60 protein-coding genes and 3 pseudogenes (1 of these 63 cut by a window edge) are annotated in these 56,354 nt (G+C 54.9%); 40 read left to right on the top strand and 23 right to left on the bottom strand.

From position 1 onward, the window contains the following. The 13 genes from tar to GNG27_RS14295 form a co-directional block, all read left to right on the top strand. On the top strand, positions 1-285 hold the 3' end of the coding sequence (gene tar / locus GNG27_RS14350) for a methyl-accepting chemotaxis protein II (protein WP_156264088.1). The gene continues 1,371 nt to the left of window position 1, outside the view; only the last 285 of its 1,656 coding nucleotides appear in the window; the start codon falls outside the window, past its left edge; the stop codon is at positions 283-285. Positions 286-329: 44 nt separating this feature from the next. Continuing rightward, on the top strand, positions 330-1,931 hold the full coding sequence (gene tap, locus GNG27_RS14345; RefSeq protein ID WP_156264087.1) for a methyl-accepting chemotaxis protein IV: 1,602 nt from the start codon (positions 330-332) through the stop codon (positions 1,929-1,931). 19 nt (positions 1,932-1,950) lie between these two features. Further along, positions 1,951-2,820, top strand: coding sequence for a protein-glutamate O-methyltransferase CheR (gene cheR, locus GNG27_RS14340; protein WP_142486244.1), 870 nt, complete (start codon positions 1,951-1,953; stop codon positions 2,818-2,820). After that, complete coding sequence (locus GNG27_RS14335; protein WP_142486243.1) at positions 2,817-3,866, top strand: chemotaxis response regulator protein-glutamate methylesterase; 1,050 nt, start codon at positions 2,817-2,819, stop codon at positions 3,864-3,866. Before cheR ends, GNG27_RS14335 begins: the two co-directional genes overlap by 4 nt. Positions 3,867-3,882: 16 nt before the next feature. Continuing rightward, positions 3,883-4,272 (top strand): chemotaxis response regulator CheY, encoded by a 390-nt coding sequence (cheY, locus tag GNG27_RS14330; protein WP_039030844.1) that lies wholly within the window; start codon positions 3,883-3,885, stop codon positions 4,270-4,272. A gap of 10 nt (positions 4,273-4,282) precedes the next feature. Next, positions 4,283-4,927 (top strand): protein phosphatase CheZ, encoded by a 645-nt coding sequence (gene cheZ / locus GNG27_RS14325; RefSeq protein WP_142486242.1) that lies wholly within the window; start codon positions 4,283-4,285, stop codon positions 4,925-4,927. A gap of 345 nt (positions 4,928-5,272) precedes the next feature. Further along, entirely contained in the window at positions 5,273-5,497 is a 225-nt protein-coding gene (locus GNG27_RS23730) for a hypothetical protein (protein WP_231600400.1), read from the top strand. A 78-nt stretch (positions 5,498-5,575) separates the two neighbouring features. Further along, positions 5,576-6,139 (top strand): AlpA family transcriptional regulator, encoded by a 564-nt coding sequence (locus GNG27_RS14320; protein ID WP_142486240.1) that lies wholly within the window; start codon positions 5,576-5,578, stop codon positions 6,137-6,139. 121 nt (positions 6,140-6,260) lie between these two features. Next, positions 6,261-7,409, top strand: coding sequence for a flagellar biosynthesis protein FlhB (gene flhB / locus GNG27_RS14315; protein WP_142486239.1), 1,149 nt, complete (start codon positions 6,261-6,263; stop codon positions 7,407-7,409). After that, on the top strand, positions 7,402-9,480 hold the full coding sequence (flhA, locus tag GNG27_RS14310; RefSeq protein WP_156264086.1) for a flagellar biosynthesis protein FlhA: 2,079 nt from the start codon (positions 7,402-7,404) through the stop codon (positions 9,478-9,480). The genes flhB and flhA overlap by 8 nt, the downstream gene beginning before the upstream one ends. 2 nt (positions 9,481-9,482) lie before the next feature. Beyond that, positions 9,483-9,875, top strand: coding sequence for a flagellar protein FlhE (locus GNG27_RS14305; RefSeq protein WP_142486237.1), 393 nt, complete (start codon positions 9,483-9,485; stop codon positions 9,873-9,875). Positions 9,876-10,135: 260 nt separating this feature from the next. Next, complete coding sequence (locus GNG27_RS14300) at positions 10,136-11,719, top strand: MFS transporter (RefSeq protein WP_142486234.1); 1,584 nt, start codon at positions 10,136-10,138, stop codon at positions 11,717-11,719. Between the two features lie 4 nt (positions 11,720-11,723). Further along, positions 11,724-12,863: a glycoside hydrolase family 105 protein gene (locus GNG27_RS14295; RefSeq protein ID WP_156264085.1), complete on the top strand. Its 1,140-nt coding sequence runs from the start codon at positions 11,724-11,726 to the stop codon at positions 12,861-12,863. Between the two features lie 145 nt (positions 12,864-13,008). Here the strand turns inward: GNG27_RS14295 and argS are convergent, their stop codons facing one another. Next, a complete protein-coding gene (argS, locus tag GNG27_RS14290; protein ID WP_156264084.1) occupies positions 13,009-14,742 on the bottom strand; it encodes an arginine--tRNA ligase in 1,734 nt (577 codons plus the stop codon). Between the two features lie 174 nt (positions 14,743-14,916). Here argS and GNG27_RS14285 point away from each other — a divergent pair, with 174 nt between their 5' ends. Beyond that, a complete protein-coding gene (locus tag GNG27_RS14285; protein WP_142486231.1) occupies positions 14,917-15,477 on the top strand; it encodes a VOC family protein in 561 nt (186 codons plus the stop codon). Positions 15,478-15,561: 84 nt separating this feature from the next. Beyond that, entirely contained in the window at positions 15,562-16,305 is a 744-nt protein-coding gene (cutC, locus tag GNG27_RS14280) for a copper homeostasis protein CutC (RefSeq protein WP_156264083.1), read from the top strand. Positions 16,306-16,411: 106 nt separating this feature from the next. Here cutC and cmoB read toward each other — a convergent pair whose 3' ends face one another. The 14 genes from cmoB to GNG27_RS14215 form a co-directional block, all read right to left on the bottom strand. Further along, positions 16,412-17,383, bottom strand: a complete 972-nt coding sequence (cmoB, locus tag GNG27_RS14275) for a tRNA 5-methoxyuridine(34)/uridine 5-oxyacetic acid(34) synthase CmoB (protein ID WP_156264082.1) — start codon at positions 17,381-17,383, stop codon at positions 16,412-16,414. After that, a complete protein-coding gene (gene cmoA / locus GNG27_RS14270; RefSeq protein ID WP_142486228.1) occupies positions 17,380-18,120 on the bottom strand; it encodes a carboxy-S-adenosyl-L-methionine synthase CmoA in 741 nt (246 codons plus the stop codon). The genes cmoB and cmoA overlap by 4 nt, the downstream gene beginning before the upstream one ends. Positions 18,121-18,160: 40 nt before the next feature. Beyond that, a complete protein-coding gene (locus tag GNG27_RS14265) occupies positions 18,161-18,556 on the bottom strand; it encodes an MAPEG family protein (RefSeq protein ID WP_138369354.1) in 396 nt (131 codons plus the stop codon). Positions 18,557-18,606: 50 nt separating this feature from the next. Then, positions 18,607-19,380 (bottom strand): DUF72 domain-containing protein, encoded by a 774-nt coding sequence (locus tag GNG27_RS14260; RefSeq protein WP_156264081.1) that lies wholly within the window; start codon positions 19,378-19,380, stop codon positions 18,607-18,609. Further along, positions 19,359-20,672, bottom strand: coding sequence for a site-specific integrase (locus GNG27_RS14255; protein WP_156264080.1), 1,314 nt, complete (start codon positions 20,670-20,672; stop codon positions 19,359-19,361). The genes GNG27_RS14260 and GNG27_RS14255 overlap by 22 nt, the downstream gene beginning before the upstream one ends. Positions 20,673-20,727: 55 nt before the next feature. Then, on the bottom strand, positions 20,728-20,973 hold the full coding sequence (locus tag GNG27_RS14250) for an excisionase family protein (RefSeq protein WP_156264079.1): 246 nt from the start codon (positions 20,971-20,973) through the stop codon (positions 20,728-20,730). Next, positions 20,966-21,328, bottom strand: coding sequence for a hypothetical protein (locus GNG27_RS14245; protein ID WP_156264078.1), 363 nt, complete (start codon positions 21,326-21,328; stop codon positions 20,966-20,968). The genes GNG27_RS14250 and GNG27_RS14245 overlap by 8 nt, the downstream gene beginning before the upstream one ends. A 68-nt stretch (positions 21,329-21,396) precedes the next feature. Beyond that, positions 21,397-21,618 carry a hypothetical protein gene (locus GNG27_RS23725; RefSeq protein ID WP_231600399.1) on the bottom strand — a complete coding sequence of 74 codons (222 nt, stop codon included), beginning with the start codon at positions 21,616-21,618 and terminating at the stop codon, positions 21,397-21,399. Next, on the bottom strand, positions 21,590-21,802 hold the full coding sequence (locus GNG27_RS14240; protein WP_156264077.1) for a hypothetical protein: 213 nt from the start codon (positions 21,800-21,802) through the stop codon (positions 21,590-21,592). Before GNG27_RS14240 ends, GNG27_RS23725 begins: the two co-directional genes overlap by 29 nt. Continuing rightward, positions 21,795-22,016 (bottom strand): hypothetical protein, encoded by a 222-nt coding sequence (locus GNG27_RS14235; RefSeq protein WP_156264076.1) that lies wholly within the window; start codon positions 22,014-22,016, stop codon positions 21,795-21,797. The genes GNG27_RS14240 and GNG27_RS14235 overlap by 8 nt, the downstream gene beginning before the upstream one ends. Then, on the bottom strand, positions 21,994-22,374 hold the full coding sequence (locus GNG27_RS14230) for a hypothetical protein (protein WP_156264075.1): 381 nt from the start codon (positions 22,372-22,374) through the stop codon (positions 21,994-21,996). Before GNG27_RS14230 ends, GNG27_RS14235 begins: the two co-directional genes overlap by 23 nt. Further along, on the bottom strand, positions 22,375-22,593 hold the full coding sequence (locus tag GNG27_RS14225) for a hypothetical protein (protein ID WP_231600458.1): 219 nt from the start codon (positions 22,591-22,593) through the stop codon (positions 22,375-22,377). It abuts the gene before it with no gap. A 185-nt stretch (positions 22,594-22,778) separates the two neighbouring features. Continuing rightward, on the bottom strand, positions 22,779-22,976 hold the full coding sequence (locus tag GNG27_RS14220; protein ID WP_156264073.1) for a hypothetical protein: 198 nt from the start codon (positions 22,974-22,976) through the stop codon (positions 22,779-22,781). Positions 22,977-23,144: 168 nt separating this feature from the next. Continuing rightward, a complete protein-coding gene (locus GNG27_RS14215; RefSeq protein ID WP_156264072.1) occupies positions 23,145-23,918 on the bottom strand; it encodes a S24 family peptidase in 774 nt (257 codons plus the stop codon). Between the two features lie 104 nt (positions 23,919-24,022). On the opposite strand from GNG27_RS14215, the gene GNG27_RS14210 reads away from it, so the two are divergent. The 15 genes and pseudogenes from GNG27_RS14210 to GNG27_RS14145 all read left to right on the top strand — a co-directional run bounded on the left by GNG27_RS14210 (position 24,023) and on the right by GNG27_RS14145 (position 38,895). Next, entirely contained in the window at positions 24,023-24,250 is a 228-nt protein-coding gene (locus tag GNG27_RS14210; protein ID WP_156264071.1) for a transcriptional regulator, read from the top strand. A 28-nt stretch (positions 24,251-24,278) separates the two neighbouring features. Next, positions 24,279-24,545, top strand: a complete 267-nt coding sequence (locus GNG27_RS14205; protein WP_156265150.1) for a hypothetical protein — start codon at positions 24,279-24,281, stop codon at positions 24,543-24,545. 426 nt (positions 24,546-24,971) lie between these two features. Beyond that, a complete protein-coding gene (locus GNG27_RS14200) occupies positions 24,972-26,591 on the top strand; it encodes a DEAD/DEAH box helicase (RefSeq protein WP_156264070.1) in 1,620 nt (539 codons plus the stop codon). Beyond that, positions 26,588-27,463 (top strand): annotated as a pseudogene (locus tag GNG27_RS14195) (toprim domain-containing protein); the annotation flags it as partial. The gene GNG27_RS14200 and the pseudogene GNG27_RS14195, both read left to right, overlap by 4 nt. A 102-nt stretch (positions 27,464-27,565) precedes the next feature. Next, on the top strand, positions 27,566-27,904 hold the full coding sequence (locus GNG27_RS14190) for a phage tail protein (RefSeq protein WP_156264068.1): 339 nt from the start codon (positions 27,566-27,568) through the stop codon (positions 27,902-27,904). After that, entirely contained in the window at positions 27,901-28,659 is a 759-nt protein-coding gene (locus tag GNG27_RS14185; RefSeq protein ID WP_156264067.1) for a phage minor tail protein L, read from the top strand. The genes GNG27_RS14190 and GNG27_RS14185 overlap by 4 nt, the downstream gene beginning before the upstream one ends. Before the next feature lies 1 nt (position 28,660). Next, positions 28,661-29,371, top strand: a complete 711-nt coding sequence (locus GNG27_RS14180) for a C40 family peptidase (RefSeq protein WP_156264066.1) — start codon at positions 28,661-28,663, stop codon at positions 29,369-29,371. Positions 29,372-29,404: 33 nt separating this feature from the next. Continuing rightward, entirely contained in the window at positions 29,405-29,740 is a 336-nt protein-coding gene (locus GNG27_RS14175; RefSeq protein WP_156264065.1) for a hypothetical protein, read from the top strand. 47 nt (positions 29,741-29,787) lie between these two features. Next, positions 29,788-30,390: a tail assembly protein gene (locus tag GNG27_RS14170; protein ID WP_156264064.1), complete on the top strand. Its 603-nt coding sequence runs from the start codon at positions 29,788-29,790 to the stop codon at positions 30,388-30,390. Positions 30,391-30,460: 70 nt separating this feature from the next. Continuing rightward, on the top strand, positions 30,461-30,994 hold the full coding sequence (locus GNG27_RS14165; protein ID WP_156264063.1) for a hypothetical protein: 534 nt from the start codon (positions 30,461-30,463) through the stop codon (positions 30,992-30,994). Between the two features lie 50 nt (positions 30,995-31,044). Further along, a pseudogene (locus GNG27_RS23890) lies at positions 31,045-33,454 on the top strand (host specificity protein J); the annotation flags it as partial. A gap of 815 nt (positions 33,455-34,269) precedes the next feature. Then, positions 34,270-36,018, top strand: a complete 1,749-nt coding sequence (locus GNG27_RS23885; RefSeq protein WP_370462898.1) for a DUF1983 domain-containing protein — start codon at positions 34,270-34,272, stop codon at positions 36,016-36,018. A 157-nt stretch (positions 36,019-36,175) separates the two neighbouring features. Further along, positions 36,176-37,834 carry a LamG-like jellyroll fold domain-containing protein gene (locus tag GNG27_RS14155; protein ID WP_156264061.1) on the top strand — a complete coding sequence of 553 codons (1,659 nt, stop codon included), beginning with the start codon at positions 36,176-36,178 and terminating at the stop codon, positions 37,832-37,834. Further along, positions 37,834-38,136: a hypothetical protein gene (locus GNG27_RS14150; protein ID WP_156264060.1), complete on the top strand. Its 303-nt coding sequence runs from the start codon at positions 37,834-37,836 to the stop codon at positions 38,134-38,136. Before GNG27_RS14155 ends, GNG27_RS14150 begins: the two co-directional genes overlap by 1 nt. Positions 38,137-38,145: 9 nt before the next feature. Then, the gene (locus GNG27_RS14145) at positions 38,146-38,895 is read left to right on the top strand and encodes a tail fiber domain-containing protein (RefSeq protein ID WP_156264059.1); all 750 of its coding nucleotides are present in this window, start codon (positions 38,146-38,148) and stop codon (positions 38,893-38,895) included. A 220-nt stretch (positions 38,896-39,115) separates the two neighbouring features. Here GNG27_RS14145 and GNG27_RS14140 read toward each other — a convergent pair whose 3' ends face one another. The 4 genes and pseudogenes from GNG27_RS14140 to GNG27_RS14130 all read right to left on the bottom strand — a co-directional run bounded on the left by GNG27_RS14140 (position 39,116) and on the right by GNG27_RS14130 (position 41,050). Further along, positions 39,116-39,673, bottom strand: coding sequence for a hypothetical protein (locus GNG27_RS14140; protein ID WP_156264058.1), 558 nt, complete (start codon positions 39,671-39,673; stop codon positions 39,116-39,118). 217 nt (positions 39,674-39,890) lie between these two features. After that, positions 39,891-40,130 (bottom strand): DinI family protein, encoded by a 240-nt coding sequence (locus tag GNG27_RS14135; protein WP_156264057.1) that lies wholly within the window; start codon positions 40,128-40,130, stop codon positions 39,891-39,893. Positions 40,131-40,391: 261 nt separating this feature from the next. Continuing rightward, positions 40,392-40,487: pseudogene (locus GNG27_RS23720) on the bottom strand (hypothetical protein); the annotation flags it as partial. Further along, the gene (locus GNG27_RS14130) at positions 40,484-41,050 is read right to left on the bottom strand and encodes a hydrolase (RefSeq protein ID WP_142489977.1); all 567 of its coding nucleotides are present in this window, start codon (positions 41,048-41,050) and stop codon (positions 40,484-40,486) included. The pseudogene GNG27_RS23720 and the gene GNG27_RS14130, both read right to left, overlap by 4 nt. 239 nt (positions 41,051-41,289) lie before the next feature. On the opposite strand from GNG27_RS14130, the gene aspS reads away from it, so the two are divergent. From aspS to ruvB, 6 genes are all read left to right on the top strand, one after another. Beyond that, complete coding sequence (gene aspS, locus GNG27_RS14125; protein WP_156264056.1) at positions 41,290-43,062, top strand: aspartate--tRNA ligase; 1,773 nt, start codon at positions 41,290-41,292, stop codon at positions 43,060-43,062. 1 nt (position 43,063) lies between these two features. Beyond that, positions 43,064-43,507, top strand: coding sequence for a dihydroneopterin triphosphate diphosphatase (nudB, locus tag GNG27_RS14120; protein ID WP_156264055.1), 444 nt, complete (start codon positions 43,064-43,066; stop codon positions 43,505-43,507). Between the two features lie 139 nt (positions 43,508-43,646). Further along, positions 43,647-44,387, top strand: a complete 741-nt coding sequence (locus GNG27_RS14115; protein ID WP_032611949.1) for a YebC/PmpR family DNA-binding transcriptional regulator — start codon at positions 43,647-43,649, stop codon at positions 44,385-44,387. A 34-nt stretch (positions 44,388-44,421) separates the two neighbouring features. Next, complete coding sequence (ruvC, locus tag GNG27_RS14110; protein ID WP_039030827.1) at positions 44,422-44,943, top strand: crossover junction endodeoxyribonuclease RuvC; 522 nt, start codon at positions 44,422-44,424, stop codon at positions 44,941-44,943. A gap of 82 nt (positions 44,944-45,025) precedes the next feature. Continuing rightward, positions 45,026-45,637, top strand: coding sequence for a Holliday junction branch migration protein RuvA (ruvA, locus tag GNG27_RS14105; RefSeq protein ID WP_142489973.1), 612 nt, complete (start codon positions 45,026-45,028; stop codon positions 45,635-45,637). 8 nt (positions 45,638-45,645) lie between these two features. Beyond that, complete coding sequence (ruvB, locus tag GNG27_RS14100) at positions 45,646-46,656, top strand: Holliday junction branch migration DNA helicase RuvB (RefSeq protein WP_142489972.1); 1,011 nt, start codon at positions 45,646-45,648, stop codon at positions 46,654-46,656. A gap of 101 nt (positions 46,657-46,757) precedes the next feature. Here the strand turns inward: ruvB and znuB are convergent, their stop codons facing one another. Further along, entirely contained in the window at positions 46,758-47,543 is a 786-nt protein-coding gene (znuB, locus tag GNG27_RS14095; protein ID WP_142489971.1) for a zinc ABC transporter permease subunit ZnuB, read from the bottom strand. Next, positions 47,540-48,295 carry a zinc ABC transporter ATP-binding protein ZnuC gene (znuC, locus tag GNG27_RS14090; protein ID WP_142489970.1) on the bottom strand — a complete coding sequence of 252 codons (756 nt, stop codon included), beginning with the start codon at positions 48,293-48,295 and terminating at the stop codon, positions 47,540-47,542. The genes znuB and znuC overlap by 4 nt, the downstream gene beginning before the upstream one ends. Before the next feature lie 78 nt (positions 48,296-48,373). Here znuC and znuA point away from each other — a divergent pair, with 78 nt between their 5' ends. From znuA to lpxM, 3 genes are all read left to right on the top strand, one after another. Further along, a complete protein-coding gene (gene znuA, locus GNG27_RS14085; protein ID WP_142490116.1) occupies positions 48,374-49,318 on the top strand; it encodes a zinc ABC transporter substrate-binding protein ZnuA in 945 nt (314 codons plus the stop codon). Between the two features lie 15 nt (positions 49,319-49,333). Beyond that, entirely contained in the window at positions 49,334-50,656 is a 1,323-nt protein-coding gene (gene mepM / locus GNG27_RS14080) for a murein DD-endopeptidase MepM (RefSeq protein WP_142489969.1), read from the top strand. Positions 50,657-50,772: 116 nt separating this feature from the next. Next, positions 50,773-51,744: a lauroyl-Kdo(2)-lipid IV(A) myristoyltransferase gene (gene lpxM / locus GNG27_RS14075; protein ID WP_156264054.1), complete on the top strand. Its 972-nt coding sequence runs from the start codon at positions 50,773-50,775 to the stop codon at positions 51,742-51,744. A 108-nt stretch (positions 51,745-51,852) separates the two neighbouring features. Here the strand turns inward: lpxM and pyk are convergent, their stop codons facing one another. Further along, the gene (pyk, locus tag GNG27_RS14070; protein WP_106993322.1) at positions 51,853-53,295 is read right to left on the bottom strand and encodes a pyruvate kinase; all 1,443 of its coding nucleotides are present in this window, start codon (positions 53,293-53,295) and stop codon (positions 51,853-51,855) included. Between the two features lie 123 nt (positions 53,296-53,418). After that, the gene (locus GNG27_RS14065; RefSeq protein WP_142489967.1) at positions 53,419-54,324 is read right to left on the bottom strand and encodes a MurR/RpiR family transcriptional regulator; all 906 of its coding nucleotides are present in this window, start codon (positions 54,322-54,324) and stop codon (positions 53,419-53,421) included. Between the two features lie 322 nt (positions 54,325-54,646). Between GNG27_RS14065 and zwf the strand changes: the two genes are divergently transcribed. Further along, positions 54,647-56,122, top strand: coding sequence for a glucose-6-phosphate dehydrogenase (gene zwf, locus GNG27_RS14060; RefSeq protein ID WP_142489966.1), 1,476 nt, complete (start codon positions 54,647-54,649; stop codon positions 56,120-56,122). The last annotated feature ends 232 nt before the right edge of the window (positions 56,123-56,354 follow it).

Here is a 56,354-nt window from a genome sequence, read left to right as displayed (position 1 = left end):
GATGAGCAGAGTCGTGGTATTGACCAGGTCGCCCTGGCGGTATCGGAAATGGATCGTGTCACACAACAAAACGCCGCGCTGGTTCAGGAGTCCGCTACCGCTGCGGCGCAACTGGAAGAGCAGGCGAGCCGTCTGAAGATGGCCGTTTCGGCGTTTCGTCTTACTTCTGCACCTGGAAAAACGGTGTTATCGCGTGCCAGCCAGCAACCGGCAGCGCCGGTCAATGCACCGGCCCACGTACGCGCGCTGACCACCGGGAAAGATGATAACTGGGAAACATTTTGATCGATCGTTAAATCGCGGCTGCTGGCCGCTAAATGGGAGCGTGGATGTTAAATCGTATTCGTATCTCGACCACCCTGTTTTTGATTTTGATTGTCTGTGGGGTGTTGCAGGTTGGCAGTAACGGCTTGTCGTTTTGGGCTTTTCGCGATGGTTATCAGAACTTGCAGGAGATGCAGAGCAGCAACCAACAGCGCGCGCTACTGACGCAGAGCCGCGCCGTTCTGCTGCAGGCCAGCACGGCGCTGAATAAAGCGGGCACCCTGACCGCGCTGAGTTATCCGCCTGATGACATCAAGGCGCTGATGACCACCGCGCGCAGCAGCCTGAAGCAGGCTGACGGCATGTTCAAATCCTTTAACGAACAGCCAGCGATCGGCGCGAAAGACAGCGAGCTGAAAAAAGCGATGCAGGGTGCGTTCAGTCAGTGGTACAGCGATCTGGAACATCAGGCGACCTGGCTGGAAAACAACCAGTTGTCGGATTTTCTCACCGCACCGGTACAGGAGTCGCAGGCGGCGTTTGACGCCAGCACCGAGGCCTGGCAGCAGGAGATAAATCAGTTTGTGCAGGCCGCGGGTAACGACAGCCGCACCAGCTACCACATGTCCGGCGTGATTTTCGCCACCATGATTGTGCTGACCGCGATACTGACCAGCGCCGCGCTGTGGTGGTCACGCAGGATGATCGTTCAGCCGCTGGCGATCATCAGCAGCCATTTCGACAGCATTGCGAAGGGCGATCTGGCGCGGCCGGTGGCGGTGTACGGCAAAAACGAAATTTCGGCTATTTTCGCCAGCCTGAAAGCGATGCAGGGCTCGCTGCGCGAAACGGTAACCGAGGTGCGTCAGGGCAGCTATGCCATGCACACCGGGATCTCGGAGATTGCCGAAGGCAATAACGATCTCTCGTCGCGCACCGAACAGCAGGCCGCGTCGCTGGCACAAACGGCCGCCAGCATGGAGCAGTTGACCGCCACCGTCGGGCAGAACGCCGATAACGCCCGTCAGGCTTCCGGTCTGGCGAAGAGCGCGGCCCAGACGGCGAAGAAGGGGGGCGAACAGGCTTCCCGCGTGGCGAACACCATGAATCAGATCGCCACCAGTTCACAGAAGATTGGCGACATCATCAGCGTCATCGACGGCATTGCGTTCCAGACCAACATTCTGGCGCTGAACGCCGCGGTGGAAGCCGCCCGTGCGGGCGAGCAGGGGCGTGGTTTTGCGGTGGTGGCGGGCGAAGTGCGCAACCTGGCGAGCCGCAGCGCCAATGCGGCAAAAGAGATCAAGGTGCTGATTGAAGAGTCGGTGTCGCGGGTGCAGCAGGGGTCGGAGCTGGTGGATACCGCAGCGAAAACCATGACTGAAATCGTCAGTTCGGTCACCCAGGTGAACGACATCATGGGCGAAATCGCCTCGGCATCCGATGAACAGCGTCGCGGGATCGAGCAGGTAGCGCTGGCCGTCAGCCAGATGGATCAGGTGACGCAGCAGAACGCCGCGCTGGTAGAAGAAGCCGCGGCCGCCACCGACCAGTTAGCCGGACAGGCGGATCATCTGACCTCGCTGGTCGCGGTATTTAATGTGAATGAACGTGTTGAAGCAGTTACAGAAGTCGGGCGGTCGCAGGCCGTTCCAGTCGGAACCTGAACGTGATTAAGAAGGCGCTATGACATCACCACTGCCCTCAGGGCAATCGTCATTATTGTTACAGATGACACAGCGCCTCGCGCTGTCCGATGCGCATTTCCGTCGGATATGTCAGTTAATCTACCAGCGCGCGGGGATTGTGCTTGCCGATCACAAGCGGGACATGGTCTACAACCGTCTTGTGCGTCGCTTGCGCACGCTCGAGCTGGATGATTTTGGTCGCTACCTCGGCATGCTGGAAGCGAACCCGAACAGCGCGGAGTGGCAGGCGTTTATCAACTCGCTGACCACCAACCTGACCGCCTTTTTCCGGGAAGCTCACCACTTCCCGGTGCTGGCGGAGCATGCCCGCCGCCGCAGCGGCGGCGAGTATCGCGTCTGGAGTGCGGCGGCCTCGACCGGTGAAGAGCCTTACTCGCTCGCCATCACCCTGGCCGATACCCTGGGTACCGCGCCGGGCCGCTGGAAGGTGGTCGCCAGCGACATCGATACCGAAGTGCTGCAAAAAGCGCAGAGCGGTATCTATCGCCAGGACGAGCTGAAAACCTTGTCGCCACAGCAGCTTCAGCGCTACTTCATGCGCGGCACCGGCCCGCACGATGGGCTGGTGCGGGTGCGCAGCGAACTGGCGAATGCGGTGGAGTTCTCCATGGTCAATCTGCTGGAGAAACAGTACAACGTGGCGGGGCCGTTTGACGCCATTTTCTGCCGTAATGTGATGATCTATTTCGACAAAACGACGCAGCAGGAGATCCTGCGCCGCTTTGTACCGTTGCTCAAGCCGGACGGATTACTGTTTGCCGGGCACTCGGAGAATTTCAGCAATCTCGTGCGCGAGTTTAGCCTGCGTGGGCAGACGGTATATGCGCTGAGTAAGGATAAAGCATGAGTAAAATCAGGGTCTTGTCAGTTGATGATTCGGCGTTGATGCGCCAGATCATGACGGAGATTATCAACAGCCACAGCGACATGGAGATGGTGGCGACGGCCCCCGATCCGCTGGTAGCCCGGGATTTAATCAAAAAATATAACCCCGACGTGCTGACTCTCGATGTCGAAATGCCGCGTATGGACGGCATCGACTTCCTTGAGAAGTTAATGCGTCTGCGGCCGATGCCGGTGGTGATGGTCTCTTCGCTGACCGGCAAAGGCTCCGAGATCACCCTGCGGGCGCTGGAGCTGGGGGCGGTGGATTTCGTCACCAAACCGCAGCTCGGCATTCGTGAAGGGATGCTGGCGTACAGCGAGATGATCGCGGAAAAAATTCGTACCGCCGCACGGGCGCAGGTGGCCATGCACAAGCCGATGGCCGCGCCGGTGACCCTGAAGGCGGGCCCGCTGTTAAGCTCGGAAAAACTGCTGGTGATTGGGGCATCCACCGGGGGAACAGAGGCAATTCGCCATGTACTCCAGCCATTGCCGCTCTCAAGCCCCGGTATTCTGATTACCCAGCATATGCCGCCAGGCTTTACCCGTTCGTTCGCCGAGCGTCTGAACAAATTGTGTCAGATCAGCGTGAAAGAGGCGGAAGACGGCGAGCGCGTTCTGCCAGGGCATGCCTATATCGCCCCGGGGGACAAGCATATGGAGCTGGCGCGCAGCGGTGCAAACTATCAAATCAAAATTCATGACGGGCCGCCGGTTAACCGGCACCGTCCGTCGGTGGATGTGCTGTTTCATTCGGTGGCGAAACACGCGGGGCGCAACGCCGTTGGGGTGATCCTGACGGGGATGGGCAACGACGGCGCCGCCGGAATGCTTGCGATGCACCAGGCTGGCGCCTGGACCATCGCGCAGAATGAAGCAAGTTGTGTAGTGTTCGGCATGCCGCGCGAGGCCATCAATATGGGTGGCGTCAGCGAAGTGGTCGATCTCAGTCAGGTTAGTCAGCAGATGCTGGCAAAAATCAGTGCCGGACAGGCAATACGTATTTAACGAGGAGTGTAGTTTTATGGCGGACAAAGAGCTCAAGTTTTTGGTTGTGGATGACTTTTCCACCATGCGTCGCATCGTGCGCAACCTGCTGAAAGAGCTGGGTTTTAATAATGTTGAAGAAGCGGAAGACGGTGTCGATGCGCTGAACAAACTGAATGCCGGCGGCTTTGGTTTTGTCATTTCCGACTGGAACATGCCGAACATGGATGGTCTGGAACTGCTGAAAACCATTCGTGCAAATGGCGCGATGGCCTCTCTGCCTGTGCTGATGGTGACGGCCGAAGCCAAGAAAGAGAACATTATTGCTGCGGCACAGGCTGGCGCAAGCGGGTATGTGGTGAAGCCATTCACCGCTGCAACTTTGGAAGAAAAACTCGGTAAGATCTTCGAGAAACTCGGCATGTGAGGTACGGGAGATGATGCAGCCTTCGATTAAACCCACGGATGAGCATTCACCCGGCGACATAATTGCCCGGATCGGCAGCCTGACGCGCATGCTGCGCGACAGCCTGCGTGAGCTGGGACTGGATCAGGCGATTGCAGAAGCGGCGGAAGCGATTCCCGATGCCCGCGATCGTCTTGATTATGTTGTGCAAATGACTGCCCAGGCGGCAGAGCGTGCGCTGAACAGTGTTGAAGCGTCGCAGCCGCATCAGGATGAGATGGAAAAAGGCGCGAAAGCGCTGACCAAACGCTGGGATGAGTGGTTCGAAAATCCAATCGAACTCTCCGACGCCCGCGAACTGGTCACCGATACTCGTCAGTACCTTGGCGATGTGCCGGGCCATACCAGCTTCACCAACGCGCAGCTGCTGGAGATCATGATGGCGCAGGATTTCCAGGACCTTACCGGTCAGGTGATCAAGCGCATGATGGATGTGATCCAGGAGATTGAACGTCAGCTGTTGATGGTGCTGCTGGAGAACATGCCGGAACCTTCCGCGCGTCCACAACGCGAAAACGAAAGCCTGTTGAATGGCCCGCAGCTCGATACCACCAAAGCCGGTGTCGTGGCAAGCCAGGATCAGGTCGACGACCTGCTGGACAGCTTAGGGTTCTGATAGCCTGAGCCCGGCTGGAATCGCCTGGCGGCGCTTCGCTTGCACAGGCCTACAAAGACCGCACATATTTCGATATTACAGGGTGTTGTAGGCCGGGTAAGCGCAGCGCCACCCGGCAGAAATGCCACCTGCAAAGGTGGCATTTTTCTTTGTGCATCTGTTTCATCCTTTATTACGACAATCCTTCCAGAATCAGTAACCTGCTGCGACTTACGTTATTTCAAATTCAGCCATTCTGATAGTCTCACCAGGGTCATTGCTGACCGTAAGCAACAAACGGTCGAGTGATAAAATCATCGTTGACAGATGTCAACAGTCATAATAGCATCTTAATAACGGAGGCTAATGAAGAAACATCCGAACAAGCATATTCAGGAGGCAATTGAATATGCCCTCCGGAGAGGCTGGATTTGGGTTCCTCCCGGTCATTCAGCGCACTGTTTCTGCATGTTACGCTGTGGTAATCCTGAAGGTGAACATCGCGATTGCCAAATGAGCGTATGGTCGACGCCGAAAAACGCAGAAAGCCATGCGATGCAAATCATCCGCAACGTAAAACGCTGTCCTTGATTTTGCCCGGTAAAGGGCAGCAACAGCTGCTCTTTACCGAATACGAGACAATATCTGACGATAAAACAAAGAGGTATTATGGCGCTTTATAACTTCATTCTGACCCTATCAGGCGTAACTTACGAGACTGAAGGACTGGAAGATGCGCTGTACGCAAGCGGCTGCGACGATGCACTGATTTGCGCATATGGCCGCTCCGTCTACGTTGAGTTTGACCGTGAAGCTGAATCCCTGGATGCAGCCATCTCCTCAGCGGTCGACAATATCGAATCAGCGGGCATCGGCGCTATCGTAGGATCTGTCGACTCCGCCCTTGTCGGTTTGAGCGACATAGCCGAAATGACCAACATGTCGCGCCAGGCAATCGCCATGCTAAAAGACGGCACCCGCGGAAGCGGCGATTTTCCTTGCCCTATCCAGCGCATTAAAGGTCAGTCTCCGCTGTGGGACTGGGGCGACGTGGCGCACTGGCTTTCATCGAACGGCCGCTTAAAACAGGACAGCGAGCTGGTCGTTAACGCACACGTCCTCAGTAAGTGGAACCTGGTGCTCAGAAATAGCGCCTCAAAAGACTCTGAAAAAATTGCGTCTCTTGCCGCATCCCTGGTGGCACGCCGTTGTAAACAGGCTGTACAGGCATAAATTAACGCGCTGACCCAACCGAAAGCCCTAAATCAGCCCTTTTATCGCCGCTAATTAGCCCATTGTTCAGCCCCCGCTTTGGCATCATAGCGTCCGGACCTCTACCTGCGAGATGCTTGCCGTGGCAGAAGATAGCGACGACAAAACAGAAGCCCCCACACCCCACCGACTTGAAAAAGCGCGTGAGGACGGGCAAATACCCCGATCCCGAGAACTCACCTCGCTGCTGATTTTACTGGTTGGCGTGTGCATTATCTGGATCGGCGGGGAATCCCTTGCCCGCAGACTGGCCGGCATGCTCTCGGCCGGGTTGCGCTTCGATCACAGCATGGTCAACGACCCTAACCTGATCCTCAGCCAGATTATCCTGCTGATCAAAAGCGCGATGGTCGCGCTGCTGCCGCTGATTACCGGCGTCGTACTGGTGGCGCTCGTATCGCCGATCATGCTGGGCGGGCTGGTGTTTAGCGGAAAGTCGTTGCAGTTTAAATTCTCAAAACTGAATCCGCTGCCCGGGATCGCGAAGATGTTCTCGGCGCAAACCGCCGCTGAGCTGGTGAAAGCGTTGATGAAAGCCACGCTGATGGGTAGCGTGGCCGGATTTTTTATCTGGCACAACTGGCCGGAGATGATGCGCCTGATCAGCGAGTCTCCGCTGACCGCGATGAGCAACGCGCTCGATCTGGTGGGGCTCTGTTCGCTGCTGGTGGTGCTGAGCATTATCCCGATGGTGGGATTTGACGTTTTCTTCCAGATCTACAGCCATATCAAAAAACTGCGGATGTCCAAACAGGACCTTCGCGATGAACATAAGCAGATGGAAGGCGACCCGCACGTTAAAGGGCGTATCCGCCAGATGCAGCGTGCCGCCGCGCGACGCCGGATGATGGAGGATGTGCCGAAAGCGGACGTCATCGTCACCAACCCGACCCACTACTCCGTTGCGCTGCAGTATGACGAAGACAAAATGAGCGCGCCGAAGGTGGTGGCGAAAGGGGCAGGGCTGATTGCCCTGCGGATCCGCGAAATTGGTAACGAAAATCGCATTCCGATGCTGGAGGCCCCGCCGCTGGCGCGTGCGCTTTACCGCCATGCGGAAATTGGACAACAGATCCCAGGCCAGCTGTATGCCGCTGTGGCGGAAGTGCTGGCATGGGTATGGCAGTTGAAACGCTGGCGTCTGGCCGGTGGTCAACGGCCTGTGAAACCTGAGAATCTCCCGGTGCCTGCTGCGCTGGATTTTATGAACGAGAAGGACACTGATGGCTAATCTGGTGGCAATGTTGCGCCTCCCCGGCAACCTGAAATCGACTCAATGGCAGATTATGGCCGGGCCGATCCTCATCCTGCTAATTCTGTCGATGATGGTGTTGCCGCTTCCGGCATTCATCCTCGACCTGCTTTTTACCTTCAACATTGCGCTCTCGATCATGGTGCTGCTGGTGGCGATGTTCACCCAGCGCACGCTGGAGTTCGCCGCATTCCCGACCATTCTGCTGTTTACCACGCTGCTACGTCTGGCGCTGAACGTGGCCTCCACCCGTATCATTCTGATGGATGGCCATACCGGCGGCGCGGCGGCAGGTAAGGTGGTTGAGGCCTTCGGCCACTTCCTGGTGGGCGGCAACTTCGCCATCGGTATTGTGGTGTTTATCATCCTCGTGATCATCAACTTTATGGTTATCACCAAAGGTGCGGGACGTATCGCGGAAGTGGGCGCGCGTTTCGTACTGGACGGGATGCCGGGCAAACAGATGGCGATTGACGCCGATCTCAACGCCGGGCTGATTGGCGAAGATGAAGCGAAAAAACGCCGTGCAGAAGTGACCCAGGAAGCCGACTTCTACGGCTCGATGGACGGTGCGAGTAAGTTCGTTCGCGGCGATGCCATCGCCGGTATTCTGATCATGGTGATCAACGTCGTGGGTGGCCTGCTGGTGGGGGTTCTGCAGCACGGGATGAGCATGGGCCACGCGGCGGAAAGCTATACCCTGCTGACCATCGGTGACGGTCTGGTGGCCCAGATCCCGGCGCTGGTGATCTCCACCGCGGCCGGTGTGATCGTGACCCGCGTCGCCACCGATCAGGACGTTGGCGAGCAAATGGTAACTCAGCTGTTCAGTAACCCGAACGTGCTGATGCTGTCGGCGGCGGTACTGGGGCTGCTGGGCCTGGTGCCGGGGATGCCGAACTTCGTCTTCCTGCTGTTCACCGCCGCGCTGCTGGGGCTGGCCTGGTGGCTGCGCGGGCGTGAAGCCAAACCGAAGGCCGAGCCTGCGCCGATTAAGATGCCGGAAAACACCCAGGCGGTGGAAGCCACCTGGAATGACGTCCAGCTGGAAGATTCCCTGGGGATGGAGGTGGGCTATCGCCTGATCCCGATGGTTGATGCCCAACAGGACGGTGAACTGCTGGGGCGTATCCGCAGTATCCGTAAAAAATTCGCGCAGGACATGGGCTTCCTGCCGCCGGTGGTGCATATCCGCGACAATATGGATCTGCCCCCTGCACGCTACCGCATCCTGATGAAAGGGGCGGAGATCGGCAGCGGGGACGCCTATCCGGGGCGCTGGCTGGCGATCAACCCGGGTACGGCGGCGGGAACGCTGCCGGGGGAACAAACTATCGACCCGGCCTTTGGGCTGGCGGCCATCTGGATCGAAAGCGCCCTGAAAGAGCAGGCGCAAATCCAGGGCTATACCGTGGTGGAGGCCAGTACCGTGGTAGCCACCCACCTGAACCACCTGATCGGTCAGTTCTCGGCGGAGCTGTTTGGTCGTCAGGAGGCGCAGCAGCTGCTGGACCGCGTGACCCAGGAGATGCCGAAGCTGACCGAAGATCTGGTCCCGGGCGTATTGACCCTGACCACGCTGCACAAAGTGCTGCAAAATCTGCTCGACGAGAAAGTGCCGATCCGCGATATGCGTACCATTCTGGAAACTCTGGCCGAACATGCGCCGCTGCAAAACGATCCGCACGAGCTGACGGCGGTGGTGCGCGTGGCGCTGGGCCGCGCCATTACCCAGCAGTGGTTCCCGGGTACCGGCGAGGTGCAGGTGATTGGGCTCGATACGCCGCTTGAGCGTCTGTTGCTGCAGGCGTTGCAGGGCGGCGGCGGGCTGGAGCCGGGGCTGGCGGATCGTCTGCTGGCGCAAACCCAGGAGGCGTTGCAGCGTCAGGAGATGCTCGGCGCGCCGCCGGTACTGCTGGTGAACCACGCGCTGCGTCCGCTGCTGTCGCGGTTCCTGCGCCGCAGCCTGACGCAGCTGGTGGTCCTGTCGAATATGGAGCTGTCGGACAATCGCCACATCCGCATGACTGCCAGCATTGGAGGGCAATAATAATGCGTAAACTACTCTGGTTACTGGCGCTGCCGATGATGGCGCAGGCCGCAGGCGAGGGGGCCTGGCAGGACAGCAGTATCGGCCTGACCCTTAACAACCGGGGCGTAGCGGCCTCGTCCCGTCCGCTGTCGGCGAAGCAACCGGTATCCGGTCTGATGACCCTGGTGGTCTGGCGCTACGAGCTGAATGGCCCAATCCCCGCCGGGCTGCGGGTGCGGTTATGCTCCCAGGCGCGCTGCACCGAACTGGACGGCGCCAGCGGCAGCACCAATGCCTTCAACAATGTGCCCGCCGCCGAACCGCTGCGCTTTATCTGGGAAGTACCCGGCGGGGGCCGTCTGATCCCTGCCCTGAAGGTGCAGCGTAACGAGGTGATCGTTAACTACCGCTAACTGCCCGCTTTTTCGCCAGTTATCAGTCCATTCTGATGACTGGCTCGCATAATTGACCCCGTCTTTTGAAGCAAAAGAAACGCTGTTTTATAAAAGAGTGACGCGCGTAGTAAATCTCTTTGCATTTTTGCCAGTTGCCGCCGGGCGGTGGCAGAAACAGAAAGGTATCCGCGTAGGGATACTCTTACTGTAACCCTGTAGTCACTCCCGTTCCCTCCGGGCTAACCGGGAGTCATCTAAAACTTACAGGGTCGACGGTAATGAAAACACGTAAAATTGGACTCGCAAACTATCTGGCCTACGGATCGGGCGATTTTCTCGGGGCGGGAACCACAGCGCTAACCGCTGCCTGGCTGTTATATTTTTATACTACCTTCTGCGGTCTCTCTCCGATTGAGGCCACTTTCATCTTTGCTGCGGCAAGGGTGCTGGATGCCGTCGTCAGTCCGCTGATGGGCTTCCTGACCGATAACTTTGGTACCACCTGGCTTGGCAAACGCTTTGGCCGTCGTAAGTTCTTTATTCTGCTCGGCATCCCGTGCGTCTTCAGCTACTCGCTGATGTGGGTCGGGGATATGGGCTTCTGGTACTACCTGCTGACCTATCTGATCTTTGATATCGTCTACACCATGATCCTGGTACCGTACGAAACCCTGGTACCGGAGATGACCGACGATTTTAAACAGAAAACCAAATTCTCCGGCGCACGTATCTCCATGGCGCAGATGTCGGCGATTCTGGCCTCCTTCCTGCCGGGTATTCTGTTGACCCACTTCGGGAAAGACAACGCCATCTCCTTCTTCTATGCCAGCCTGGTGTTCTCAGTGCTCTGCGCCCTGATGCTGACCTTCGTCTGGTTCTTTACCTGGGAGCGTCCGCGTGAAGAGTGGACCGAAGCCGCGCTGCGTGCCGAAGAAGAGAAGAAAAAACTGACGCTCGGGCAGAGCCTGAACCGTCTGTTCGTTGAGCTGAGCTCTACCCTGCGAATCAAAATTTTCCGTCAGCATCTGGGGATGTACCTCGGAGGCTACATCGCGCAGGACGTGTTTAACGCCGTCTTCACCTACTACGTGGTCTTTGTCCTGATGCAGGAAGCCTCCATGGCCTCTAACCTGCTCGGCACCATGGCTATCTTCCAGTTCCTTGCCGTTATCGCCATGATCCCGCTGTGCATCCGTTTTGGACCGGCGCCGTCGTATCGCATGGTGGTGGTGCTGTTTGGTCTGGCATCCATCTCCTATGCCGCGCTCTATTACGCCGGCATGAGCGATATCTACGCGCTGCTGCTGCTGGTTTCTGCTCTGGCGGGGCTGGGTCGCGGCGGGATCAACTACGTGCCGTGGAACACCTACACCTATATCGCTGACGTCGATGAAGTCATCACCGGTCAACGCCGCGAGGGCATCTTCGCCGGCATCATGACCCTGACCCGTAAAGCGTCGCAGGCGGGAGCCATCATGCTGGTGGGTATCGTCATGCAGATGTCCGGTTTTGTCAGCGGGCAGAAAGTGCAGCCGGAAGGGGTAAGCCACACCATTCTGATGATCCTGAGCGTGGGGACGATTCTGGTCCTGTGCTGCGGCTTCCTCGTCTCACTGCGCTTTAAGCTGAACTTACAAACGCACAGCACGCTGCGCGAAGAGACGGCCAAAATGCGTGAGTCCGGCCGTGCGATACCGGAGGCCGCTACGCCGCAGGCCCGCGCCACGGTCGAAATGCTGGCCGGTATGCCGTACGACTGCCTGTGGGGCAACAACAACATCGGCTATCTGAATCGCAATAAACCCGCTGCACCGTCCGTGAAAGAACGTGCTTTACTGAATTCGACATACAACAGAGGTTAAGATTATGAAGGTTTGGCCTGTCAAACATAGCCCGTTACTGCGTCAGCCAGAGCGTTTTATCGCCAGAGATGAGCTGAAAGCGCTGATCCAGAAAGTGACGCATAACCTGGTGAACATTCACGATAAAACCGGCGAGTTTTTACTGCGGCTGGACGACGGGCGCGTGATCGACACCAAAGGCTGGGCGGGCTGGGAGTGGACGCACGGGGTCGGTCTCTACGGCATCTGGCAGTATTACTGCCAGACCGGGGATGAAGGGATGCGCGATATCATCGACAGCTGGTTTGCCGAGCGTTTTGCCGAAGGGGCCACCACCAAGAACGTCAACACCATGTCGCCGTTTTTGACCCTTGCGTATCGTTATGAAGAGACGCGTAACCCGGCCTGGCTGCCGTGGCTGGAGAGCTGGGCCGAGTGGGCAATGGTTGAGATGCCGCGCACCGATCACGGCGGCATGCAGCACATCACCCTGGCGGAAGAGAACCACCAGCAGATGTGGGACGACACCCTGATGATGACCGTTCTGCCGCTGGCGAAGATTGGCAAACTGCTTAATAAACCTGAATACGTGGAAGAGGCGGTCTATCAGTTCCTGCTGCACGTGCAGAACCTGATGGATCGGGAGACCGGGCTGTGGTTCCACGGCTGGAACTACGACGGTCAGCACAACTTTGCCAACGCCCGCTGGGCGCGCGGCAACAGCTGGCTGACAATCGTTATTCCTGATTTCCTTGAGCTGGTGGACCTGCCGGAAAACAATGCCGTGCGCCGTTATCTGGTGCAGGTGCTGAATGCGCAGATTGCTGCCCTGGCGAAGTGTCAGGACGAGAGCGGTCTGTGGCATACGCTGCTCGACGATCCGAACTCTTATCTGGAGGCCTCCGCCACCGCCGGATTCAGCTACGGGATCCTGAAAGCGGTGCGCAAACGCTACGTGGCGGCGGAGTATGCGGAGGTGGCCGAGAAAGCCATCCGCGGGATCGTGAAGAATATCTCGCCGGAAGGTGAACTGCTGCAAACGTCATTTGGTACCGGGATGGGCAGCGATCTGGAGTTCTATCGCCAGATCCCGTTGACCTCGATGCCGTACGGTCAGGCGATGGCGATATTGTGTCTGACGGAATATCTGCGGAAATATTTCTGATAGCGGCAGGTATCCCCCGGTGGCGCTGCGCTTACCGGGGCTACAAAACAACAAACCCGGCTTGCGCCGGGTTTTTGTTATTTCGATACCCGGTTTTGTAGGCCTGATAAGCGAAGCGCCATCAGGCATTAACCGGACACCGATGTTACATGCGTTCGACGGTTTCAATACCCAGGGTATCCAGACCCAGCTTCAGGGTCTTCGCCGTCAGCTGCGCCAGCTTCAGGCGGCTGTTGCGTACCGCTTCACTCTCGGCGGAGAGAATAGGGCAGTGCTCGTAGAAGCCGGAGAACAGGCCAGCCAGATCGTACAGGTAGGCGCACATCACTTGCGGCGTACCGTCGCGGGCCACCACAGACAGCGTCTCTTCGAACTGCAGCAGACGGGCCGCCAGCTGCGCTTCGCGATCTTCGCTGATGGTTACCTGCGCCTGTGCCAGCACGGCTTCGTCAATCTCTGCCTTGCGGAATACAGACAGCACGCGGGTGTAGGCATACTGCATGTACGGCGCGGTGTTGCCTTCGAAGGCCAGCATGTTATCCCAGTCGAATACGTAGTCGGTGGTACGGTTCTTGGAGAGATCCGCATATTTCACCGCACCGATACCGACGGCGTTCGCCAGTTTTTCCAGCTCGTCTGCAGGCATGTCCGGGTTTTTCTCTGCCACCAGACGGCGGGCACGCTCCAGCGCCTCGTCCAGCAGATCCGCCAGCTTCACGGTACCGCCCGCACGGGTTTTAAACGGTTTGCCGTCTTTACCCAGCATCATGCCGAACATGTGGTGTTCCAGCGGCACGGAGTCCGGTACATAGCCCGCTTTACGCACGATGGTCCACGCCTGCATCAGGTGCTGGTGCTGACGGGAGTCGATGTAATAGAGGACGCGATCCGCATGCAGCGTTTCGTAGCGATATTTGGCGCAGGCGATATCGGTGGTGGTGTAGAGGTAGCCGCCATCCTTTTTCTGGATGATGACGCCCATCGGTTCGCCTTCCTTGTTTTTGTACTCATCAAGGAAGACCACCGTTGCGCCTTCGCTTTCGACCGCCAGCCCTTTGGCTTTCAGGTCGGCCACGATCCCGGCCAGCATCGGGTTGTACAGGCTCTCGCCCATCACGTCTTTACGGGTCAGGGTCACGTTCAGACGATCGTAGGTGAGCTGGTTCTGGGACATGGTGATGTCCACCAGCTGGCGCCACATCTGACGGAAGTACTCGTCGCCGCCCTGCAGTTTCACCACGTAGCTACGCGCGCGCTCGGCAAAGGCTTCGTCTTCGTCGTAGTGCTTTTTCGCATCGCGGTAGAAGCCTTCCAGGTCCGCCAGCGCCATCTCACCAGCGTTATCCTGCTGCTGTTTTTCCAGCCAGGCGATCAGCATGCCGAACTGGGTGCCCCAGTCGCCGACGTGGTTCGCACGGATCACGTTGTGGCCGAGGAACTCAAGGGTGCGCACGGAGGCATCACCGATGATGGTGGATCGCAGGTGGCCGACGTGCATCTCTTTCGCCACGTTCGGGGCGGAGTAGTCGACGACGATGGTTTGCGCTTGCGGCTGCGCCACGCCCAGACGGTCGGATTTCAGGGCCGCATCTACGTTTTGCGCCAGGAAGGCAGGGGCGAGGAAGATATTGATAAAGCCCGGCCCGGCGATTTCGGTTTTGCTGGCGATACCCTGCAGATCCAGGTGCGTCAGGACCTGCTCTGCGAGTTGTCGCGGCGCCATGCCCAGTTTTTTAGCCACTGCCATCACGCCATTGGCCTGATAGTCGCCAAACTGTACTTTCGCTGACTGACGAACCTGCGGTTCACAGTCTGCAGGTGCGCCTGCAGCAATCAGTGCCTGACTGACTTTTTCTGAGAGAAGAGCCTGAATATTCACCGGGATACCTTACATTTTTGACGCGACCATCATGCTGCCGCGTCAGTTAAAGAAATTAGGCCGGGAGTATACTGCAATTGCCCGTTGCCGTCAGCACTGGCTCAAATCAGCGGTTGGTCGCAGGCGGGCAACAGAGTAAATTAACGCTTTTGCATGACGATAAGAGTATCAATGATGGCGAACTGGCAATCTGTTGACGAGCTGCAGGACATTGCAGCTGATTTACCGCGTTTCACCGCGGCCTTTACGGCGCTTGCCGAACGTCTGGGTCTGGAGATCGCTCCGCTCGCGGCGGACCATATCTCCCTGCGCTGCCATCAGAACGCCACCGCCGATCGCTGGCGGCGCGGGTTTGAGCAGTGCGGCGAGCTGCTCTCTGAAAACATCATCAATGGCCGTCCTATCTGCCTGTTCAAGCTGCACGAGCCGGTCTGCGTCGGACACTGGCGCTTTGAGGTAGTTGAACTGCCGTGGCCGGGTGAGAAACGCTATCCCCACGAAGGCTGGGAGCACATCGAAATCGTGCTGCCTGGTGACCCCGACACCCTCAATGCCCGCGCGCTGGCGCTGCTGTCCGACGAGGGCTTAAGCCAGCCCGGGATCTTTGTTAAAACCAGCTCGCCAAAAGGGGATCGCGAACGTCTGCCGAATCCGACCCTGGCAGTTACCGACGGCAGCGTGACCGTCAAGTTTCACCCCTGGACCATCGAACAGATTGTCGCCAGCGAAGAATAAACCCGACACTTTGTGAGCTGACGCCGTGTCGCGGGTATGGCGGCATGGCATGATGCAAAACCCAACTGAAGATAAGGAGGTTTCGTGGCATTGCTGGAGATCTGTTGTTACAGCATGGCGTGTGCCGTGACCGCGCAGGAACGCGGCGCCGATCGCATTGAACTCTGTGCGGCCCCGAAAGAGGGCGGGCTGACCCCGTCTTATGGCGTGCTGAAATCGGTGCGTCAGGCGGTGACCATCCCTGTTCACCCGATTATCCGCCCGCGCGGCGGGGATTTTTGCTACAGCACGGGCGAATTTGACGCCATGCTGGAGGATATCGCCCTTGTGAACCAGCTGGGTTTCCCGGGGCTGGTGACCGGCCTGCTGAATGAGGACGGCCACATCGATATGCCGCGCATGCGCCAGATTATGACCGCCGCGCAGGGGATGGCGGTAACTTTTCATCGCGCCTTTGATATGTGCGTAAATCCACAGCAAGCCTTTGAAAATCTGGCGGAACTGGGGGTTGCACGCGTGCTCACTTCCGGCCAGCAGTCCTCCGCCGAAAAAGGTATTTCATTAATTAAGGAACTAAAAGCGCAATCAGGTGTTCCAATAATAATGGCTGGTGCTGGCGTTCGCGCCGCCAACCTGGAAACGTTTTTACAGGCAGGGGTATTCGAGCTTCACAGCTCGGCAGGCAAATGGTTGCCGTCACCCATGCGCTATCGCAACACAGGCTTGTCGATGTCGACGGATGCTGAGGCGGACGAATATTCCCGTTATGGCGTGGACGGCGAGTCGGTTGCAGAGATGAAGGCGATAATCGAAAGGTATCATCGCTAATACAGTTTTTACCGCGCATCATGTCGCCCAATATGATGCTTGTTTGTACCAGGCCCCTGCAATTTCAACAGGGGCCTTTTTTTATCTGCCGTTCGGTGGCAAAAAACTACGGTTTGGTGGCAATCAATACCGCGCGTACTGGTGCCGGATAACCTTCAATCGTTTTGCTGCTGTCATTCGGGTCGAGGAATTCGGCCAGCGACTCGGTGGTCATCCACTCGGTGCGGCGCTGCTCTTCGGTAGTGGTAACGCAGACGTCCGCGATACGGATATCAACAAACCCACACTTCGCCAGCCAGTTTTTCAGCGCCAGCGCCGACGGGATAAAGTAGACGTTACGCATCTGGGCGTAACGATCGCCCGGCACCAGCACCGCATTTTCATCGCCCTCAATCACCAGCGTCTCCAGCACCAGCTCACCGCCGCTGACCAGCTGATCTTTCAGCTGCCAGAGGTGTTCCAGCGGTGAACGGCGGTGATAAAGCACGCCCATCGAGAAGACGGTATCAAACGCCGCCAGCGCGGGAAGTTGCTCAATGCCCAGCGGCAGCAGGTGCGCGCGCTGGTCGTTGCCCAACAGTTTGCGTACCGCTTCGAACTGGCAGAGGAACAGCTGCATCGGATCAATCCCGACCGCCAGATGGGCGCCTGTGCCGATCATGCGCCACAGGTGATAGCCGCTACCGCAGCCGACATCCAGAATGGTGCGTCCGGTTAAATCGGACAGGTGCGGTAACACGCGATCCCATTTCCAGTCCGAATGCCATTCGGTATCGATATTCATGCCGTACAGGGAGAACGGCCCTTTACGCCACGGCATCAGATTGCGCATCAGCTTGTCGAGACGCAGCATCTGGCCTTCGCTCAGGGGCGTTTCGCTTTCGGCGGTGACGCTGTGCAGGAGATCCAGTTTGTACGGGGTCATCTCCGGCAGAAACTCGACCGCGTTGCTCCACTGCTTAAACTGGCCGTGCAAAGACTCGCGCTGCCAGGCGGCGATCTGCCCCGGCAGAGTTTCCAGCCAGTGGGAGAGGTGATTTTTAGCAATCAGCTGATAAAAGTTACCGAAATCGATCATGCGTTACCGCCTTTCAGCGCCACCAGAGAGCCAAAGTTAAAGCACTGGAACCACAGCTCACTGTGCTCGAACCCGGCCTTGTGCAGGCGGGCTTTGTGGGCTTCAACCGAGTCGGTCAGCATCACGTTCTCCAGCATGCTGCGCTTCTGGCTGATCTCCAGCTCGCTGTAGCCGTTAGCCCGTTTGAAATCGTGGTGCATGTTGAACAGCAGCTCGCCGACGGTGGCATCTTCGAAGCTGAACTTCTCCGACAGCACCAGCGCGCCGCCAGGGTTCAGCCCCTGATAAATTTTGTCCAGCAACAGCTGACGATCGTCAGGCTCGAGGAACTGCAGGGTAAAGTTCAGCACCACCATTGAGGCGTTTTTAATCTCGATATGGCGGATATCACCTTCGACCACCTCTACCGGGGTAGGCGCTTTCCAGGCGTCGATATGGCGGCGGCAGCGTTCAACCATGGCCGGGGAGTTGTCGACGGCGATTATGTTGCAGCCGTCGTGCTTGATGTTACGACGAACCGACAGCGTGGCCGCGCCCAGTGAGCATCCCAGATCGTAGACCTGCGTGTCGGGCTGAACAAAACGTTCCGCCAGCATGCCGATCATGGAGATGATATTGGAGTAGCCGGGGACCGAGCGCTGGATCATATCCGGGAAGACTTCAGCTACCCGTTCATCGAAGGTCCAGTCGCCCAGACTGGCGATAGGCGCAGAAAAAAGCGTGTCGCGATCTGACATAACGTAAAAATCCGGGAAAAATAAAGGGGCGTATTGTGCGCTAATGCAATGAGAAAACCAACTCCCACGGCATATACCACAGGTTAGCCAGCACCATTAGCACAAGCGAACACCAGGTGGCGCTCATGCCGGAGCGGCGCCAGCGGAACAGGCGCTGATGGAGGCCATAGTAATGCATCAGGCGCCCAAGGATCAGCAGCAGGCCGCAGACATGCACCATCCAGGTCTCGGCGCCGTTCATTTCCATAAATAACAGCAAGATCAGCGCCGCCGGGATGTACTCCACCGCATTGCCATGAATGCGGATCGCGGTTTGCAGCTCCGAAAACCCACCGTCGCCATAAGAGACGCGGTACAACATCCGCAGGCGCGCAACATCGAACGAAAACTTAATTAACAGTAACGCACCCAGCACTGCATACAGCGCGCAGACCATACAAACTCCCTGTTTTTTGGCAGATGGCACTTCTATGATAGGGGCTGGGATCAGAAAAGAGAAGATTGCTGCGGAATGGTGGGGGCGTCGCCAATGGACGGAGCCACGGCCTGCAAGGCTTGCCAGAGAGCATCGACCAGTTGCGGGGCCTGGGCGATATCGGGAGTATGTAAAAAAAGGTACGGTGTGGCGGTCTGTTCCCACTTCGCCAGAGTTTGTAGCCAGACGGTAAACAGCGCCTGGTTTTGCGGCATATTGTCGCTGCCGATAAAGCGCACCATCGGATTGCCGGCGGTCATCACCGCATGTACCGGCACCTTCGGCTTTTTGCGCTGGGCGTCGATAATAGCCTCGTTGTGCGGCACGGCAGCATGCACCGGACGGCTGTCGAGGATCGTTCGATTGACGCCGCGCTCGTGCAGACCGCGATTGAGCGCTTTCTCCGCGTCCCCCTTCATGAAGAACTCAGGGTGACGAACCTCCACGCCGTAGGTAAATTCCCGGGGCAGGGCGTCGAGGAACTGCCACAGCGCGGGCAAATCACGCGGGCCAAAGGTGGCGGGGAGCTGAACCCAGTACTGACCGATGCGGTTGGCCAGCGGTGACAGTCGGGTGAAAAACGCTTCGGTGAGATCGTCGCAGTTTCGCAGCGCGGCCTGATGGGAGATGGTGGCCGGGAATTTAAAGCAGAAGCGAAAGTCGTCGCTGGTCTGCTCCCGCCAGCGCGCCACCACCTCGGCCTTCGGCAGGGCGTACAGCGTGGTGTTACCCTCCACACAGTTAACATGTCGGGCAATCGCATTTAACTTACTGATTTCAATAATGCCCTGGTGCTGCTTTGCAGGCTTTGGGGCATCTGTGGGGCAAAACTCGCAAGCCTCTGATTCAGCATCGCGATCTGCTCACTGCTGCTGTCAGCCATCCACGCCCCGTACACATTGAAGACCATCTGGGCGCTCGCATGGCCCATCTGGCTGGCAATGAAGCTGGGGTTAGCGCCAGCTGACAGCGACCAGCACGCATACGTGTGACGCGACTGATAAGCTTTCCTGTGCCTTATCCCTGCCCGCTTCTCCGCTGCGTCCCACAAGTCGCCTATCGAGTCGACTTTGTAGATGAACCCGACATGCTGACATCGTCTGACCAGTTGAGGGTTGAAGACAAATGTACAGTCGTGGATCTCCGTTCTGCCGTACTCGCGCAGCTGAACATCAATGTGATGCTGCTTTCCTGGCCTGGTCATTTCCGCCTGATTCCTCAGGACACTGATCGCGGGCTGGATTAGGTGTATGACCCTGTTTGTGCTCGCCTCAGTTTTCGGTAGAGTGAATTCGCCCAGTTTTGTATAATTACGCCTGATTGTTATTGTTCCAGCTTCAAGATCGATATCCTCCCAGGCCAGGGAGGTCAGCTCCCCGTGACGTACCCCTGTGTAAACTGCAAGTGACCACAGGTTTTTCGTCTGTTGATGCCGGCATGCATCGATCAGGCGAATAAATTCGTCACGAGTTAGCGGATCTGGCTCTGCCCTGGCTTTTTTAAGAGGCTTCATCCCCTCGAAGGGGTTTACCTCTACGTAACCGTGATCTGCTGCAAACTGAAACATTCCGGCAATGGTTGTCATGTAATAATTCACAGTGACAACACTTCGTCCCTTCGCCGGGGCCTTTCCCTTCACTGGCGTCTGGTGACCGGTCAGTAAATCTTTCCTGATATACAGCAGTTCCTCTTTGGTCACCGCCGACACCAGCCGATTACCCCCGATCCTGGGCACCACATTCCTTGCGACTGACTCATAACGGTTGAGTGCGTTCGCGCAGATTTCCATTCTCTTCAGATCCAGCCACTTTTCAGCAAGCTCTGACACTGTAATTTCTTTCTTACCCACCCCAAAAGTCTTGAGGTTAGGGGAATCCGGAAACTGTGCCGCGTACTCAAATGTGCCTGTGCGGATTGCAAAACATACTGACGTCCGCAGTTCCCCGGCGATCTTCCTGTTCTTAGCGGTGTCAGGGACACCGAGGCTTTCCCTGACACGCTTACCTTTGAAATTAAACCAGATGCGCAATGTGCCACCGTGGTTTTCGACGCCTGTTGGATATGTGACTTTATCCATTAACTCCTCCAGACGCCCAAGAGCGATATGAGATTACCTTTTTCATGGCATCAAATCACCCTGGCTGTTTGTTTTTCATCGAGTCCACCCATGCATCGACCGCTTTCCGGTTGTACATGCACTCGCTGGATGGTTTCGGGTTTCCGTCCGGTGAAACGTGCACGTATTCCCGCCCGACCATCCAGCACTCTTTTCTGGCCCGGAGGATGGTTCCGGGCTTGAGCCCGGTGACCGCGATCAGAACCTTTTCGCTTACCCAATCATTCGGGACCAGCAAAACGATATCGGCAGTATCACGCATTAGTACTCTCCATTTTTTTGTCGGCCAGGCGAACACAGCGTTCGAAGGGAGAGGGCGTGACTATGTTTTTCAATTCCTGAACGAGGTAATCGTTGCGCTGCTGGTGGAGCTGCAGCGTGCGCTCTTTCTCTTCCTGGCGAAGTATGGCCAGCCGCGCCGTGATAACCCGTCGCTTTGCTTTAATAACCCGCAGCGCGTTTTCAGCCTTTTTACGCCATGCACTCCAGTCGCTACTACTTTTAGAGTTGGCCAGCTGGTCCTCAATGCTGAGCTGTACTTCTTCAGCGAGGAACAGCTGCTGCAGGCAGTCGTTAATTGTCTTCAGGTTTTCAACCTTGATATGCGTTTTTTCCACCGTTAACCTCCGGTCATTTCGAAAAGCATATGAGTAATTTTCTTTAAGGTTCAGCCGGGCCCCGGCGTTCATTTTCGATCTTTCAATTTGCTGTATCGCTCATGGCTCATCACTTCCCAGTTCTGGCCCACGTCACGGGATAACAGCCGCCAGCGAAGATTTACCCTGAGGCTCAGATTTCCCGATCCGTGCATACGGCACGGGTGAATACGTCTGGCTCTATATCGCCTGAGCACCTGAACCGCCTGTGAATGCACCCATTCAGGAATGCGTACCGCTGTCAGGGCCATCGTCCTTTTCTCCCGCTGGTGGAATAACCGTGTAGCCGGCGCGTTCTGCCATCCATAAAAAGGTTTCCAGAGTGGCCGTTACTTCGCCTTTCTGGACTGGACGCGAATGAATGACTTTCCCGTTCTCGATGGTGAGCACCACGTCAATCGGGCCGTGCTCTACTGAATAATTAACATCAGCCATTTGATGTCTCCTGAATGCGCAGCTCCATATCACGAGCCATTTCAATGAACGTGTCCAAAGCGCAGATGTGTTCGTCGGGAGATAGCCGCCGATCACACTTCACCTGCCCGTTTTCGATGTAGAGAACGACGCGGCCAGTGAAGTCAGGCAGAACATGCAGATCGATATTCAGAACCGGGCGGCCACCCGGGTTAACGTTTTGCTGACTTAACATGCTGACCCTCCGCTACCGCTGATTTATGCTTTTTGGCAAAATCGACTAGTTCTGCAATGAGATCGTCGATTAATTCTTTGCCGCTTTCAGTCAGAAACTCACCGCGGCCGTTCACGTCTACGGCGCTGCTATAAATTCCCCTGACCGCCTTAATCCCTTCAATATTTCCGAACTCGCTCACGACCTGTTTTTCAAATCTGCTTAAAAGGTCATCGAGAAGAATCTCTGTTAATTCGATTGTTTTAATTTCGCCTTTGGGCTGATTAATAATGATGCAATTGCTACCTGTCTTTCGCAGGTGGCGAAGTAATGCAGCTTTAAGAATTCGACGACGATATGTTGCGATTAATTTATCCATCTAAATAATCCTTCTTTGCGCGTCTTCATTAGCCAGTACAATTTTCTCCTCTGTTTCGGTCCATGAATAAACAGAGCCAGCGAGGTCATATGCCAGACCTAATAGGCCATCGAGTTGGTAGCTATCAAAATCTTTGTGATGAGCGTGAATGGTTTGCATGAGAGCATTTAACTGTTCAGCTTTAACATTCACGTTTTGGATATCTTGTCGTTTCTGCATAGACACAATTTATCTCCCGTATGCTTTTTTTAAAAAAAGATTGGCGATGTGCCAATATCCAGCGCGGCACATTAATTGTGCTGTTTTATAAGCAACTTTATTAACCATAATAAAAACCCATTAAAAGGATGTAATATTCCCCAGCGATTAAGCTGTATTTATTTCCAGTTAAATTAAAGGGGTGGTTATTTGCTTTTGACTTTAACTGCCTGCTCTTCAATCAACCAGGCGCATACATCACCTGTGAGTCTGCGCAGTAGCGAGGCAATCGCTATCACTTCGGAATCAGCCACTCGGTCAGGATAAGACTCCATCATTAAGCAGATGATTTCCGCTTGATGCGCTCTCTCTGTTGCTTGTTCTAATGAAATTTCTTGTGCCATCTTTACCCTCTTTACCTTCTGCTAGGTGTTTGCAGATTTAGTAAGATAAATTTATCAAAATTGCGATTTTGCATTTATGCATTTGATAAATTTGAATAAATAATTTTCTACAGATGATAAAAAACCGCCATGTAGGCGGCTTTTTAAAGGAATACTTTAGTTTGTTTTTTAACCAAGGCGTGTGTAAGACATTTGCCATTTACCCACGACAAAACCCTGGATGTGGAAAAGTTCTTCATCTTCGGTTGTGACTTCCCAGCGGTCGTAAGAGGTATTGTCACTAATAACTATGAGTCTGTCTTTCAAAAGCTGTAAGCGCTTAATGTGAAGATTGTCGCCATAAACAAATGCGTATATGCCATCACTAACGAAGCGTTTCACTGTGACATCAAGAACGACAAGTTCACCGGGATATATACTTCCCAGCATACTGTCACCCATAGCCGTAGCGATCTTAAGGGATGACGCCTGGCGACCACCAAACATTCTTTTGGCTTCCTCAGGATCAAGTTCAATTGAGCGAATTACTTCAGGGTAATCGGAGTTTAACCTGCCGCCTCCACAGCTGAATTCAGTATCCAATATGTCTAACTTGAATACCTGATCATTGCTGTGATTATGAGCTGCAGATGCTGTCGTCTCGCTCTGAACTCTAAAGTTTTCCGGCATATCAACGGATTTAATCAGCATGAGTGGCTCTGGACTCAGGTCCCACTGTTGGACATCCATCCATCCATGCCTAAGGCCAAGATTGCTTTCAATCCTTCTGGCCATAACGTCACCGATATTTCTAATTTCACGCTCACTGGTCAACTGACTGAGCTGTGAAGGTGGAATACCAATCTCTTCCGCGAAGCCAGCTTTACCAGCCTTTGGCATACGGAATAAAAATTCTTCGAGTAGAGCCTGCAGGTTGCGGCGTCTGATTTCTTTAATGTCCATTTAGTAATCCTCTCATTTTTTATCATGGTGATAAATACCAAGAATGATAAATTAACTTGCTTGTTATTTATCGTAAAGATAAACTTTGATAAAAAGGAGCGAGTATGGAAAATCAACTTCTCACTTGGCGCAAGGCTTCCTCTAACGATGAGTGGGTCGAACTTGCTGGTAAGGCAGGTACTTCACCTGGTTACTTAAATCTCATCGCGTATGGCTACAGGAACGCTTCCCCTCGCTTGGCTATGGCTATCGAAGAGGCATCAAAATCCTTTTCCGATAAACTAGTTATAGCAAAAGAACGTCTGGTTTTCAGGAAAAAGGCAAGTGTCTGATCGTTTTCAGGTGCTTGAAAAGAGGGAAATGCCCTCGCTGTACAGCGATCCAGATAAAGACTGGATTCATCAGCAACTTTTATCCCTAACACCAGCAGTACGTCAAAAAGCCATTCAGCGATATGCAGCTGTGTATCAGGAAACGTTTGAAGCCGAGCCCGTTTCATACCGTAAGGAGAACCGGGCAAGGCATGAAGCAAACACACGGCTTCGCCTGTTCGTAAGGAATCACGGCAGGGCATTACAGGGGTATACCGCCGAACCGCCCCTGGCTGGAACGCAAGCGCGTTCTTGATTATTTCGGGTTTAAAGGTACCTGAACAGAAGCAGGCTTAAAGGTGCCTGTTTAGGTCGGCAACCAACTGACCCAAATCCTCATATGTACTAGGGAAGTAGTACGTTTTTATGGGGAAGAGGGAAAGGGGGGTAAGGGGGGATTGGGTGTAGGGGTAGGAATAGGGCCTTTTCCAACAGGAGAGATCCATAGGTTAGGTAGATCTCAGTCTTAAGGGCTGAACCAAGAAAAGCGGCCGTATCAGCAAGGTAGTACGAAAGTTGAAGGCGCAGAGAAACGAGGAAGGTTCTTCCTGGAAGAGTGAATTTCAGGGGAGCTGATTCAGAAGGGAGGCTGGCAACCTTTGGGGAGGCCGCCAGCTATGTGAGGGGAATCCATGAAAACCACATCACAAAATTATTATCTCATCACCGCGGGGGCAGCACAATGCAGCTGACGATCACACCGAATTTTGCACAGCAACGCGCTCTTAACATGTTGCGCCGGGACTGGAAGGCAAACGACGCCTTCATGGTGTACTCGCCAACCGGCAGCGGCAAAACGGGGCTGGCCGCTTTCATTGTCGCCGGGTTCGTCAGCCGCGGCATGCGCGTTCTGTTCTGCGCGCCATACACCATCCTGATCGGTCAGACGGCTAATCGCTTTGTTGAATATGGCCTGCCGGGTGATGAAATTGGCTATATCTGGGCGGATCATCCGAATTACGATCCGTCTCTGAAAATCCAGATTGCCAGCGCTGATACGCTTATTCGCCGCGTGTTCCCTGACAACATCGATCTGCTGATTATCGACGAAGCGCACCTGCGTAAAAAACGCATCCTGCAGGATATCGAACGACTGCGCGCCAAAGGTGTGAAAGTTATTGGCCTCTCAGGTACGCCGTTTTCACCGTTCCTGGGCAAATACTATGACCGTCTCATTAAACCGACCACCATCGGTGAGCTGATCCAGCGCGGCGACCTGAGCAATTACGAGTTCTACGCGCCCACTAAGCCGGATCTGAAAGGCGTCAAATCGGCCCCATCACTGGAGTTTGGCAGCGATTACAACGAGACGCAGCTGGCCGAGATTATGTGCGGCTCCACGCTGGTGGGCGATATCGTCCAGAACTGGCTGGAGCATGGCCGGGATCTGCCGACAATCGCGTTCTGCGTGAACGTAGCCCACGCCAATTACCTGACCATCCGGTTTAACCAGGCTGGTGTTAACGCCGAGGTTATGACCGCCGACACTCCTGTGGAGGATCGCCAGACCATCATTCATCGCTTTGAAGCCGGTGCTACCAAAATCATCGTCAGCGTGGGCGTCCTGGTGGCCGGGTTCGACAGCGACGTTCGCTGCATCATCTACGCCAGGCCAACCAAAAGCGAAATTCGCTGGCTACAGGCGCTGGGCCGCGGTCTGCGCACCGCACCGGGCAAAGAGTCCTGCCTCATCTTCGATCACAGCGGCACTGTACACCGCCTGGGTTATCCGGATTCCATCGAGTATGACGATCTGCCCGGCAAATCAGATGGTATGGAAGAAAGCGCGCGCCGCGCAGCTGAAGAACGCGAAGAGAAGCTGCCACACGAGTGCTCACAATGCCATTACATGAAACCAGCTGGCGTCTACGTCTGCCCGAAATGCGGTCACAAGCCGCTGGCCGGTGAAGACATTGATACAGACACCGGGCGCAAGCTCAAAAAGCTGGGCACTGAGCAGCGCCAGCCCACAAAAGCTGAGAAACAGGCCTGGTGGAGCCAGATTAAGTTTTACCAGCGTCAGCGCCAGTCGCTGGGCAAAAAGCCCGTAAGCGATGGTTGGTGCAAACACACTTTCCATGAGCGTTTCGGGGAGTGGCCAAACGGCCTGAGCGATTACCCGATGGACATCACGCCGACAGTTTCGAACTTCATCAGGCACAAACAGATCGCTTTTGCTAAGCAGCGCGAGAAGTCGCAGGCGCTGCAGGCGCAGCAAGAACGCCAGCCTAAACAGACAAGAATTCAGCTGGTGAGAAACCAGATGCAAGAAACCAAACAACAGTTAGGGAAACGAGCATGAAGACGGCGGAAGCAGCAAAGGGCCAGTGGGCCATGATTTTTGAGCACTACGGGCTGCCGCCGATCACTGGCAAAAATCACTTTAAAGGCAAATGCCCGCTATGTGACTCAATTGGTAAATTCCGTATCGATGACCGTGACGGTGCCGGCACCTGGATCTGTACCTGCGGCAGCGGCGATGGATTGAAACTGGTTACGCAAACCCAGGGCAAACCCTTCAATGAGATTTGCCGTGAAATTGATGAGCTGATCGGCAACACCTTCACTCGTTTGAAAATACCGGTCACCACCAGCGCCGGCAGTTTGCGTAAAAGGGTGCTCAGTAAATTTTCCAAACTGGCTCCGCTGCGTGGGACCACGGGTGCCGATTACCTCAATGCTCGCGGCATCTATAAGCTCCCGGCTGAAGCTATCCGTTTCAACGATAAACAGCGTCACGACGGCCGGGTGTTCCAGTCCCTCTACTCTCTGGCCACTGATGATAAAGGCGAGCTTTGCTATCTGCATCAGACGCTTCTGGACGGCTCAAAAAAGGCCGACATCGGCACCAGCGCAAAACGTCAGAAATCCCTGCAGGAGGACAATTATCTGGATCACGCCCGTTCAGTGGCGATCCGTATGTTCCCTGTTGCCAGCACGCTGGGCATCGCCGAAGGCATCGAAACAGCTTTGTCCGCGCACCAGCTCTACGGCGTGAATACCTGGGCAACCATGACCAGTGGGTTTATGAAGAAATTCCGGGTTCCGGCAGGCGTTAAGCATCTGATTATTTTTGCTGACCGTGACGAGAACAGCGCCACCGGGCTGGCGGCCGCATATGAATGTGCGCACGCGAACCTGCTGGCGAAAAATGACCTGCAGCGGGTGAGTGTCTAAAGACGTGGGAAATTATGTTGATCGGCGTTACCGCGAGCTGATGAGCCGTGATATGTCGCCGGGCGGCGCACTGTGGAATCTGGCAAAAGGAGGCCGATGATGGCACTTGAAACATTCAACTGGTACCCGCGCATCAATGCGGAGCAGGAGGTAAGTTTCCGCCGGCGAACCGCACAGTTCGGTGACGGGTACCAGCAGGTATCCGGGGACGGGATTAATCCCCGCTCGCAAAAGTGGAGTCTCCAGTTCACCGGTACCGAAGCGTATATCGGGGCGATTAAAGACTTTCTCGATCGCCACCAGGGCGTAAAGGCTTTTCAGTGGCACCCGCCGCTTGAGCCTCTGGGGCTATATCGTTGCGACACCTACACGCCGACTCCGCTCGGTGCCGGGCTCTTCAACCTTTCCGCAACGTTTGAACAGGCATTTAAACCATGAGCTTGAACGCAGATTATCAGAAGCTTGAATCCGGCAATGACGTGCGCCTGATCGAGGTGGACGGTTCTTCCTTTGGGCTTACCGAGATTCTTCGCTTTCACAACTACAATATCCCCCACACAGAATCGGAAATTATCGCCGCTGGTGGGGATGAGGCAAAGCTTCCGGCGAAACCTATATGGTGGCAGGGTAACGAATATTCCGCGTGGCCGTATCAGCTCGAAGGGCTGGAGAAATCAACCAGTGGAAGCAGTGCTACCCCTTCGCTGACGGTAGCGAATATCGACAGCTCAATATCAGCGCTGTGCCTGGCATATGACGATCTACTGCAGGCTAAGGTAAAGATTCACGACACCAAAGCGTCATATCTCAATGCTCGAAATTTTGCAGCCGGTAACCCTACGGCAGACCCGACGCAGGAAAAATTGCAGGTCTGGTATATCGACGCGAAAACGACAGAACTTACTGGTGAAAGTATCGAATTTGCGCTTTCCAGTCCGATGGATCTTCAGGGGCAAATGATCCCGACGCGCCAGCTCCATTCCCTGTGTACCTGGTGCATTCGTAACAAATACCGTACCGGTGATGGCTGCGATTACGCCGGCACGCGCTATTTCGACAAAAACAACAAACCGGTCAGCGATCCTTCTCTGGATGAATGCAACGGCACTCTGTCCGCCTGCAAGCTTCGGTTCGGGGAAAATAACGAACTTTCCTTCGGCGGGTTTCCGGGGACGTCATTGATCAGGAGTTAGCATGCGTAAAAAGATTGTCACGGCCATCATTGCGCACGCTGCGCAGGATTATCCGCGGGAGTGCTGCGGCGTGATAGCGCAGAAGAGCCGGGTAGAACGGTATTTTCCCTGCCGTAATCTGGCCCCGAACCCGGAGGACAACTTTGTTCTTTGCCCGGAAGACTATGCCGCCGCCGAAGAGTGGGGTCCGGTGACCGCCATCGTTCATAGCCACCCCGATGCAACCACCCAACCGAGCGAAACCGATAAAGCCCAGTGTGACCTAAGCGGTGTACCCTGGCACATCGTCAGCTGGCCGGAAGGTGACTTACGGACCATCATGCCTCGTGGAGAGATCCCACTCATTGAGCGGCCTTTCGTCCTGGGCGTGTACGATTGCTGGGGCCTGGTGATGAGTTTTTTCCGGCAGACGCACGGGATCGAGCTGCATGACTACCGGGTTGAATATCCCTGGTGGGAGGACGAGTACCCGGATAATTTCTATCAGGAATGCTGGTACGAGTGCGGCTTCCGTGAGTTCGACGGAGCACCGCAGCCTGGTGATATGGTGATCATGCAGGTTCAGGCTAATAAGTGGAATCATGCCGGTATTCTGCTGGAAGGCAATATGCTGCTGCACCATCTGTATGGACACCTGAGCCAGCGCGTTCCATATGGCGGCTACTGGCAGGAACGGACAATGAAGGTTCTGAGATATAAAACCTTGTGTTAATCTTTTTATAAAGGTAAACGAAGGGACTGGAACATGAAAAGAACCATTATCGCCCTACTGGCAGTATGCCTAAGTGGCTGTAGCGCCTCTTCCTTAGAGAAGGATGAACCTATTTATTATGGGCACTCTTCAAAGGATGCAAAACAACTGAATAGATGTTTGGCTCCTAAATGGCAGGAATTGCATCCTCAAGCAACCAGTATTGAAACAGAAACGGGCTATAGGATTTCTGCAGCAGATGATCTGTTTGGTACGTTATCTATGGCTAATATCAGTGACAATGCTTCTGGAGGTGCGGACGTGAAAGTATATGCTGTCAGTAAAGGCATTGGCGACCCTTGGGGGAAGGCTGCTCGATCTTGTCTATAACACGTTTTTGAAAAGCCACCTTCGGGTGGTTTTTTATTGGAGTTAATATGCAAGAAGTAATGACCGAAATAGAATTAGGCGGAGTCTTAGGCAAGACGTTTGGGAAAAAACACAAGCGACTTATTACGACAACTGCCGAAGCGATAAATGCTCTTAGTAGAACTCTTGATGGGTTTGAAAAATATTTGAATACAAGCAAATCGCGAGGATTAACTTATGCCGTATTTCGCGGGAAAAAGAATATTGGTCAAGATGATTTGGGTTTTCCTGTAACTGGAGAAGTGATTCGCATTGTTCCTGTGGTGATCGGAAGTAAGAAAGCAGGACTTTTGCAAACTGTGTTAGGTGCTGTATTGGTTGTTGTTGGAGCGTTAGGGGCAACAATCGGTCAAGCATGGGGAGGTGCTGCGTGGGGGCCTGCGGCTATGAAAATAGGTGCGGCGCTGGCCTTAGGTGGTGTTGTCCAAATGCTATCTCCACAGCCTACAGGTTTAGCCAGTAAACAGGATGCCGATAACCGGGCCTCTTATGCATTCGGCGGAGTAACGAACACCGCCGCTCAGGGATATCCGGTGCCGCTGCTATACGGCCTCCGACGTATTGGTGGAGCGATTATCTCCGCAGGAATTTACGTCGAAGATCAGCAGTGATCTTATAAAAATGGAAATAACTAATGGAATTTTGTAATCTTCATAAACACACATAAGGTAAGAGGTTACAATGTCTTTGCAATTAAGAATGAAACTAACTGACTTAGAACAAGAAGAGACTCGATTTGTAGAGAGCAGGGTAGTGTTTTGGCAACCAAAAAAACTGGAAGTTATTGGAAACATTAAGGATGAATTAAAGGCATATTTGGAAGCTCAGGGACTTCAACTCGAATTTAAAGATAAAGTCATCAACGGTATTTATAACGGTCAGAACTTCATAAGTGTCAACCTGAAAGACTTCGCACCCGTAGATTATGGGCCAGATGGGGTTATCTTCATTACCTACAATAACAAGAAATATTCTGTTGTTTTACGTCTTGACCGCCCTGATAACGGCCCATCTATTAGGTCATTTGCTGGAACAGAGAGAGATATCCTCGAGCAAAAAATAAAATACTACGAAGATAATCTTCTACCTAAACTCCGGCAAGATGCAATGAAACAATTGCCGGGAACGTATACACTGCTCGTTAGTCAGGACGGAAAGGGTCAACCAGAAAAATATAATAGTATTGACTCACTACTTAAGTCTTTTCTCGACTAGCGTTACATAAATAACTAAGCCGCGATAGCGGCTTTTTTTATGGGCGAGATATGGGAAAATTAATGTCGATTAAAGGCCGAAAGGGCGGCAGTTCAAGTTCACGAACTCCGACCGAACAGCCTGATGATCTCCAGTCTGTAGCGAAGGCAAAAATCCTGATAGCGCTGGGAGAGGGGGAGTTTTCCGGCCAGCTCACCGGCAAAAATATTTATCTTGATGGCACGGCGCTTGAGAACGCAGACGGCTCGCAAAACTTCAGCGGCGTGACGTGGGAGTTTCGTCCTGGTACCCAGGCGCAAAAATACATTCAGGGTATCCCTAGAACTGAAAACGAAATCAGTGTGGGGACAGAAGTATCAAACGCCACCGCCTGGACGCGCACGTTTACCAATACCCAGCTCTCAGCGGTACGTCTGCGCCTGAAATGGCCCTCGCTGTTCAAACAGGAGAACGACGGCGATCTGGTCGGGTACTCGATTAACTACGCGATTGACCTGCAGACCGACGGCGGCGCATGGCAGACGGTGCTGAATACCAGCGTGACCGGGAAAACTACATCCGGTTATGAGCGCAGTCACCGTATCGATCTCCCGCAGGCGGGCAAAACATGGACTATTCGCCTGCGCAAACTTACCGCGGATGCTAACAGCGCAAAGATTGGCGACACGATGACGCTGCAGAGCTTCACCGAGGTGATTGACGCCAAACTGCGTTATCCGAACACCGCGCTGCTGTACATCGAATTCGACTCAAGCCAGTTCAACGGCTCTATCCCGCAAATCTCCTGCGAGCCGCGCGGCCGCGTGATCCGCGTGCCTGACACTTACAACCCCGAAACCCGCACCTATACCGGCACCTGGACCGGTGCGTTTAAGTGGGCGTGGACTGACAACCCGGCGTGGGTTTTTTACGACCTGGTGGTTTCCGACCGGTTCGGCCTGGGTCACCGTCTCACCGCGGCGAACATCGACAAATGGACGCTGTACCAGGTGGCCCAGTATTGCGATCAGCTGGTGCCAGACGGTAAGGGCGGCAGCGGAACAGAGCCGCGCTACATCTGCAACGTGTACATCCAGGACCGGAACGACGCCTACACCGTTCTCCGGGATTTTGCGGCCATCTTCCGGGGCATGACTTACTGGGGTGGCGATCAGATTGTCGCCCTGGCGGATATGCCGCGGGATGTGGATTACAGCTACACCCGCGCTAACGTAGTTGATGGCCGCTTCACCTACTCCAGCAGTACGACCAAAACGCGCTATACCACAGCGCTGGTCTCCTGGTCCGATCCCTCTAACGCCTATGCTGATGCTATGGAGCCGGTATTTGAGCAGGCCCTGGTGGCGCGCTACGGTTTTAACCAGCTGGAAATGACGGCTATTGGCTGTACCCGCCAGTCTGAGGCGAACCGCAAAGGCCGCTGGGGCATTCTTACCAACAACAAGGATCGAGTCGTATCGTTTGATGTTGGTCTGGATGGCAACATACCGCAGCCCGGGTACATCATCGCCGTAGCTGATGAAATGCTGTCCGGTAAGGTTACAGGCGGGCGCATCAGTGTAGTGAATGGCCGGGTGATTACCCTGGATCGTGCTACGGATGCGAAGGCAGGTCACCGCCTTATTATCAACCTTCCGTCCGGTGCATCTCAGGCCCGTACAATCCAGGCTGTGAACGGAAAAGCAGTAACGGTCAGCACTGCCTACAGCGAAACACCGCAGGCGGAAAGTGTCTGGGTGGCGGAATCCGATGAGCTGTACGCCCAGCAGTACCGGGTGATCAGCATCAGCGACAATAACGACGGAACGTTTACTGTAACCGGCGCGGCTCACGATCCGGATAAGTATGCCCGCATCGATACTGGTGCCATCATTGACCAGCGTCCGGTAAGCGTGATCCCTCCCGGCAATCAGTTTGCGCCGGTAAATATAATTATCAGCTCCTACTCGATGGTGAATCAGGGCATCAGCATCGAAACCATGCGCGCCAGCTGGGACCCGGCCCCGAACGCGATCGCCTACGAGGCTCAGTGGCGCCGCAATGACGGAAACTGGGTAAATGTACCGCGCAGCTCTACCACTTCGTTTGAGGTGGCGGCCATTTATGCCGGTCGCTATCTTGTGCGCATTCGTGCCATCAATGCTGCAGAGATTTCCTCCAGCTGGGCCACATCGCTGGAAGTTACGTTAACAGGGAAAACGGGGGCACCGCCGGTACCCATTAACTTTCGGACCACGCCTTTACTCTGGGGCGTTCAGCTGGACTGGGATTTTCCTGCAAATACAGCGGATACCCTGCAGACCGAGATTCAGTATTCCACGGATGCTGCCGGCACGAATGCGATGTTGCTTACGGATGTGCCGTATCCGCAGCACATGTATCAGCAGCTGGGATTGAAAGCCGGGGTGGGGTTCTGGTACCGCGCGCGGCTTATCGACCGTACCGGTAACCAGTCGGCCTGGACTGACTTCATTCAGGGCAGCAGCAGCTCGGATGCCGCGGATTACCTGGTGGATATCGATAACCAGATCAAACAGACCGACGCCTACAAAGACCTGGTTTCGGAAATCACTGATCTGGGTGACGATATCCAGTCGGCGCGCGACGACATCAGCACAGTCACAACAGAGTCGGCGGCGAACAAAGCGGGCCTGGCGAAGGAGATCACGGACCGTAAGAAAGCCATCACCGACGAGGCAGCGGCCCGCGGCCAGGCACTGCTGACCGAGAAGAACGAGCGCGTCGCGGATATCAGCAACGTCAACCAGACGATTCAGACCACCACCGAATCGCTGGCGCAGCAGATTGCGCAGGTGTCGGCGGGGACCGGTTCTCAGTTCGATCCGGCCAAAATCTGGTACTTCGATTCGACTGCGGAGGGCTGGTCCGGTAACGGCACGCCGACCATTGTTAACGGCTGGCTCCGTCCTGCCAACCACGCATCGGACCCGTACGTTGCTTCTCCTGCGACGCTGGGCATAACAGCAGCTGCGTATCGCTTCCTGAAGCTGCGCATCAGGAAAGTGGGAGCGCCTGCATGGGCGGGGGAAATCCGCTGGCGCAATGCGGCCAGTTTCAACGAAACCAACCGCTTCGTGGTGGCCGAACCGGCGTATAACGCCGACGGCGTTGCAACGCTGGAATGCGACGATATCCCCTGGCTGGCCGAGACGACGATTAACCAGATTCGGCTGGACCTTTCCAGCAAACAGGACGCGACGAACTACTTCCTGATTGACTGGGTGGCGATCGGGCGGCCAACGCCGGGCGCCGGGATGGCCGCCCTGCAGCAGGAAACGACAGCCCGTGTTACCGGCGACCAGGCGGAAGCCACGGCGCGCGAGACGCTGGCGACGCAGATCCGGGGCGGTTATACCGGTGACGACCCGTCAAAACTGGCCTCGGGCCTGCTGTATACCGAACGCCAGGCGCGCATCACGGCGCAGGAAGCGGAGGTGACAGAGCGGAAGAAGCTGGAATCGACCGTTAACGCTAACCAGGCTTCCGTTACTCAGGAGCTGGCGACGCTGACGAATGAGCAGGAGGCTCAGGCCACCACGCTTTCAGGCCTGCAGTCCACCGTTGGCAAAAATAGCGGTGACATTACACGCATCGATAAAGCGGTCGCGGATAACAACAAGGCGCAGACCACCGCGCTGGCTGCGGTTAAGGCCACGACCGACCAGAACACTTCGGACATCAGCACGGAAACCACTGCACGTACGAATGCTGACAGCGCACTCGGCCGCCGCATCGATACGCTGAAAGTGGATGTGGACGGCAACACGGCCAGCCGGGACGCCGGTATTGTCGGTAACGTCACCAATGCGCTCGCCAGCTTCACCGCGTTCTCTGAACAGCGCGTGACGTATGCTGTTGGCGAAACGAAAACGATGGCTGAAATCATCGAAAGCCGGAAGACCGCCGCGGATGCCACGAGTGCCGTGGCGGAGCAGGTCACCACGCTTAAGGCGACGGTTGAGCAAAACGGTCAGACCAACGCGGCAGCCATTACGCGCATTGATGAAGCGGTCGCGGATCTGGAAAGTGCTACCGCGATCAGCATTCAGGGGGTTAAAGCTGAGATTGGCGATACCAACTCCGCAGTCCAGACAACCAGCGAAGCTGTTGCTGACATCAACGGAAAGCTGAGCGCGCAGTGGGGCGTTAAGGTTCAGGTGGAAGCGAACGGGGTTAAACGTATCGCGGGTATTCAGCTGGGCATTGATGCAACCGGGTCCTCAAACTTCCTGATTTCTGCCGATACGTTTGCGGTTTATAACCCGACGACAAAAGGACAGGAGCTGGTGTTTGCCGCCACCGGCGGGCAGATGTTCATGCGATCGGTGTTCATTCAGGATGGTTCCATCGACAACGGCAAGATCGGCAATTACCTCCAGTCCAGCAACTGGGACGGGACCGGTAATGTTGGCTGGCATATCAATAAATCCGGGTATGCCACGTTTAACGGCGTGACGGTCAGGGGGACGATATACGCAACCAGTGGGGAATTCAGAGGGACAGTTTACGCGACGGATGGAGACTTCAAAGGCACAGTTTACGCGAACAAAATCATAGGGGACGTGGTTAATATGTTCTCCTTCCCTGGTGGAAGGTTTCAGGGAGACCCGGGTAAACAAAAAGACTTCTTTCGACAGGTTACCTGGGCGGGGGGTGTCCCGTATGACGTCACTATCGCTGTTCCGACATTTGTCGTATGGAATGAAAGTGAAGCTTATAATGGTGCTCTGGAAGCATATATCAATATAAACGGGAGAGATATTACAGTAGTGTCTCTTGGCTTTAAGCTATCGTATAACGACACCAATAGCGTCAGTCGTCAGGTTAACAGTTATGTACCCGTTACAGGTAGTCTGGATATTCCCGCAAACTCAGGCCCTGTGACTATACGTATTGGCCTTAGAGGGATTACCAGTGGGAGTACTCATATGGATATGCAGCCATCAATGGCGTTAATTACCAAAAGAAATTCCCCTAACTTCTCCGGTTATTCAGGTAATTAATTCCAGCGAGGTGGATGCTGGCGATTTGGCTTTAACGGGCTGGAAATAAAACCCGATGTAAGTATTTCGGCTCCGCACTTGTTGTTTCTTCTGAATTCAATAATCACACCCTTATAACCCAGCTCCGGCTGGGTTTTTCATTTTAAGGACATCACGAATGGCCACACTTGATGACGATTTAGCGAACGCCGTCACGGAAGGTTTTCGCCTGGCGCAAAGCAGTATTATCAACCAGGACCTGATTTTATCGGGCACTGGTGACGTCACCGTTACTCTGGCAAATGGTTCGAAAAAAACGGGCCCCAGCTGGTCGAAGCTGATCACCGCCGCGAACGCAGCAGGGACCAGCGCGACCGCTGCCAAAACCAGTGAGACGAATGCACTGGCTTCCAAAAACGCCGCAGCAACCAGCGCAACGAACGCGGCAACGTCAGAGGGGAATGCCCTCGCTTCGAAGAACGCTGCGAAGACCTCAGAAACCAATGCGAAAACATCTGAGACGAATGCCAGGACGTCAGAGTACAACGCAGGGGCCAGCGCCAGTAGTGCCGCAGCATCGCTGGCCGCCGCGCAGCAGCTGACGTCTGTACCCTATGAGGCAGCGCCGTTCCCTGACGTGTGGGCACCGCTCAACGACGATCTGCGCCTGCTCGCCGGATTCGCGCCCTATGACACGCTGACTATTTCCGGGCAGGTGCTGGAACTGCCGTCTAAATCTCTGACATTTTCCCGGGCATCCACTGCGACTTACATAGATAAATCTGGAGTGCTGCGTACAGCAGCTATTAATGAACCACGCTTCGAAAAAGAAGGTTTTTTAATAGAAGAACAAAGTACAAACTTTCTTAAGAGGTCGTCACCAACGGAATATGGTCCTTCCATTATGCGATACGGGGCTGGCGTATCTGTTGTTTTTAAGCCAGATGGTGGCGTGGAAATCACTAAAACAGGTACAACAAGCGTATGGTTTGAGCAACATACTGGTGCCGCTACATATGAAGCGGCGAACCCTGTATCCATATCATGTGATTTGGTTGTTGAAGCTGGTGATGATGTTGCGATCGCAATAATTCGCAACACGTCATCAGAAGGTGATACCACTGCGGGGGTAACTACTGCTGTAGCAGGTCGCAATACTTTGTCTGTTACGACAGCAGGTACAACTGGCTTATATCGAATGGCTTTACGTATTCAATTCGGTGCCAGTGTACCTGTAGGTCATAAAGTAACACTTGATCGTATGCAATTAGAAGCATCTTTAACAGCAACTTCCTATATACCTACTAATGGAAACACAGCAACACGTGCTGCTGATGATTGCACTTTGCAACGCTCTGGTAATGATAACTACTTTGGACCTGTTACTTTTGCCATGGAGGTTCACTGTAACGGGCAAACGGTGGCGAGCAACGGCGCGAACAATCGCAGGGGTATCATTAGCTACTATCCCTCGTCCACAGAGTGGGTTTTCGCGGCGCTTAATTCCTCTCCCGGGTTATCAGGAAGGCCCATGTTTTGTTATGCAAGCCCCGCGCTGGTAGGGGGAGCGACGGCAATAGATGATGGGAAAATTCATAATATGGTGTTCGTCTCTGACACTATAAATAAGAAGATATTCACAGACGGAGCGGTTATCACCTCGGACATAATAACCAGACCGACGCCAGGAAATGTAGGCGTATCTAACAACACGATTTATATCGGTCGAGGTGCAGGGTCGGCTACCCCTGGCGTGCGAATGCTCAATGGCCACATCCGTAATCTGCGTATCTGGCACCGCGCACTCACTGACAATCAAATAAAAGGACTCCGCTAATGAGAGACTTATATCTGCGCTTTTCTGACGCCGATGAAATGCGTAGGCAGTTAATCGCGGCGGGATTTATTGATGATGAACAGCAGGGGTATTTATACCACCCGGATATCAGCCTGGATATCATCGGCGTTATTACCATCATCAGCGATATCGAAAATCCGGGGCAGGAAAACGAGTTAATAAAATATTCCGAGGAACCCGGTTACCACGCCAATATCCGGGTAATGAATGACGGGTTTGATTTATCACCGCTGGATGAATTCATCGTGACTCCAAAAACGCCTGCTCGCGTCTGGGCATAAGGAAATTACATGTCAAACAGAATTGATAGCATAACCATTAAGGCAGCGGACGTTTCTGGTTTAGGGAACAGCGCCACCAGAGACGTCGGGACAACTTCAGGGAAGGTGGCCGCAGGTGACGATTCGCGGCTAAATACGATCGACGGTAAAACAGGCGGTAAAGTAAAAGGTGATTACATTGTGCTCGATAATACCTACGGGCATACGACGCAACTAATGACGTACAATCCTGGCTCTGCTGGAACTCATTTCGGCGGGATGGTGATGAAGAGGCCGAATTCGCAGGGTTACGTGCTAAGTCAATACTCTACATCAGATTATGAGGTTGCCTCCGTAACCATTGGCATTGATGGCCCTGGCGGAAGCGTCTCCTGGGCGTTCAACCGGAATGGTCAGGCCGTGGGTAACTGGCAACCAGCATCCGATCGTCGAATTAAAGACAATATCAAACGTATCGCCGATCCGTTAGCTGCAATGCGCTCCATATCAGGTTGCGAATGGGACCGCCTGGATAACGGGTTGCACGGCTATGGGTTCATTGCTCAGGAAGTTGAGGTCATGTTTCCACAAGCCGTAACGGTGGCGGGTGATATTAAGCTGAACGATGACTCTGTTGTTGAGGACGCGAAAACGGTCGACACGTTCGGCCTGTCAGCTGCGCTTCACCATGAAGCGATTCTTGCTCTTATGGACACTGTCGATAACCTCACGGCGATGGTCACGCAGCTGCGGGCTGAGGTTCAGGCGCTGAAAGCGTAACGGCACCAGGATGTTCAGCGGTAATTATCAATAGGCACAGCCTCCTTGCCCTGGCCCTCTCTTAAAACTACTGTATAAATACACAGTGATAATAATTGAGAGGTCACCATGCCCCGCCGTTCCGACATTCACGCCGCATTTGTGGCCGCAATACAGCAAAACCCAAAAGGATCTCGGGTAATTTACGCCGCGCACTCGTTAATGCGCGGCGCTTTTTAAGTTAAATATCAAAACCGGAAGTATCGTTAATTTTCTTGTTTATAATCGACAATAAAAATATTGTAAATTGTTGAGTTGTCATTTCATTGTTTTTTATTTCTTTAAGGGAAATAACATTAGGCATACTTTTAAATGGTTTTTTGTCATCCATAGTAACTACATAAGCATTGAATCTGTTTGCGAATGCTAATATGGTTTTATCCGCAAATTCCTGAGGAAATGGTACATTCCTTTTAATTTCTTTATGTTCGGAACCTATGAATTCCATATCGCTTTCATCAGCCATGAAGCCTTGCCCAAATCCAGAACTGGCTGGTTGATCTGCGAAACCAAAATGTGATGGGGAATAATAGTCCATTGCTTCTAATTGCTCATCTTTATATTTTTTTACTTCAGGTGGAGTATTAACGTGGTCATGCTCAACACCTACCACCTTAGGATATATCGGTTTGAAATGTTCGGAAAAATACGAATTGTGTAATTGTATATTCCATTTGTTTAAAAGGTCCCACACGTTATTATCGAAAATGATATTTATTCTATGCAGGTGTTTATTCATATAAACCTCTTATGAAGTACATGTATCGATGAGGAGAGGGGAAGCCAACGCATGGCCATTCTTTACACCAAGCAGAACTTGCTTATATGATTTTACCAAGAGAGAGGTATTTATACTACTGTAGCACCCTAAGAAATTTGTCAATGCTAAATATGCATTCCTTTCAAGACGCGAAGCGAACTAAAAAGATGACTGGATCTCTCCAGTACTTAATACGTCACTCTGAACTCATCCACATATCAGCTTCTTCAAACATCTCCTCCAGCATGCGGTTCAGCTTTTCCCGTTCACTTTTGCTGGCATCGCTGTTCAAGCCGTTCGCCTGCATCGGCTTAACCTTCACCTCTGCAGCGGGAAAGATCCGGTGCACCCGCTTTGTTAACTCATTCAGAATTATTTCTCTGGCACCTGTTAATCCTTCAACATTCCGTTTGTCGTACACCAACTCAACGAACATACCGCCTCCAAAGCAACAATGATTTTGCACGCAATTTATACTGTTTATTTATACAGTGTCAACGGTTGGGCACGTAGCTTTTTAAGGAAGGTTTTTGGGGCATGTATGGGGCATAAATGCCAGTTTTGGGGCATGGTTGGGACATTTTAACTCATATGAACTTAACCGAATTTCATATGGAGGCGTCTTATAATGCACTGATTAACCTAAAGAAAACACATGCTCTTGGGCGTTCTTTAGTGATTTTAATAATTACCGCGTCACGCAGTTAAAGTGGCGGGCGTACTCTTCAAGACCGTTGATACCCAGCCGCACCCATTTCGGGTGCGACCATTGGGGTAAACCCAGATAGATCATAGTGCGTTGATAATCTCGTCGGTGCTGCGCACGCGGCTGATGCGTGGGAAGATATGCGTCACGCTGGCCTGATGCTGCTCGGCGGTGGCCGTGCTGCACGCATCTTCAGCGATCACCAGATTAAAGCCCAGCTCCCAGGCGTTACGCGCGGTGGATTCCACGCCAATGTTGGTGGCGATCCCACACAGAATAATAGTCTCAATGCCGCGACGGCGCAGCTGCAGCTCCAGGTCGGTGCCGTAGAAGGCACCCCACTGGCGTTTGGTCACTTCGATATCGCTGTCGCGTTTGCCGAGTGACGCGGGATAGGTCCACCAGTTGTCCGGCAGGGCATGGGCCGCGCCCTGAGCGTCGACAGGCTGCTTCAGCGCCTCGGCAAAGTCCGCAGACCAGCCCACGCGCACCATCACCACCGGCGAGCCGCTGGCGCGGCATTTTTCTGCCAGACGTGCGCTGCGGCTGACCACCTCATCCGCCGTATGTGGGCCACCGGCAAAGGGCAGGATCCCTTCCTGTAAATCAATGACCACGAGGGCGGTACGGGCAGCGTCGAGTGTAAGCATGGTTGTTCCTGTTAAAAAGTTAGCGTCCGGAATACCTTACGCGTCCAGGCATGTTGTGGGTCTGATATTTTTGTTAATTTTTGTGAGAATATGCAAGATGCGAGCAGCAATCGTGCGTCTGGCGTGCTTCTCTCTTATCGTCTGGCGGAATTTCCAGTATAATAGCCGCCTTTTTTCATCCAGTTTGACATACAGAAAGCTGCGACCTTGTAGCCTGCGGCTAAGTTAAGGGATATCTCATGCGTACAGAATATTGCGGGCAGCTGCGTCAGTCCCACGTCGGACAGCAGGTGACCCTGTGTGGTTGGGTCAACCGTCGTCGTGATCTTGGCAGCCTTATCTTTATCGATATGCGCGACCGTGAAGGCATCGTGCAGGTATTTTTCGATCCGGATCGTGCCGACGCGTTAAAGCTGGCATCTGAGCTGCGTAATGAGTTCTGCATCCAGGTGACCGGCACCGTGCGTGCGCGTGACGAAAAGAACATCAACAGCGACATGGCGACCGGCGAAATCGAAGTGCTGGCAACCGATCTGACCATCATTAACCGTTCAGAATCACTGCCGCTGGACTTCAACCACGTCAATACCGAAGAAGCGCGTCTGAAATATCGCTATCTCGACCTGCGTCGCCCGGAGATGGCCGATCGCCTGAAAACCCGTGCGAAAATCACCAGCCTGGTGCGCCGCTTTATGGACGATCACGGTTTCCTCGATATCGAAACCCCGATGCTGACCAAAGCGACCCCGGAAGGCGCACGTGACTACCTCGTGCCATCCCGTGTACATAAAGGCAAATTCTACGCGCTGCCGCAGTCTCCTCAGCTGTTCAAACAGCTGCTGATGATGTCCGGCTTTGACCGTTACTACCAGATCGTTAAATGCTTCCGCGACGAAGATCTGCGTGCTGACCGCCAGCCTGAATTTACCCAGATCGACGTCGAGACCTCCTTCATGACCGCCGAGCAGGTGCGTGAAGTGATGGAAGCGCTGGTGCGCAGCCTGTGGCTGGACGTGAAGGGTGTGGATCTGGGCGACTTCCCGATCATGACCTTCGCCGAAGCCGAGCGTCGCTACGGCTCCGACAAACCAGACCTGCGTAACCCGATGGAGCTGGTGGACGTTGCTGACCTGCTGAAAGACGTTGAATTCGCCGTCTTCTCCGGCCCGGCGAACGATCCGAAAGGCCGCGTGGCTGCCCTGCGCGTACCGGGCGGTGCGAGCCTGAGCCGCAAGCAGATCGACGACTACGGCAACTTCATTAAGATCTATGGCGCGAAAGGCCTGGCTTACATCAAAGTCACCGAGCGTGCGAAAGGCATTGAAGGCATTACCAGCCCGGTCGCCAAATTCCTCAACGCTGAGATCGTCGAATCCATTCTGGCGCGCACTGAAGCCCAGGACGGGGACATGATCTTCTTCGGCGCGGACAACAAGAAAGTGGTTGCCGATTCAATGGGCGCACTGCGCCTGAAGCTGGGTAAAGACCTGAACCTGACCGACGAAGCCAAATGGGCGCCGCTGTGGGTGATCGACTTCCCGATGTTCGAAGACGACGGCGAAGGCGGTCTGACCGCAATGCACCACCCGTTCACCTCGGCAAAAGAGATGAGCGCGGCAGATCTGAAAGCGGCACCGGAAGACGCAGTCGCTAACGCCTATGATATGGTCATCAACGGCTACGAAGTGGGCGGCGGTTCCGTGCGTATTCACAGCATGGAAATGCAGCAGACGGTGTTCGGTATTCTGGGTATCAACGAACAGGAACAGCGCGAGAAGTTCGGCTTCCTGCTGGATGCCCTGAAGTACGGTACGCCTCCGCACGCAGGCCTGGCCTTTGGTCTGGATCGCCTGACCATGCTGCTGACCGGTACCGACAACATTCGTGACGTTATCGCTTTCCCGAAAACCACCGCCGCTGCCTGTCTGATGACCGAAGCGCCAAGCTTTGCTAACCCAACCTCACTGAGCGAGCTGGGTATCGAAGTGGTGAAAAAGGAAGAGAAAAACTGATATGACATATAAGCTTCCCGTTTCTGTCTTAGTTGTCATTTATGCCCAGGACACGAAGCGGGTGCTGATGTTGCAGCGGCGCGACGATCCCGCGTTCTGGCAGTCGGTTACCGGCAGCCTGGAAGAGGGTGAAACCGCGCTGCAGGCCGCCGCGCGCGAAGTAAAGGAAGAGGTCGCCATTGACGTTGCTCGCGAGCAACTGACCCTGAAGGACTGTCAGCGCACGGTGGATTTTGAAATTTTTAGCCATTTACGTCATCGCTACGCGCCGGGGACTGAACGCAATACGGAATCCTGGTTCTGCCTTGCGCTTCCTCACGAGCGGGAGATCGTGTTCACCGAACACCTGACCTACCGCTGGGTTAACGCGGCCGAGGCCGCGTCGTTAACCAAGTCGTGGAGCAACCGGCAGGCGATTGAAGAATTTGTAATCAATGTTAATTAATTTCCAAGCATTTCAGTTTCCAGGAAGGCGGCAAGGTCGCGAATCGCCAGGAGCTTACATCGGTAAGTGACTGGTGTGAGCGGGCGCAGCCAACGCATCTGGAAGCTGAAAGGCGCAGGATAATTTTGAGGAACTTTTTATGGCAGGTCATAGTAAGTGGGCCAACACCAAACACCGCAAAGCGGCACAGGATGCCAAACGCGGTAAGATCTTTACCAAAATCATTCGTGAGCTGGTTACCGCAGCCCGTCTGGGCGGCGGCGATGCCGGCTCCAACCCACGTCTGCGCGCAGCGATCGATAAAGCGCTGAGCAACAACATGACGCGTGACACCCTGAACCGTGCTATCGCCCGTGGCGTAGGCGGCGACGATGACACCAACATGGAAACCATCATCTATGAAGGTTACGGTCCAGGCGGCACGGCGGTGATGATTGAGTGTCTGTCCGACAACCGTAACCGTACCGTTGCGGAAGTGCGTCACGCCTTCACCAAAACCGGTGGCAACCTGGGTACCGACGGTTCCGTGGCCTACCTGTTCAGCAAAAAAGGCGTGATCTCCTTCGAGAAAGGCGACGAAGACGTGATCATGGAAGCGGCGCTGGAAGCCGGTGCTGAAGATGTTGTGACCTATGACGACGGCGCGATTGACGTCTATACCGCATGGGAAGAGATGGGTGCGGTGCGTGATGCGCTGGAAGCGGCAGGTCTGAAAGCCGACGCGGCTGAAGTCACCATGATCCCGTCCACCAAAGCGGACATGGATGCGGAAACCGCACCAAAACTGCTGCGTCTGATCGACATGCTCGAAGACTGCGACGATGTGCAGGAAGTTTACCACAACGGTGAAATCTCCGACGAGGTTGCGGCTACGCTGTAATGGCCCAACGTAAACCGACAACCGGAGAGGCGTGATGGCGATTATTCTCGGTATTGACCCGGGCTCACGCATCACCGGTTATGGCGTAATCCGCCAGGTCGGGCGTCAGTTGACCTACCTTGGCAGCGGTTGTATCCGTACCAAAGTGGACGATCTGCCGTCGCGTCTGAAGCTCATCTACGCGGGCGTGACGGAGATCATTACCCAGTTCCAGCCGGACTATTTCGCCATCGAACAGGTGTTTATGGCGAAGAACGCCGACTCGGCGCTGAAGCTCGGTCAGGCACGCGGCGTGGCGATTGTCGCGGCGGTAAATCAGGATCTGCCGGTGTTTGAATACGCCGCGCGGCAGGTCAAGCAAACCGTGGTGGGGAACGGTGGAGCAGACAAAAGCCAGGTGCAGCACATGGTGCGAACCTTGTTAAAACTGCCCGCCAATCCGCAGGCGGATGCCGCCGATGCCCTGGCGATCGCCATTACCCACTGCCACGTCAGCCAGAACGCGATGCAGATAAGCGAGTCGCGGCTCAATCTGGCGCGCGGTCGATTGCGCTAAATATGAAATCAGGCTGGATGTTTATCCAGCCTTTTTTTATTATGGCAGCGGTAACTTTTAGCCCTTAACGCAGGAGCGTCACGTGATAGGCAGACTCAGAGGCATCATCTTAGAAAAACAACCCCCGATAGTGCTGCTTGAGGCCGGAGGCGTGGGCTACGAAGTGCATATGCCGATGACCTGCTTCTATGAATTGCCGGACGCGGGCAAAGAGGCGATTGTCTTCACCCACTTTGTCGTGCGTGAAGATGCCCAGCTGCTGTTTGGCTTTAACAATAAGCAGGAACGCACCCTGTTTAAAGAGCTGATCAAAACTAACGGCGTAGGGCCAAAGCTGGCGCTGGCGATCCTCTCCGGGATGTCGGCTCCACAGTTTGTTAACGCCGTTGAGCGCGAAGACCCCGCCGCACTGATTAAACTTCCCGGCATCGGCAAGAAAACGGCCGAGCGCCTGATTGTTGAGATGAAAGATCGCTTTAAAGGTCTGCACGGCGATCTGTTTACCCCTGCTGCTGACCTGGTGCTGACGTCACCTGCCGGCCCGACAGCAGACGATGCGGAACAGGAAGCGGTTGCCGCGCTGGTGGCGCTGGGCTATAAACCTCAGGAAGCGAGCCGGATGGTCAGCAAGATTGCTAAACCGGACGCGACCAGTGAAACCCTGATTCGTGAAGCGCTGCGCGCTGCATTGTGAGGTAAAGGATGATTGAAGCAGACCGTCTGGTCTCGGCAGGCAGCGTTCAGACAGAAGATCTGGTGGACCGTGCGATCCGCCCGAAGCTGCTGGATGAGTATATTGGCCAGCCGCAGGTGCGCTCGCAGATGGAGATCTTTATCCAGGCGGCGAAACTTCGTGGCGACGCCCTCGACCACCTGCTGATTTTTGGCCCGCCAGGGCTCGGGAAAACCACGCTTGCCAACATTGTCGCCAACGAGATGGGCGTCAATCTGCGCACCACCTCCGGCCCGGTGCTGGAGAAAGCGGGCGATCTGGCAGCGATGCTGACCAACCTCGAACCTCACGATGTGCTGTTTATCGATGAGATCCACCGCCTGTCACCGGTGGTGGAAGAGGTGCTCTATCCGGCGATGGAAGATTACCAGCTGGATATCATGATTGGCGAAGGCCCGGCGGCGCGCTCGATTAAGATCGACCTGCCGCCCTTCACCCTGATTGGCGCCACCACCCGCGCGGGCTCGTTAACCTCGCCGCTGCGCGACCGTTTCGGTATCGTGCAGCGCCTCGAGTTTTATCAGGTGCCCGACCTCCAGCATATCGTCAGCCGCAGCGCGCGCTACATGGGGCTGGAGATGAGCGAAGAGGGGGCTTTTGAAGTGGCGAAGCGCTCCCGCGGTACGCCGCGTATTGCGAACCGACTGCTACGCAGGGTGCGTGATTTTGCCGAGGTGAAGCACGACGGCTCCATTTCGCATGAGATCGCCGCTCAGGCGCTGGATATGCTGAACGTGGATGCCGAAGGGTTTGACTATATGGACCGCAAGCTGCTGCTGGCGGTGCTGGACAAGTTCTTTGGCGGGCCGGTCGGGCTGGATAACCTGGCGGCAGCGATTGGTGAAGAGCGGGAAACCATTGAAGATGTGCTGGAGCCGTACCTGATCCAGCAGGGCTTTTTGCAGCGTACGCCACGCGGGCGCATGGCGACGGTGCGTGCCTGGGATCACTTTGGCATTACGCCGCCGGAGATGCCTTAACTTTTGCGGAAATTGCCGGATGGCGGCTGCGCCTTATCCGGCCTGGATAAGCGCGATCCTGTAGGCCCGGTAAGCGTAGCGCCACCGGGCAATTAATTACCTCAGCTGGCCGGTTTCTTCATCATGCTGAAGATAAACAGCGCTGCCGCACAGAGCACCACCGACGGTCCGGCAGGGGTGTCGTAAAACGCTGAGAAGGTTAACCCTCCGGTCACGGCAATCATCCCGACACCCACGGCTACGCTGGCCATCTGCTCCGGCGTGCGGGCAAAACGACGCGCGGTGGCGGCGGGGATAATCAGCAGCGAAGTGATGATCAACGCCCCGACAAACTTCATCGCCACGCCAATGGTCAGGGCGGTCACCAGCATCAGCAGCAGCTTGACGCGCTGCAGCTTCACGCCATCCACGAAGGCTAAATCCGGGCTGATGGTCATCGCCAGCAGGTTACGCCACTGCCACAGCAGGATAGCCAGCACGATCACCACCCCGATGGCGATAGCAATCAGATCGTCCGGCGTCACCGCCAGCAGGTCGCCAAACAGATAGGCCATCAGATCCACGCGAATGTTGGACATCAGGCTGACCACCACCAGACCCAGCGACAGGGCGCTGTGCGCCATGATCCCGAGCAGCGTATCCACCGCCAGGTGCGGGCGCTTCTCCAGCCACACCAGACCGGCGGCCAGCAGCAGCGTTACCGCAATCACTGCATAGAACGGATTAACATCCAGCAGTAAGCCAAACGCCACACCCAGCAGGGAGGCGTGGGCGAGGGTATCGCCAAAGTAAGACATCCGACGCCAGACGACAAACGAGCCCAGTGGACCCGCCGCGCAGGCGAGCATCATCCCGGCCAGCCAGCCGGGCAATAATAATTCAATCATGAGTTACCGTTTCCCCGGCGCAGGACAATGCGTCCCTGCAAATCATGGCGGTGGTTGTGATGGTGGCGATAAATGCCCAGCTGCTCGGCGCCGCGTGGGCCAAACATCGAGATAAACTCAGGGTGCATGGAGACCACTTCCGGCGTGCCAGAACAGCAGATGTGATGGTTCAGACAGAGCACTTCGTCCGTTTTTGCCATCACCAGATGCAGATCGTGTGACACCATCAGCACGGCGCAGTCCAGCTCTTTGCGCAGCTGATCGATCAGGTCATACAGCGCCACCTGACCGTTGACGTCCACCCCCTGGGTAGGCTCGTCGAGCACCAGCAGCTGCGGCTTGTTGAGCAGGGCGCGGGCCAGCAGCACGCGCTGGGTCTCGCCCCCGGAGAGCTTTTGCAGGGGCGCGTCGATCAGATGCCCGGCCTGTACCCGCTTGAGCGCCGGAAGTATGTCCTCTTTGCGCGTATCGGGACGCAGACGCAGAAAACGGCTGACCGTCAGCGGCAGGGTGGCGTCCAGGTGCAGCTTCTGCGGTACATAGCCGATGCGCAGCTGCCGGTCACGCTTGATAAGGCCGCTGTCGGGTGCTACCAGGCCCAGCACCACGCGCACCAGCGTCGATTTACCCGCGCCATTGGGGCCAAGCAGCGTCAAAATTTTACCTGGTTTCAAATCCAGCGAAACGTCAGAGAGGACGCGGCGCTGACCGAATGAAACCGAAATGTTTTCGAGAGTTACCAGATTCGTCATGTCAATTTTATGCTTGCAGAAGTCATCGAATGTTATAATATCACATTCCACCAGCTCATTACGATGAATAGTCGCATTATGTTACAGAAAAATACGCTTCTTTTCGCAGCATTATCCGCTGCCCTTTGGGGTTCAACAGCACAAGATGTTAACGCCGCCGTTGTCGCTTCGCTTAAGCCGCTCGGTTTTATCGCTTCCGCTATTGCAGATGGCGTGACGGAAACCCAGGTATTACTGCCTGATGGTGCCTCTGAACACGACTATTCCCTGCGCCCTTCGGATGTAAAACGCTTACAAAACGCAGACTTAGTGGTCTGGATTGGGCCAGAGATGGAAGCCTTCATGCAGAAGTCTGCAAGTCAGCTGCCGGATGCTAAACAGGTTAACATTTCTAATCTTACGGGTGTGAAACCGCTGCTCATGAAAGGGTCTGATGATGACGATCATGACCACGATCACGGGAGCGCTGAAGGGGAAAAAGGTGACGAGCATCACCATCACGGTGAGTACAATATGCACCTTTGGCTTTCCCCAGAGATAGCACGCCTTTCGGCGGTTGCAATCCATGAAAAATTAGTGGAACTTATGCCGCAAAGTCGAGCCAAACTTGACGCCAACCTGAAGGATTTTGAGGCACAACTTGCCGCAACCGACAAGCAGGTGGGTACCGAGCTCGCACCACTGAAAGGTAAAGGATATTTCGTTTTTCATGATGCCTACGGCTACTATGAAAAACACTACGGTCTCACGCCGCTTGGCCATTTCACCGTCAATCCAGAAATTCAACCCGGTGCGCAGCGTTTACATGAAATCAGAACACAGTTGGTTGAGCAGAAAGCGTCCTGCGTTTTTGCTGAGCCACAGTTCAGGCCAGCGGTCGTTGAAGCCGTGGCAAGGGGTACGTCCGTGCGTATGGGCACCCTTGACCCACTTGGAACCTCTATCCAGTTGAGCAAAGCGAGCTATTCGCAGTTCCTCAGCCAACTGGCGAACCAGTATGCGAGCTGCCTGAAAGGAGATTAACGAGGAAGTGAATACGTGCAACAGATAGCCCGCTCTGTCGCCCTGGCATTTAATAATTTGCCCCGGCCCCACCGCGTCATGCTGGGGTCGCTTACTGTTCTCACCTTAGCGGTCGCCGTCTGGCGGCCCTATATTTACCACCCAAATTCCACGCCAGTTATCAAGACCATCGAACTGGAAAGAAACGAAATCCGCTCACTGTTGCCCGAAGCCAGTGAACCTATCGACCAGGCCCCGCAGGAAGAAGAAGCTATTCCGCAGGATGAACTGGATGACAAAATCGCCCCTGAAAGCGGCGTCCATGAATATGTGGTTTCAACTGGCGATACCTTAAGCAGCGTGCTTAACCAGTACGGTATCGATATGGGCGAAATCAGCCGGCTTGCTGCCGCGGATAAAGATCTGCGTAACCTGAAAATTGGTCAGCAGCTTTCATGGACCCTGACCGACAGCGGCGATTTACAGCGCCTGACCTGGGAAGTCTCCCGTCGTGAAACCCGCACCTACGATCGTGCTGAAAACGGTTTCAAGATGAGCAGCGAAATGCAGCAGGGCGACTGGGTTAACAGCGCTATCAAAGGCACCTTAGGCGGCGGCAGTTTCGTTGCCAGCGCGCGTGAAGCGGGTCTGACCAGCGGTGAAATCAGTTCAGTGATCAAAGCCATGCAGTGGCAGATGGACTTCCGTAAGCTGAGAAAAGGCGATGCCTGGTCGGTGCTGATGTCCCGCGAAATGCTGGACGGCAAGCGCGAGCAGAGCCAGCTGCTTGGGGTTCGTTTACGCTCTGACGGGAAAGATTATTATGCGATCCGCGCCGAAGACGGCAAATTCTACGATCGCAACGGGACCGGTCTGGCGAAAGGCTTCTTGCGCTTCCCGACCTCGAAACAGTTCCGCGTCTCCTCGAACTTTAACCCGCGTCGTCTGAACCCGGTTACCGGCCGCGTAGCCCCGCACCGCGGTGTGGACTTTGCTATGCCGCAGGGGACACCTGTTCTGGCAGTCGGTGATGGCGAAGTGGTGATGGCAAAACGCAGCGGTGCCGCCGGCTATTACGTTGCCGTGCGTCATGGACGTACCTACACCACCCGCTATATGCACCTGCGTAAGCTGCTGGTGAAGCCGGGGCAGAAGGTGAAGCGTGGCGATCGCATCGCGCTATCGGGCAATACCGGGCGTTCTACCGGCCCGCACCTGCACTATGAAGTGTGGATCAACCAGCAGGCGGTCAACCCGTTAACGGCGAAACTGCCGCGTACCGAAGGGTTGACCGGTAAGGACCGTAGCGATTATCTGGCGCAGGTCAAAGAGGTTATGCCGCAGCTCAGTATTAATTAATCCTGCAGCGATAAAAGCCGGTGCGTTACTGCACCGGCTTTTTCTTTTGTGCCTTGCGCACTGCCTCGCTAAACTAACGCATTACTCTTTTAAGCATCACCCGCCCTGGAAAAAGCATGGAAACCCAAAAAAACAACAGTGAATACATTCCTGAATTTGAGAAATCCTTTCGTCATCCGCGCTTCTGGGGCGCCTGGCTGGGTGTTTATGCCTTTGCCGGTATTGCAATGCTTCCGGCATCCGTGCGCGACCCACTGCTTGGTCAAGTGGGACGTCTGGCGGGCAAGCTGGGTAAAAGCGCCCGCCGCCGCGCGCAGATAAACCTCTTCTACTGCTTCCCGGAGAAGAGTGAGGCGGAGCGCGAAGCGATCATTGACGAGATGTTCACCACCGCGCCACAGGCGATGGCCATGATGGGCGAGCTGGCGTTACGTGGGCCGGAAAAGGTCGCCGGCCGCGTTGACTGGAAAGGTCTGGAAATCATCGAGGAGATGCGTCGCAACGACGAAAAGGTGATCTTCCTGGTGCCGCACGGCTGGGGCGTGGATATTCCGGCGATGCTGATGGCGTCGCAGGGGCAAAAAATGGCGGCGATGTTCCACAACCAGGGGAACAAGGTTTTCGATTATGTATGGAATACGGTGCGTCGTCGCTTTGGTGGCCGCCTGCATGCCCGCAACGACGGCATCAAACCCTTTATCAAATCCGTGCGCCAGGGCTACTGGGGCTATTATCTGCCGGACCAGGATCACGGGCCGGAACACAGCGAGTTTGTCGATTTCTTTGCCACCTATAAGGCCACGCTACCGGCGATTGGTCGGTTGATGAAGGTATGCCAGGCGCGGGTGATCCCGCTCTTCCCGATTTACGATGGCAAAACCCATCGCCTGACGATTGAAGTCCGCCCGCCGATGGACGATCTGCTCACCGCCGACGACAACACCATTGCGCGTCGGATGAACGAAGAGGTGGAGATACTGGTGGGGCCGCATGTAGAGCAGTACACCTGGACCCTGAAACTGCTGAAGACGCGCAAGCCGGGCGAGAAAGAGCCTTACAAGCGCAAAGAGCTGTATCCCAAGAAATAAAAAATCCCCCGTCTCGGGGGATTTTTTTTGCCCGGCGGCGCTTCGCTTGCACGGGCCTACGAACCTCTAGGCCGGGTAAGCGCAGCGCCACCCGGCAAAACCGCCGTATTATTCGACGGTCATCACGCGGGTGGTGTTGGTTGAGCCAATGGTGCTCATCACATCGCCCTGGGTCACGATGACGATATCCCCGGAAACCAGATAGCCTTTGTCGCGCAGCAGATTCACGGCATCGTTCGCCGCCGCCACGCCGTCGCTGTTGCTGTCGAAGAACACCGGCGTCACGCCGCGGTACAGCGCGGTCAGATTCAGGGTGCGCTCATGACGGGACATAGCGAAAATCGGCAGGCCGGAGCTGATACGCGAGGTCATCAGCGCGGTACGGCCGGATTCGGTCATGGTGATGATTGCGGTCACGCCTTTCAGGTGGTTAGCCGCGTACATCGCTGACATCGCAATGGCTTCTTCCACGTTGTCGAACTGAATGTCCAGACGGTGCTTGGAGACGTTGATGCTTGGGATCTTCTCTGCCCCCAGGCAGACGCGCGCCATCGCGGCCACGGTTTCCGCCGGATACTGGCCGGCAGCGGTTTCGGCTGACAGCATCACCGCATCGGTACCGTCGAGCACGGCGTTCGCCACGTCCATGACTTCCGCACGGGTCGGCATTGGGTTGGTGATCATCGACTCCATCATCTGGGTGGCGGTGATCACGGAGCGGTTCAGCTGACGGGCACGGCGGATCAGCGCCTTCTGGATCCCGACCAGTTCCGGGTCGCCAATCTCAACGCCCAGGTCACCACGGGCCACCATCACCACGTCAGAGGCGAGGATAATGTCATCCATCGCGTCCTGGCTGCAGACCGCTTCCGCACGTTCCACTTTGGCGACAATTTTGGCATCGCAACCTGCGTCGCGCGCCAGACGGCGGGCGTAGTTCAGATCTTCGCCACAGCGCGGGAAGGAGACGGCGAGGTAGTCAACGCCAATCTCAGCCGCGGTGAGGATGTCGGCTTTGTCTTTTTCGGTCAGAGCTTCAGCAGAGAGACCGCCGCCCAGCTTGTTGATGCCTTTATTGTTGGAGAGCGGGCCGCCAACGGTTACTTCGGTGAACACCTTCATGCCCTGAACTTCCAGCACTTTCAGCTGAACGCGACCGTCGTCGAGCAGCAGGATATCGCCCGGCACCACGTCAGCAGGCAGGCCTTTATAGTCGATCCCCACTTTCTCTTTGTCGCCTTCGCCTTTGCTCAGGTTGGCGTCGAGGAGGAACTTGTCACCGATATTGAGGAAAACTTTGCCTTCTTTGAAGGTCGATACGCGGATTTTGGGACCCTGAAGGTCACCGAGGATAGCTACATGACGTCCCAGTTTTGCCGCGATCTCACGGACCTTATCTGCACGTAATTTATGATCTTCCGGTGTCCCGTGAGAAAAGTTCATACGTACCACGTTGGCGCCTGCAGCGATGATTTTCTCGAGGTTATTATCGCGGTCAGTAGCCGGGCCTAAGGTGGTAACGATCTTGGTTCTGCGAAGCCTTCTGGACATGTAATACTCCGTTGTCTGAAACAACCTGGTGTTGCGTGAACGATGATTCGGCACGTTGTCCGCCGTAATACCAACAGGAAACTTACCGAATGCCGAAAAAAGTAACAACTTTATAATTGACGATCAGGGAACTTCACCCTTGATGAACAATTCTTTATCAAAACGCGATTCCTTGAGCGCTTCTTTGACGCGCTTCAAGTTATCTCTGAATTTCGCCCCGCGGCGCAGGGTAAAGCCGGTAGCCAGCACGTCGATGACGGTTAACTGCGCCAGACGCGACACCATCGGCATGTAGATGTCGGTGTCTTCCGGCACGTCGAGAGTGATCGCCAGCGTCGCTTCACGCGCCAGCGGCGTACCGGTGGTGGTGAGAGCAATTACCATGGCATCGTTTTCACGCGCCAGCTGGGCCAGCTCAACCAGACTTTTGGTACGACCAGTATGCGATATCAGCACCACCACGTCATCTTCGTTACAATTCATACAGCTCATGCGTTGCAGCACGATGTCGTCGGAATAGATAACCGGGACATTAAAGCGAAAAAATTTGTTCATTGCATCGTGAGCGACGGCTGCTGACGACCCGAGACCAAAGAAGGCAATTTTCTTCGCCTGAGTCAGTAGATCGACGGCCCGGTTAACCGACCCCATATCCAGCGACTGGCGGACCTGGTCCAGCGTCGCCATTGCCGATTCAAAAATTTTGCCGGTATAGGCCTCCACGCTGTCGTCTTCATCGACATTGCGGTTTACATAGGGGGTTCCGTTAGCCAGACTCTGCGCCAGATGCAGTTTAAAATCAGGAAAGCCACGCGTCTCCATACTGCGGCAGAAGCGGTTGACGGTCGGTTCGCTGACCCCCGACTCCTGGGCCAGAGTGGCGATGCTGGAATGAATGGCCTGAGCGGGGGCGGCGAGAATTACTTCAGCCACTTTTCGCTCGGATTTGCTAAGGTGTTCCAGTTGAAACTGGATTTTTTCCAGCATGTTCATTATTAACACGGCGCTCATCGGTGGAAACGATTTCATTAAGGGGTGAAATCGCGATTCGAATTAGCAAGAATATACGCCTGTGATTTGCCGAAAAGGGCAAACCCCGAAAAAAATGTTGTTGTTTTTTTTCATTACTTGATCGCTGTCGGATTTTAGCAACGGCCTGAGAGAACAAAATTTCGCCCGTTTCACCGTTATTACCCCGCGCGGGGCGATCCCCTGACGAAATATCGCCGTATCGCACGCGAGGATAAGTGCAAATGGTTTCGGGAATGACATAAAAGCAGTAGAGTGCATGTAATAAAATTACAACGATATTCTGGCAAAAGCACCAGGATATCCAACTGAGGAGAATGACATGGCGGTAACGCAAACAGCCCAGGCATGTGACCTGGTCATTTTCGGCGCGAAAGGCGATCTTGCACGCCGGAAATTGCTGCCTTCCCTGTATCAACTGGAAAAAGCGGGTCAGATCCACCCGGAGACGCGCATCCTGGGCGTGGGCCGTGCCGACTGGGATAAAGACGCGTATACCAAAGTGGTGCGCGAAGCGCTGGAAACTTTCATGAAGGAGAAGATCGATGAAAGTTTGTGGGATACGCTGAGTGGACGTCTCGATTTCTGCAACCTCGACGTGAACGACACGTCGGCCTTTGCCGATCTGGGCGCGATGCTCGATCAAAAAAATCGCGTCACCATCAACTATTTCGCCATGCCGCCAAGCACCTTCGGCGCCATCTGCAAAGGGCTCGGCGAAGCAAAACTGAACGCCAAGCCGGCACGCGTGGTCATGGAAAAACCGCTGGGTACCTCGCTGGCGACCTCCCGTGAAATTAACGACCAGGTCGGGGAATACTTCGAAGAGTGCCAGGTTTATCGTATCGACCACTACCTCGGTAAAGAGACGGTGCTCAACCTGCTGGCGCTGCGTTTCGCCAACTCCCTGTTTGTGAATAACTGGGATAACCGCACTATCGACCACGTGGAGATCACCGTGGCGGAAGAGGTGGGGATTGAAGGGCGCTGGGGTTACTTTGACCAGGCCGGTCAGATGCGCGACATGATCCAGAACCACCTGCTGCAAATCCTCTGCATGATCGCCATGGCACCGCCGTCAGATCTCTCTGCAGACAGCATTCGCGATGAGAAGGTGAAAGTGCTGAAGTCCCTGCGCCGCATCGATCGCTCCAACGTGCGTGAGAAAACCGTCCGCGGTCAGTACACCGCCGGTTTCGCCCAGGGTAAAAAAGTGCCGGGCTATCTGGAAGAAGAGGGCGCGAATAAAACCAGCAGCACCGAAACTTTCGTCGCCATCCGCGTGGATATCGACAACTGGCGTTGGGCGGGTGTGCCTTTCTACCTGCGCACCGGTAAACGTCTGCCGGCCAAATGCTCTGAAGTGGTTGTCTACTTCAAAAATCCGGAACTGAACCTGTTCAAAGAGTCCTGGCAGGAGCTGCCGCAGAACAAACTGACCATCCGTCTGCAGCCGGACGAGGGCGTGGATATTCAGGTGCTGAACAAGGTGCCTGGCCTGGATCACAAGCACAACCTGCAGACCACCAAGCTGGATCTGAGCTACTCCGAAACCTTCAACCAGAACCATCTGGCGGATGCGTACGAACGTCTGCTTCTGGAAACCATGCGTGGGATCCAGGCCCTGTTTGTGCGTCGTGACGAAGTGGAGGAGGCGTGGAAATGGGTCGACTCCATCACCGAAGCCTGGGCCGCGGATCAGGATGCACCGAAACCGTATCAGGCGGGTACCTGGGGACCGGTTGCCTCTGTGGCGATGATCACCCGTGACGGCCGCTCCTGGAACGAGTTTGAGTAAATTAACCGCTAATCCTTAGGGGTTATTTTACCGGTAACATGATCTGGCTCAGGCCAGCGCACAATAAGTAACCATTTAAGCTCCGTGTGGATTTCCACCCGGAGCTTTTTTTATTACACTGCCAGAAGCGATTTTGCCCCAGAGCTCCGGCAATCAAGCGTTTCAGCGATGTTATAGCCTGCTAAACACTTTGTTAATTCCAGAGCGCGGACAGATAAATGACAGGAGCTTC

It is taken from the genome of Leclercia sp. 119287 (genome assembly GCF_009734485.1).
Lineage (GTDB): Bacteria > Pseudomonadota > Gammaproteobacteria > Enterobacterales > Enterobacteriaceae > Enterobacter > Enterobacter adecarboxylatus_C.
Note: the sequence above shows the minus strand (reverse complement) of the source record. Positions and strands in the feature narration are given on the sequence as shown.

Coding starts and splice junctions, on each gene's coding strand:
- tap (WP_156264087.1), top strand. CDS start 330: ATGTTAAATCGTATTCGTATCTCGACCACCCTGTTTTTGATTTTGATT.
- cheR (WP_142486244.1), top strand. CDS start 1,951: ATGACATCACCACTGCCCTCAGGGCAATCGTCATTATTGTTACAGATG.
- GNG27_RS14335 (WP_142486243.1), top strand. CDS start 2,817: ATGAGTAAAATCAGGGTCTTGTCAGTTGATGATTCGGCGTTGATGCGC.
- cheY (WP_039030844.1), top strand. CDS start 3,883: ATGGCGGACAAAGAGCTCAAGTTTTTGGTTGTGGATGACTTTTCCACC.
- cheZ (WP_142486242.1), top strand. CDS start 4,283: ATGATGCAGCCTTCGATTAAACCCACGGATGAGCATTCACCCGGCGAC.
- GNG27_RS23730 (WP_231600400.1), top strand. CDS start 5,273: ATGAAGAAACATCCGAACAAGCATATTCAGGAGGCAATTGAATATGCC.
- GNG27_RS14320 (WP_142486240.1), top strand. CDS start 5,576: ATGGCGCTTTATAACTTCATTCTGACCCTATCAGGCGTAACTTACGAG.
- flhA (WP_156264086.1), top strand. CDS start 7,402: ATGGCTAATCTGGTGGCAATGTTGCGCCTCCCCGGCAACCTGAAATCG.
- GNG27_RS14305 (WP_142486237.1), top strand. CDS start 9,483: ATGCGTAAACTACTCTGGTTACTGGCGCTGCCGATGATGGCGCAGGCC.
- GNG27_RS14300 (WP_142486234.1), top strand. CDS start 10,136: ATGAAAACACGTAAAATTGGACTCGCAAACTATCTGGCCTACGGATCG.
- GNG27_RS14295 (WP_156264085.1), top strand. CDS start 11,724: ATGAAGGTTTGGCCTGTCAAACATAGCCCGTTACTGCGTCAGCCAGAG.
- GNG27_RS14285 (WP_142486231.1), top strand. CDS start 14,917: ATGGCGAACTGGCAATCTGTTGACGAGCTGCAGGACATTGCAGCTGAT.
- cmoB (WP_156264082.1), bottom strand. CDS start 17,383: ATGATCGATTTCGGTAACTTTTATCAGCTGATTGCTAAAAATCACCTC.
- cmoA (WP_142486228.1), bottom strand. CDS start 18,120: ATGTCAGATCGCGACACGCTTTTTTCTGCGCCTATCGCCAGTCTGGGC.
- GNG27_RS14265 (WP_138369354.1), bottom strand. CDS start 18,556: ATGGTCTGCGCGCTGTATGCAGTGCTGGGTGCGTTACTGTTAATTAAG.
- GNG27_RS14255 (WP_156264080.1), bottom strand. CDS start 20,672: ATGGATAAAGTCACATATCCAACAGGCGTCGAAAACCACGGTGGCACA.
- GNG27_RS14250 (WP_156264079.1), bottom strand. CDS start 20,973: ATGCGTGATACTGCCGATATCGTTTTGCTGGTCCCGAATGATTGGGTA.
- GNG27_RS23725 (WP_231600399.1), bottom strand. CDS start 21,618: ATGGCCCTGACAGCGGTACGCATTCCTGAATGGGTGCATTCACAGGCG.
- GNG27_RS14240 (WP_156264077.1), bottom strand. CDS start 21,802: ATGGCTGATGTTAATTATTCAGTAGAGCACGGCCCGATTGACGTGGTG.
- GNG27_RS14235 (WP_156264076.1), bottom strand. CDS start 22,016: ATGTTAAGTCAGCAAAACGTTAACCCGGGTGGCCGCCCGGTTCTGAAT.
- GNG27_RS14230 (WP_156264075.1), bottom strand. CDS start 22,374: ATGGATAAATTAATCGCAACATATCGTCGTCGAATTCTTAAAGCTGCA.
- GNG27_RS14225 (WP_231600458.1), bottom strand. CDS start 22,593: ATGCAGAAACGACAAGATATCCAAAACGTGAATGTTAAAGCTGAACAG.
- GNG27_RS14220 (WP_156264073.1), bottom strand. CDS start 22,976: ATGGCACAAGAAATTTCATTAGAACAAGCAACAGAGAGAGCGCATCAA.
- GNG27_RS14215 (WP_156264072.1), bottom strand. CDS start 23,918: ATGGACATTAAAGAAATCAGACGCCGCAACCTGCAGGCTCTACTCGAA.
- GNG27_RS14210 (WP_156264071.1), top strand. CDS start 24,023: ATGGAAAATCAACTTCTCACTTGGCGCAAGGCTTCCTCTAACGATGAG.
- GNG27_RS14205 (WP_156265150.1), top strand. CDS start 24,279: ATGCCCTCGCTGTACAGCGATCCAGATAAAGACTGGATTCATCAGCAA.
- GNG27_RS14200 (WP_156264070.1), top strand. CDS start 24,972: ATGCAGCTGACGATCACACCGAATTTTGCACAGCAACGCGCTCTTAAC.
- GNG27_RS14190 (WP_156264068.1), top strand. CDS start 27,566: ATGGCACTTGAAACATTCAACTGGTACCCGCGCATCAATGCGGAGCAG.
- GNG27_RS14185 (WP_156264067.1), top strand. CDS start 27,901: ATGAGCTTGAACGCAGATTATCAGAAGCTTGAATCCGGCAATGACGTG.
- GNG27_RS14180 (WP_156264066.1), top strand. CDS start 28,661: ATGCGTAAAAAGATTGTCACGGCCATCATTGCGCACGCTGCGCAGGAT.
- GNG27_RS14175 (WP_156264065.1), top strand. CDS start 29,405: ATGAAAAGAACCATTATCGCCCTACTGGCAGTATGCCTAAGTGGCTGT.
- GNG27_RS14170 (WP_156264064.1), top strand. CDS start 29,788: ATGCAAGAAGTAATGACCGAAATAGAATTAGGCGGAGTCTTAGGCAAG.
- GNG27_RS14165 (WP_156264063.1), top strand. CDS start 30,461: ATGTCTTTGCAATTAAGAATGAAACTAACTGACTTAGAACAAGAAGAG.
- GNG27_RS23885 (WP_370462898.1), top strand. CDS start 34,270: ATGGCCGCCCTGCAGCAGGAAACGACAGCCCGTGTTACCGGCGACCAG.
- GNG27_RS14155 (WP_156264061.1), top strand. CDS start 36,176: ATGGCCACACTTGATGACGATTTAGCGAACGCCGTCACGGAAGGTTTT.
- GNG27_RS14150 (WP_156264060.1), top strand. CDS start 37,834: ATGAGAGACTTATATCTGCGCTTTTCTGACGCCGATGAAATGCGTAGG.
- GNG27_RS14145 (WP_156264059.1), top strand. CDS start 38,146: ATGTCAAACAGAATTGATAGCATAACCATTAAGGCAGCGGACGTTTCT.
- GNG27_RS14140 (WP_156264058.1), bottom strand. CDS start 39,673: ATGAATAAACACCTGCATAGAATAAATATCATTTTCGATAATAACGTG.
- GNG27_RS14135 (WP_156264057.1), bottom strand. CDS start 40,130: ATGTTCGTTGAGTTGGTGTACGACAAACGGAATGTTGAAGGATTAACA.
- GNG27_RS14130 (WP_142489977.1), bottom strand. CDS start 41,050: ATGCTTACACTCGACGCTGCCCGTACCGCCCTCGTGGTCATTGATTTA.
- aspS (WP_156264056.1), top strand. CDS start 41,290: ATGCGTACAGAATATTGCGGGCAGCTGCGTCAGTCCCACGTCGGACAG.
- nudB (WP_156264055.1), top strand. CDS start 43,064: ATGACATATAAGCTTCCCGTTTCTGTCTTAGTTGTCATTTATGCCCAG.
- GNG27_RS14115 (WP_032611949.1), top strand. CDS start 43,647: ATGGCAGGTCATAGTAAGTGGGCCAACACCAAACACCGCAAAGCGGCA.
- ruvC (WP_039030827.1), top strand. CDS start 44,422: ATGGCGATTATTCTCGGTATTGACCCGGGCTCACGCATCACCGGTTAT.
- ruvB (WP_142489972.1), top strand. CDS start 45,646: ATGATTGAAGCAGACCGTCTGGTCTCGGCAGGCAGCGTTCAGACAGAA.
- znuB (WP_142489971.1), bottom strand. CDS start 47,543: ATGATTGAATTATTATTGCCCGGCTGGCTGGCCGGGATGATGCTCGCC.
- znuC (WP_142489970.1), bottom strand. CDS start 48,295: ATGACGAATCTGGTAACTCTCGAAAACATTTCGGTTTCATTCGGTCAG.
- znuA (WP_142490116.1), top strand. CDS start 48,374: ATGTTACAGAAAAATACGCTTCTTTTCGCAGCATTATCCGCTGCCCTT.
- lpxM (WP_156264054.1), top strand. CDS start 50,773: ATGGAAACCCAAAAAAACAACAGTGAATACATTCCTGAATTTGAGAAA.
- pyk (WP_106993322.1), bottom strand. CDS start 53,295: ATGTCCAGAAGGCTTCGCAGAACCAAGATCGTTACCACCTTAGGCCCG.
- GNG27_RS14065 (WP_142489967.1), bottom strand. CDS start 54,324: ATGAAATCGTTTCCACCGATGAGCGCCGTGTTAATAATGAACATGCTG.
- zwf (WP_142489966.1), top strand. CDS start 54,647: ATGGCGGTAACGCAAACAGCCCAGGCATGTGACCTGGTCATTTTCGGC.